The following is a 54,593-nucleotide window of genomic DNA, read 5'->3' as shown; positions in this document are numbered from 1 at the left end:
GCGGCCACCGCGAGGGGGCCGCGCTCAGGCGCGAGACCGGCCCGCCGCAGCCGCGTCACCGGCCAGTGGCTCAGGCAGATGCAGACGATGCGCGGCATGGTCCCACTCCAGAAGCCAGTCGCCGCCCCGCCCGTTGCGACAGCGTTCGAGCCGCGCCCGCCAGCGCGGCCTGTCGAGGGTGCCGAACCGGTCCCGCGCCGCGGGCGCCGCGGCGATCCGCCAGCGGGTGGCGGCCCCGTTGGGCAGGCCGGCAGGCGCCGGCCGCAGGATCAGCAGCAGCGGCGGAGCAGACCCTTCCGCGGCGAGTTGCAGGCGCCGGCCCGGCTTCAGCGGCAGGCCGTCCCGGACGAGGCCGACGAGGGCCGTGAGCGCCCGGGCGTGCAGGGCCGCCTCCAGCGCGCGGAACACCTCCGCATCGCTGCCGGCCTCCAGCAGCAGCAGCCGGGCGGGATCGAGGCCGAGTCCCGCGAGGCCATGGCCGTAGGGCAGGGGCTGCCCCGGCGCGGCGGCGATCAGCGCCGGACCAGGCCGGCCAGCGAGGTGGCGGGCGCAGAGCGCCAGGGCGAATCCGAGGGCCGCGACCCCGTCCACGGGCTCGGCCGGCGCGATCTCGTGGGGCGGCCCGAGGACGAGGCCGCCGCCCGGCAGATGCCCGTCGAGCTCCGGTACGCCCAGCGGCAGGACCGGCGGCAGGTCCCGCTCGCCGGCCGGCGGCGCGAGGCGCATCCGCAGGGCCGCAAGCCGGGCCCGGGGATCGCCCCGCGCGATCGCCCCCTCGGTCTCGTCCGCAGGGTCCAGCCCCATCTCCGTCGGCTCCGGTCATGCCGGACGATAGGAACATAACAGGAACGCACACAAACGGTTTCCACGGCGTCCCGGAATCGCGCACGGAAGCAGCGGCTTGGCCTGTGGATGGCTGTGGACGCCTGTGGAATCGACCGCCACCGCCGGTTCCGCCGCCCCGGTTGACCTCCCTCGCAGGGCGAGACCAATGTCGGGCCGCCGCGTGCGTGACGCGGCCGAACCGGACCGCGCATGCGCTCAGCCCTCACTCTGACGATCCTGCTCGCCCTGTCGGGGGCGGCGCTCGGCCAGCAGGCGGATCCGCCGGGTGGCGCAGGTCCGGATCCGGCCGCGGCCGCCGCAGGGCGATCGCGCCCGGCCCGCCCGCGGGTCCGGCACGCGCAGACCCCGAGCCAGCCGATCATGGTCTACGACGCGCGCATCGAGGCCGGCGACCTCCGGATCTCGGGCTCGGTGCGCAAGCCCGGGGCGATCGTGGTGCTGGACGACGACATCTCGATCCAGGCCGACCGGCGCGGACGGTTCACCTTCCGGCTGCCCTACCGGCCTTCGACCTGCGTGGTGACGCTGAAGGCGGAGCCGGACGAGCGGGAGGCGGTTGTGGCGAACTGCGCGCCGGAGGGTCCGCCCGGACCGCCCGGCCCTCAGGGTGTCGCAGGACCGCCCGGGGAGACGGGGGCCAAGGGCGAGGCCGGTCTCAAGGGCGATCAGGGGGCCAAGGGAGACCAAGGAGCCAAGGGCGAGCAGGGTCTCAAGGGCGATACGGGTCCTCAGGGCGAGACCGGTCCGAAAGGGGAGACCGGCCCCCAGGGCGCGGTCGGCCCGCAGGGCGCACCGGGCCCGAAGGGCGATGCCGGGGCCGCGGGCCTGCAGGGTCCTCCGGGCCCGCGGGGTCCGGTCGGACCGCAGGGCGGCCCGGGCCCGAAGGGCGAGGCCACAGCCGCCAGCTTGCGACCCGTGCGCAAATCCGATTGCCCGGGGGGCTGCACGATCACCTGCGGGACCGGCGAGATGCTGGTCACGGCCCATTGCCTCAAAGGTGGCGTGGCGGTCTATGACGGGGAGGGCGCCAGCTGCCCCGCGGACGCGTCCGGCATCGTCGGGTTCTGCACGCGGCCGTGAGGCGGGCGCGTCAGCCGCCGGTCTCGCGCAGCCAGTCGAGCATCCCGGCGGCGGCCGCCCTTCCGCCCGCGAGGGCGCCCTGGAGCAGGTAGCCGCCGGTCGGCGCCTCCCAGTCGAGCATCTCCCCGGCCAGGAACAGGCCGGGATGGGCCCGCAGCATCGACCGTTCGTCGAGGGCGTCGAGCCGGACGCCGCCCGCCGTCGAGATCGCCCGCTCGATCGGCGCGGAGGCGGTGAGGGTGATGGGCGCGGCCTTGATCAACCCGGCCAGCGCCCCGGGATCCGCCGGGAGGGCGGCGCCGGCCGCCTCGCGCAGCAATCCCGCCGCCACGGGCGCGAGGCCCGCGGCTTTGCGCAGCCGGGTCGCGGCCGAGTCGCCCGGCCGGGCGCCGGACAGACGGCGGGCGAGGGCCTCCCGGGTGAGGTCGGGGCGGAGATCCACGACGAGCCGCGCGCGGCCCCCGGCCGCGATCGCTTCGCGTAAGGCGCGCGAGAGGGCGTAGATCGCTCCGCCCTCGATGCCGGTCTGCGTGATCACGGCCTCGCCCCGCACCACGGTGCCTTCGCAGGCGAGCGCCACCCGCTTCAGCGGCGCTCCGGAGAACCGCTCCCGGAACAGGTCGGACCACGCCACCGCGAAGCCGGCATTGGCCGGACGCAGGGGCGCCACCGCCACCCCGAGCCCTTCGAGGAGGGGCACCCAGCGCCCGTCCGAGCCGAGGCGCGGCCAGCTCGCCCCGCCGAGCGCCAGCAGGGTGGCGCGGGGCCGGATCGCGCGCGGCCCGTCCGGGGTGTCGAAATGCAGCGTCCCGCCCAGGGCCGTGAGCCGGTGGCGGGTGTGGATCCGGACCCCGAGGCGGTCGAGCCGCGCCAGCCATGCCCGGAGCAGGGGAGAGGCCTTGAAGCTGCGCGGGAAGACGCGCCCGCTCGACCCGACGAAGGTCGGCTCGCCGAGTTCCGCGCACCACGCCCGCAGCGCGTCGGGCGGGAAGGCCGCGATGGCGGCATCGAGACAGCCGTGCGGATGGTAGCGGGCGAGGAAGTCCGCCCGCGCCTCGCTGTGGGTGATGTTGAGGCCGCCGCGCCCGGCGATCAGCAGCTTGCGGGCGACCGAGGGCATGCGCTCGTAGACCGCGACCGCGCGGCCAGCGCCTCCCAGCACCTCGGCGGCGGCGAGCCCGGCCGGCCCGCCGCCCACGATGGCGATTGCATCCCTGTCATCCGGCATCCGCCGGGAGAGCGACAGGCCGCCAGTCCTGTCAAGGGCGAAGACAGGATCGGTGCCGGACGGCATGGGCTGCCCTCCGGCGCTGCGCTAAGGATCGATACGGCCGAGCGGAAGCTCTTCTTGGTCTCGGGCCTCGCGGACAGCGGCGGCCCGAGCCGCGGCCGCGGGCCGTCCGCCATCCCCTTTCGCCGCCCTGTCCCCATTCGCACCGGATGGTCGGCCGGCACGGCTCGGATCAGAGGCTCAGACACGTGGCCAGCCCCGCTGCCGTCACCGGAACCCCGGCGCAGACACAGGCGCAGACCGGCGCCCCTCAAGATCGCCTCAGCCAGAGCGAGATTCGCGCGATCGTCTACGGCCTGATGACCGCGATGCTGCTCGCGGCCCTCGACCAGACCATCGTGGCGACCGCCATGCCGACCATCGGGCTCGACCTCGGGGACGCCGCCAACCTCCCCTGGATCGTCACCGCCTACCTGCTGGCCTCCACGGCGGTGACCCCGCTCTATGGCAAGCTCAGCGACATCCACGGCCGGCGGATCATGCTGCTGATCGCCATCGCGACCTTCGGGCTCGGGTCGCTGGCCTGCGCGCTCGCCCCCACGATGGTGACGCTGGCGCTGGCCCGGGGCCTCCAGGGGATCGGCGGTGGCGGGCTGATCGCGCTTTCCCAGACCATCCTGGCCGACATCATGTCGCCCAAGGAGCGCGCCCGCTATCAGGTGGTGATCGCGGGCGTGTTCGTGGCCGCCTCGGTGGCGGGGCCGCTGCTCGGGGGCCTCTTCGCCCAGCACCTGCACTGGTCGCTGATCTTCTGGATCAACCTGCCGATCGGCATCCTCGCCTTCGCGCTGACCAACGCCAACCTGAAGCGCCTGCCGCGCCACGACCGCCAGCACCGGCTGGACTGGCCCGGGGCCGCCCTGATGGTCGCGGGCTCTGTCACCCTCCTGCTGGCCCTGAGCTGGGGCGGCGTGCGCTATCCCTGGGGCTCGCCCACGATCCTCGCCCTCCTCGCCGGGGCGGCCGTACTGGCCGGCGGTTTCGCGGCGCGGCTCGGCACGGCGTCAGAGCCGCTGATCCCCACGGAGGTGCTCAAGGACCGGGTGGTCTACAGCGCGACGCTGGCCGCCTGCTTCGCCATGGGCACCTTCATCGGCCTCACCATCTATGTGCCGATCTTCCTCGAAGGGGTGATCGGGCTCTCGGCGAGCGAGTCCGGCGTGGCGCTGGTGCCGCTGATGATCGGCACCGTCACGGGCGCGACGCTGTCGGGCCGATCGATGCTGCATTTCCGGCACTACAAGCGCGTGCCCCTCGCGATGATGAGCCTCAGCCTCGCCTGCTGCGCCACCATCGCCTGGGAAGGCCGGGCGCTGCCCTTCTGGCTCATGGAGGTGCTGTTCGCGCTGCTCTCCATGGGCATCGGGACGATCCTGCCCCTCTCCACCATCGCCATCCAGAACGCGGTGGAACCGCACCAGCTCGGGATCGCCACCGCCGCGATGAACTTCTTCCGGTCGCTCGGCGGGGCACTGATCGTGGCGGCTTTCGGCACGATCGTGCTCGGCGGCGTCGCGGGCGGGGCAGGGAGCGGGACAGGAGGCCACGACGTGGAGAGCCTGATCCGCGGCGCGGACCCGGCGCAGCTCGCCCTGACCTTCCGTTTCGTCTTCCTGGCCGCCTGCCTCGGCCTGCTGGGCGCCTTCACGTTCCTGGCGCTGATGGAGGAGCGGCCCCTGCGCGAATGCGCATCGCCGCGGATGGGCGGGGAACCGGCTACCGGCGACCCGGGCTGAGGGTTCGGAACCTCGGCTGCGGCGTCGCTCGGCTGGCCGGCGTGCTTGGCCGGCGTGCTTGGCCGGTGTGCTTGGCCGGCGCGGAGCGAAGACCGTCTCGGGGCACGTGGCGCTGCGATCGACGACGCTCTCGCAGATCCGGACCGTGCCGCCCGGCAAACGGATCCCTCGTCCACCCCGTCAACACACCGCACGCGCGGCCTTTCGATGGGGGCGTTGAGCGCCAGCAGATTGGTCTGTCCGGCGATCCCCTGGATCAGGGTCACGACCTCGCCGATCTGCGCGGCTTGTCCGCTCAACCCCTCCAGTACGGGTGCACGCCGTCCCGAACGCGCCGCGAGAGCGGCCGTGCCGACTGAGCCGGCCCGGCCGGGCCGCACATCCGATCCAGGCGCCGCCCACCGGCACATTCCCGATGGAACCATCCGGGGATGCAGGCCCGCATCCCCAGCCCTGCCCTTGATTCGCCCCGATCACCGCTTACCTCGCCCCTATCGGCTGCGGGCCCCTCTGGCGGGCGCTTCCCAGCGCCCGTGATGTCGGAGCCGATGCTTTCCTTCCGGAATCAGCATCAGGTCCCGCGCATGATGGACGTCCTCACCATCGAATGGCTCGGCAAGCCATTGTGGATGTGGCTCGGGTTCCACCTCCTGATCGCCGGCCTGCTCGCCTTCGACCTCGGACTCCTCCACCGCGACAAGGAGCACGAGATCGGCGTCCGGGAGAGCTTGGCTCTCACCGGCTTCTACCTTGCGCTGGGCCTCGCCTTCGGCGGCTGGATCTGGTGGTATCTGGGTCCCCAGTCCGGCGAGGAATACGTCACCGGACTCGTGGTCGAGAAGTCGCTGTCGATGGACAACGTCTTCGTCATCGCCATGATCCTCACGGCGCTCGGCGTCCCCCGGGCTGCCCAGCACCGGGTCCTCCTCTGGGGTATCCTGGCGGCGGTGCTGCTGCGCGGTCTGATGATCGGACTGGGCGCCGCGCTGGTGCACGAGGTGCACTGGGTTCTGTCCCTGTTCGCCGCCTTCCTGATCTATGCCGGCCTGAAGATCCTCGTCTCGGGCGACGAGGAGGAGGGCGACTTCCAGAACAGCGCCGTCGTGCGCTGGTTCAAGTCCACCTTCCGGGTGACGCCGGAGCTGCACGGCCAGCGTTTCACGGTCCGCAAGACCGATCCGAAGACCGGTAGGGTCGCCCTGTACTTCACGCCGCTTGCCCTCGCCCTGGTGCTGGTGAACGGCGCCGACGTGATCTTCGCGGTCGACAGCGTGCCTGCGATCTTCGCGATCACCACCGACACGTTCGTGGTCTACACCTCCAACATCTTCGCGATCCTGGGCCTGCGCGCCCTCTATTTCGCCCTGGCCGCGATGGTCGACCGGTTCGCCTATCTCAAGACCGCGCTCGCCTTCATCCTGATCTTCATCGGCGCCAAGATCGTGGTGGCCGACACGTTCGGGCTCGTGACGGTTCCGCCGTGGGTCTCGCTGGTGGTCACCCTGACGCTGCTGGCGGCCGGCGTCGCCTACAGCCTCTGGCGGACCCGGACCGACGCGCCGGATCAAGCGGACGCGGATCCCGTCCCTCCGCACGAGGCCCGGGCCCACCGCGCCTGAGGCGGGACCGGCGGTCCTCAGGCCGCCGGCAGGGCCGCGATCAGGTCGCGCAGGGTGGTGATGGTGGAGGCGTCGGCGACGCCATCCACCCGTGCCGGACGGAAATGACGCTGGAACGCGGTGATCACCGCCTGGGTGCGCGCGTCGAACAGGCCCGTCACCGGCTGGTCGTAGCCGTAGAGTGCGATCATTGCCTGAAGCGCCTCGACGGGCTGGCCGGCATCGCCCCGCGCGAAGAACCGGCCGTCCTGGAGGCGGGCCGGGGGCACGTAATGGCCCACCCCCGCCGCCGCGAGCCGGCTCCAGGGGAAGGTCTCGCCCGGATCCTCCTTGCGTTCGGGTGCGATGTCGGAATGGCCGAGCACCCGCTCCGGCGGGATCGGCCAGCGGCCGATGATGTCCCGGGCCAGGGCGATCACCGCTTCGATCTGCGCGTCCGGGTAGGACGGCAGGCCGCCGGCATGGCCCGGATGGACGATCTCGATCCCGATGGAGCGGGTATTGATATCGGTCTCGCCCTTCCAGGCCCCGGCGCCGGCATGCCAGGCCCGGCGAGCCTCCGGCACCATCTGGACGATGCCGCCATCCTCGAACACGAGATAGTGGGCCGAGACCTCGCTCAGCGGGTCGCGCAGCCGCGCCAGCGCGGCGGCCCCGCTGTCCATGCCGGTGTAATGCAGGACCAGCATGTCGAGCGGCCCCGCGCGCCGGGCTCCGTGGTTCGGCGAGGGCGCGACGCGGCGGGCGAGGGGCGTATCGGGGATGAGGCTCACCGCAGCCCGCGCTCCTGCGCGATCCGGTCGTAGGCCGCGTTGATCGCGGCGAGGCGCCGCGTGGCGATGGCCACCGCCTCCGTCGGCAGGCCGCGGGCGAGCGCCCGATCCGGGTGGTGCTCGGCGACCAGCGCGCGGTGGCGCGCCTTCACGGCGGCATCGTCCGCCTCCCGGTCGAGCCCGAGGACGCCGTAGGGATCGTCCGGGAGCCGCACGTGCCGGGCGGCGATGCGCCGGAACGCCACCTCATCGAAGCCGAAGATTCCCGAGACCGCGCGCAGGTAGCGCTCCTCGGCCTCGTGGAGGGCCCCGTCGGCGCCGGCGATCTGGAACAGGCCGTCGAGCACGTCCTCCAGCAGCGCCGGCTCGTCGCCGAAGGTGGTCGCAAGCTGGTGCGCGTAGGCCTCGAAGCCGCTCGTGGTCTTCTTGGCGAGATCGAACAGGCGCTCCACGCCCGCCCGCGCGGACGGCTCCACCTGAATCACCCGGCCGAAGGCCTCGACCTCAGACGGCAGCACGACGCCGTCGGATTTCGCCATCTTGGCGGCGAGCGCCACGAGTCCGGTGGTGAACACGACGTCGCGCGGCGTCCGCCCGAAGGGTGCGCCGACCCGGTCCAGCAGGAAGTGGCCCGCGACCCCTCCGATCAGGGCCCCGAGCGGACCGCCGATCGCGAGGCCGATGCCGGCACCGCCGAGCTTCCCCCAGACGCCCTGGGACTTGGTCGCCTGGCTCATGGGCGGCCCGGTCTCGGCGCTGATCCTCGGCTCGGCTCTGTCATCGGGGCGGCGGGGTTCCGGCACCGGGACAGGCCCGGCCGAGCGACGGGATAGACCCTCCGCACGCCGCGAGGAAGGGCCGGGACGCGCCCGGCCCGCCCAGCTCAGTCTCGCTTAGCGGCAGTAGACGTTGCCGTAGGCGTCGCGATAGGTGCCGTAGGGGCAGCGCGGCGCGGTCGAGGCGCCCACGATGGCACCGCCGGCGCCGCCGATCGCGGCACCCGCCAGGGCACCGCCCGCGCGGCCGGTGGCCGCCGCACCGATCGCCGCACCGGTCAGGGCGCCGAGGCCCGCACCGCCCAGAGCCCGGTCTTCCGGGGTGTTGCAGCCGGCGAGCGAGAGGGCGGCGATGGTGGCGAGGGCGGCTGCCGTCAGCTTCTTCATGGTCCCCAGAACTCCCTTGTGAATCCGGTCCGGCCGGTGGCCGTGATCGTTGCGGATCGCGTCGAGCTTAGCAGGAAAGGAATGCCGGCCATACGGCTAAGGTTCCATCGGCCGCGAGACGAGTTGCGTCGGGTTCCCGTCTCGCCCTATGCCACGGTTCCGAGGCGGTGCTCCGGCCGGGATGCCGTAGCCCCCTATCCGGCACCACGTCCGGCATCAGTCCGGCACCATGTCCGAGGGTCCCATGCCGACAGCCACCACGATCGTCCGCCGGGCCGCGGTGCGCGCCGACCGCGTCGCCGACACGGTGACCCTCGACCGCGCGGCCCGGGATGCCGTCACGGGACCCCTGGTCGCCGAGGGCGGTCTCGGCTTCGACGTCGCGCTCACCAAGGCGGCGGCGCTCGAGGACGGCGACGCCCTGCGCCTCGACGACGGCCGGCTCGTCGCCGTGCGGGCGGCCGCCGAGGATCTCCTGGAGGTGCGCGCCGAGAATCCGGCCCGCCTGCTGCGCCTGGCCTGGCAGCTCGGCGGCAGCCACGTGGATGCCGAGATCGGCGCGGACGTGCTCTACGTGCCGGCGACACCCGCCGCGGCCGAGCTGGTCCGCGGGCAGGGCTGCGTCGCGACCCCGGTCTCCCGCGCCTTCCGGCCCGAGCACGCCGCCCACGATCACAGCACCTGCGGGCACGATCACGGGCACGATCATCATGCCCACGCTCATCACGACCATGATCATCACGATCACGGTCACGGGCATGATCACGATCACGCGCACGACCATGGCCACAGCCACGATCACAGCCATGATCACGAGCACGGGCACCAGAAGCACGGCCATGATCATGCCCACGATCACGGCCACGTGCATGGTCCGGGCTGCGGCTGCGGCCACGATCACTAGCGTTTGAGCCCGGCCCGGCCCGGAGCGGCGCTCGGGGACCGGGGCGGTCAGGCAGGACCGGTCAGGAATCCTGCGCCGGCGCCGGAACGCGGACGGCCCGCCGCCGTCACTCCGCCGGGACGAAGCGCAGCGTGCCGGCGCGCCGCGTGGGCTGGCCGGTGTCGTTCGTGTGATTGACGCCGTCCATCACCGGGACCTCCGGAAAGTCGAAGGGGCTGACCCCGTCCAGGCAGGCCACGTTGACCGCGTGGACGTTCGGGTCCGACCGCCGCTGATGATGTGTGTAGACGCCGCAGCGGGAACAGAAGAAATGCTGCGCCGCCCCGGTATGGAACCGGTAAGTCGTCAGCGCCTCCGCACCCTGCAGGATCCTCACCCCGCCCGGCCGCGCCATCGCGACGACGGCGCCGCGCATGCGGCAGTAGGAGCAGGTGCACCGGCGGATCGACGCGAGATCGTCATCGAGGGCCGCCTCGAAGCGCACAGCCCCGCAATGGCAGCGGCCGGACCGGATCGTCGCATCGTCCGCCATGGTGCTGGGCCTTCCGTGCGATTTCCTGCGATCCGGCTCGGCGACAGATCCGGTGTGCGCCCCGAAGTCTAGGTTTCGGGCGCCATGCGAACAATCGCCAAGTCGTCACGCGGCGTGTCAGGAAAACTCACGCGGGGCCTCCGGGAGGCCGGAAGCCCTGCCGGTCACAGGCGTTTCGGCACGGGCCTGCGGCAGTACAGGCGCGCCGCCTCGGCGGACAGGCCGTCCTGGGCGGCCACGCACTGGTCGAGGGTGAGGCCGATGCTGGCCGCGTAGGACTCGTTGGGCGACAGCGCCGCGCGGGCGAGCGCCGCGAGGTACAGCAGGAAGGCCGCGACCGCGACGATCAGCGCCGCGACGACGGCGCGGTTCAGCAGCATTGCCGGCGTCCGCTCACGGGATCCCGACCAGAAGCAGCGCGAGCACGAGCACCGTCAGCCCCGCCCCGATCAGCGCCACGGCGGTGTAGTCGCGTCCGGACCGCCGCAGGGATGTGCGGCCGGGCCGGACCGTGATCCGCCCCTTGGATCCCTGTCCCGGGTCCCCATCCCGGGGCGGGCTCACTGCAGCAGGCCCCACAGGCCCGTGGCCAAGCCGAAGGTAAGCGAGAGCATCGCTGCGTAGAGCAGGACGCGATCGATCATGCGGGCGACCCGATCCTCCGGCTGAACCTCGATCATGGCGGGACCTCCTCACAGCGAGATTGACGAACGCCTGTTGCTGAGCTGTGTCGGCCCATCGCGGGCAGACGGACTCGTGTTGCCCCGGCGGGGCGGGGCCGGACGGTGCCGGACGGGGGCGCGGCGCCGCGGCGCCGGAACACCCGGGAGGCCGTGCGGTTGGACCGGCACCCCCCACCGGAGACGACGCGTGACCACGAATCCGCTGCACAAGTATCCCCGCCCGCCCTTCGCGGCGCAGCCCCAGAGCTTCCCCGGCAAGACCGGGCGCATGGAGCCGGAACCCGACCATGGCGAGACGAGCTACAAGGGCTCGGGCAAGCTGACCGGCCAGGCGGCGCTGATCACCGGCGGCGATTCCGGCATCGGCCGCGCGGTCGCCATCGCCTTCGCCCGGGAGGGTGCGGACGTCGCCATCTCCTACCTGCCGGACGAGCAGGCCGACGCGGAGGCGGTCGCCCAGTGGATCGAGAAGGCGGGACGGCGCGCGCTGCTCCTGCCGGGCGACCTCAAGGACGCCGCCTACGGGCGCCAGATCGTCGCCCGCACGGTGGAGACGTTCGGGCGCCTCGACGTGCTGGTCAACAACGGCGCGTTCCAGCAGCCGAACGCGGACCTCGCCGGAATCGACGACGCCGTGTTCGAGGATCATTTCCGCACCAACGTGTTCGGGGCGTTCTACGTGACCAAGGCGGCCCTCGCCCATCTGAAACCCGGCGCCTCGGTGATCTTCACCTCCTCGGTGAATTCCAAGCACCCGATGCCGTCGCTCCTCGCCTACAGCGCCACCAAGGGTGCGCTGAGCAACATGGTGCTGAGCCTCGCCCAGCTGCTCGCCGAAACGGGCGTGCGCGTGAACGGCGTGCTGCCCGGGCCGATCTGGACGCCGTTCATTCCCTCCGGGATGAGCCAGGATTCGGTGAAATCCTTCGGCAGCCAAGTGCCGTTCGGCCGCCCCGGACAACCGGCCGAACTCGCCTCGGCCTACGTGATGCTGGCCTCGGAGGAGAGCAGCTACACGTCGGGTGCGCTCGTCACGGTGGCGGGAGCCATGCCGGTGCTCTGACGCGCCGCGTCGGACGGGCATCCGCCACGGTGGTGCCCATCCGACGCGACCGCGCACTCAGGCGGCCCGCATCTCGGCGAGGAAGCGCATGACCTCGGACCGCAGGGCCTCGGCGCTGCGGCAGACGTCGCCGGCCGCCGCGCCGACCTCCCCGGCCACGCGTTGCGTCGCCTCCGCGGCCGATGAGGCCGAGACCACGTTCTGGCTCACCGAATCGGTGCCCTGGGCGGCCTGGTCGATGTTCTGCGAGATGTGCCCCGTGGCGACCCGCTGCTGCTCGACCGCCGCCGCGATCGCGCTGGCGATGGCGTTCATCGTGTCGACCGTGCCGCCGATGGCGTGCACCGCGTTGACGGCCTCCATGGTCTCGCCCTGGATCGCGGCGATCTGCGCGGTGATCTCCTCGGTGGCCTTCGCGGTCTGTCCGGCCAGCCCCTTCACCTCGGCGGCGACCACCGCGAAACCCCGCCCCGACTCGCCGGCCCGCGCCGCCTCGATGGTCGCGTTGAGCGCCAGGAGGTTCGTCTGCTCGGCGATCGCCGAGATGATCCGCACGACCTCCCCGATCTTCTCGGCGGCCCCGGCGAGCCCGCGGATCTGCCGGTCGGTCCGCTCCGCCTCCGTCACCGCCTGACCGGCGATCTCGGCCGACTTGGCGACCTGGCCGCTGATCTCCCCGATCGAGGCGGACAGCTCCTCGGTGGCGGCCGCCACCGTCTGCACGTTGGCCGCCGCCTGCTGCGCAGACCCGGCCGCCGAGCCGGCCTGCTGCGCCGCCTCCGCGGCAGTCTCCGACATCGCCCGGCAGGCTTCCCGCATCCCGGCCGCCGCGGTGTCGACCCGCGCCAGCAACTGGCTCGCCTCGGCATCGAAGCTGCGGGTCACCGCCTCCACCCAGTGGGCGCGCTCCTGCCGCCGCTCCTGCTCGGCCCGCTGCTCGGCCGATAGAGTCTGGGCCTGGATCATGCTGTCCCGGAACACGCCGGCGGCCTCGGCCATCTGGCCGATCTCGTCGCGCCGGCCGCGCCCCGGGATGGCGACATCCATCTCGCCGCCTGCGAGCCGCCGCAGGGCGGCCGTGAACGCGCTCAGGGGGCGCGTGATGCTGCTTGCCAGCAGAAACCCGACCACCCCGACCCCGATGGCGAGCGGGACCAGCCAGAGCAGGGTGGTGACGATCCGTGCCCGGTCCAAGGCGTGGATGTCGTCCACGTACAGGGCTGAGTTGATGACCCATTGCCAGGGCTCGTAGGCGAGCGAGTAGGCGACCTTCGGCGCGGGCTCGGTCTCACCGAGGCGGGCCCAACGGTACTCGGTGAAGCCGCCGCCCTCCTGAGCGTGCCGGATCATCGTCCAGACGAAGGTCTTCTTCATCGCCGCGTCGTCGCGGGACCGCGTGCCCTCGATCTTGGGATCGGGATGCACGACGTTGCGGCCGATATCGCCCGGGGTCGAGCTATAGACGAAGACGTAGTCGCCACCGTTGTAGCGCATCGCCCGCAGCGCGTCGGCAGCGCGCCGCCGCGCCTCGTCGGCCGTCATCGCGCCGGCCTCCGCCTGCTTGGCAAACGTCGCCACGATGCTGTGGGCCGACTCGACCTGGGCGCGGATGGCGGCCTTGCGGCCGTCCATCATCACTCCGCCGATGGAGGAGACCTGCACACCCACGATCGATATGAATGCCAACATTATCCCGCCTATAATATAGAAGACCTTTTTCCCGATAGTCATTTCTGTTAATTCCCAATATAAATTGGTAAAATACGCACCTGCGCGAGACAGAATCAAATGCTTCACGGCACCGCACCGGACCATCATCTTCTTTACATTGGAATGATTCCATGCCTGCCGCACATGGGAGCCATGCTGCGGCCCGGTTTTCACCGACATGGCGCGATCGCCGAGGGATTTACTGGCCGGCCGGACCACGCGCCTGACCGAGCCCGCGCCTCACCGAGCCAAAGGCCAGCCGCGACGCCGGCGACGGACTGACCGGCACCGCACGGCGTTTCGCCGGGCGGCCTCCCGTGGTATCCGGCGCCCTCCCGCGCCATCGGCCGGATCCCCGGACGCGCGGCCTCCGGCGGGACGCATGGCGGGCGGGATACGGGTCACAGCACGGATCTGGGAACGTGACGGCGGCTGACGAACGCGGCGCACTGGCGGGATGGCGCTTTTCCGTCGCCCCGATGATGGACTGGACGGACCGGCATTGCCGGGCCTTCCACCGGTCCCTCTCGGCGCGCGCCCGGCTCTACACCGAGATGGTGACCACCGGCGCAGTGCTGCACGGGCCGCGGGAGCGCCTGCTCGGCTTCGCGGATGTCGAGCACCCGGTGGCGGTCCAGCTCGGCGGCTCGGATCCGGCGGACTTGGCGCAGGCCGCGCGGATCGCCGCGGATTTCGGCTACGACGAGGTCAATCTCAATGTCGGCTGCCCCTCGGACCGGGTGCAGGAGGGCCGCTTCGGCGCCTGCCTGATGCGCGAGCCGGCCCTGGTGGGCGACTGCGTCGCCGCCCTGAAGGCGGCGGTCTCCGTGCCGGTCACGGTGAAGTGCCGGATCGGCGTCGACGACCAGGATCCCGAGGCCGCGCTCGACACCCTGGCCGACGCCGTGGTGGCGGCGGGCGTCGACGGGCTGATCGTCCATGCGCGCAAGGCTTGGCTCCAGGGGCTCTCGCCCAAGGAGAACCGGGACGTGCCGCCTCTCGATTACGGACGCGCGGCCCGGCTGAAGCAGCGGCTGCCCGGCCTGCCGATCGCGGTCAATGGCGGCCTGCGCGACCTGGACGCCGCGCGGGCGCGGCTCGCCGAGGTCGACGGCGTGATGGTCGGCCGCGCCGCCTATACCGAGCCGGCGCTGCTGCTCGGTGTCGATCCCGACCTGTTCGGCGTGCCGGCACCGGCCCCCGACGCTTTCGCGGCGATCGCGACATTCGAGCCCTATATCGCAGCGGCCCTGGCCCGGGGCGAGCGGCTGCACGCGGTGACCCGGCACATGCTCGGTCTGTTCAACGGCCGGCCGGGGGCGCGGGCCTACCGGCGCCATCTCTCGACCCACGGCATGCGCCCGGAGGCGGACCTCGCGACCCTGCGGGAGGCGGTGGCGCTGGTCTCCCGCGCGGCGCCCGAAGAAGCCCGCGCGGCCTGAGCGGCGGGCCGGTCAGGGACGCCGCAGGATCAGGCGGTCGCCCCGCACCTCGTAGCCGGACAGCCGCGACAGGAAGGTCTGGCCGAGGAGGTTCGCGGAGAGCGCGCCGGGCTTGGCCACCATGGCGTTGACCCGCCGCTCGGTGATCGTGCCGACGCTGAGCGAGTCGAGCTGGGTCGGCGCCGCGTAGGTGATGCCGTTGGCGGTGGAGACGCGGGCGGTGAAATCGGCGGGCGCGGGGGTGAGCCCCAGGGCGGCGGCGTTCTCGGCGGTGAGCACCACGCTGCTCGCCCCGGTGTCGAACAGGAAGGGCTGCACCCGGCCGTTCACCTCGGCATCGACGCGGAAATCGCCGTCCGCCCGCCGGGTGACGGTGACGGACCCGTCGCCGCTCGAGGTCGCGCTCCCCGGCCGGAGATCGCCGAGCACCCGGGCGCCGACATCCTGGATCCGGTCGCGGTAGCTGTAGCCGATCACGAGGGCGAGGCCGATCAGCCCCCAGGCCAGGAGCGCCTGCAGGTTCGCGCCGAGCCGCGCCGTGAATTGCCGCCAAAATCCGGCCACCACCAGGAGCAGGATCGTGCCGGTCCAGGCGAGGTTGGCGAGCTGATCGGGCCCGATCACGCCGCCGACGCTGTCGCTGCCGTCGCTGAGGACCAGGGCGACGGCCACCAGGGCGAGGGCGGCGAGGCCGAGATAGATCATGACGGCAGCGGCGCTTCCAGAGGCGTGAGGCCGGCGGCCCGCATCCGGGCTTCGAGCCCCGCCATGACGGTGCGGCGCTGCACCTCCGACAGCGCCCCCCAGGCGGCGATCTCGTCGCGGGTCCGCCCGCAGCCGCAGCACAATCCGGTCGGGGCGTCGAGCACGCAGACCTTGGTGCAGGGCGAGGAGGGTTTTGGCGCGGGCGGCATCGGGAAACCTTGGGCGGGGGATCGTGGCCGGGTCAAGACGCGTTGGCGTCCTCACTCCGCCCAAGCCGCCACCAGGGCCAGCAGCGCGGCGATCTCCGCGACCTGCTGGCAGGCGCCGATCACGTCCCCGGTCTGCCCCCCGATCCTGGCGCGGGCGAGCCGGGTCAGGGCCAAAGCCGCGAGGCCGGCGCACAGGATCATCGACACGACGCCGCCGAACGGCAGGCCGAGCGGCACGGCGCCGAGGGCCAGCACCGCACCGAGGCCGAGGGCGGTGGCGAGGCTCGCCCGGTCCGGGCGGCCCACCGCGGCGGCGAGCCCGCCGGGCCGGGCCGGCTCCAGCAGCACCATCGGGGCGAGGGCGGCGACCCGCGACAGGGCGGCGGCCAGGATCAGGCCGGTGACGGCGGCGTACCCGGTCCGGTCGAGGAGCGTGGCCAGGGCGCCGATCCGCAGGGCCAGGGCCAGGACCAGGGCCGCGCCCCCGTAGGCGCCGATCCGGCTGTCGCGCATGATCTCCAGGCGGCGCTCCCGGGTGGTGCCGCCGCCGAACCCGTCGGCGACGTCGGCGAGCCCGTCCTCGTGCAGGGCGCCCGTGGCCACCACCAGTACGGCGATGGCGAGCGTCGCGGCCAGGAACGGCCCGAGCCCGATCCACCAGCCGCCGGCCAGGACCAGGGCCGCGGGCAGGGCCAGGATCAGGCCGGCCAGCGGCAGCATCCGGGGCAGGGTGGTGAAGTCGGGGCTGCGATGCGGGTCCGGCTCTCCGGGCAGTTGCGGCACCGGCAGGCGGGAGTAGAAGCGCAGGCACCCGGCGAGGTCGTAGAGGGCGCCGCGCCCGGGCCAGTCGGCCTCCCCGCCGGTCTGCCTGTTCATCGCGGTCTCTCGCATCCGCCCGCCACCGCGCGCCGGTCCATTATAGTCTCCCCGTCCGGGGGCGCCCACAGGAAATCATCGCCGCCATGACCGACCCGATGACCGCTCCCGAACCCGGTCCCTTCGACGACATCCGCAACCTGCTGAAGGCGATGCCGGGCCCCGACGCGGAGGCGAAGGCCGCGGTCGCCGCCCGGGACGCGACCCTGACGAAGCCCGCGGGCTCGCTGGGGCGGCTGGAGAGCCTCGTGACGTGGCTGGCGGCATGGCAAGGTAAGGCGCCCCCGAGCTTCGACCGGCCGCTGGTCTGCGTCTTCGCCGGCAGCCACGGGGTCACGCGCCGCGGCGTCTCGGCCTTCCCGGACGCGGTCAACCGGCAGATGCTCGACAATTTCGCCGCCGGGGGCGGGGCGATCAACCAGATCTGCGCGGCCTACGGCCTCGGCTTCAAGGTGTTCGACCTCGCCCTCGACATGCCCACCGGCGACATCACGGAAGCGCCGGCCCTCGACGAGCGCGCCACGGTGGCCACCATGGCGTTCGGCATGGAGGCGGTGGCCGCCGGTACCGACTGCCTCGGCATCGGCGAGATGGGCATCGGCAACACCACCGTGGCGGCCGCCCTCTACGCCGCCCTGTTCGGCGGCGATCCCGCCCACTGGGTCGGGCGCGGCACCGGCGTCGACCGGGACGGCCTGTCCCGGAAGGTCGCGGCCGTGGAGGCGGCGCTCGCCCACCATGCCGGCCATCTCGACGACCCGCTCCAGGTCCTGGCGCGCCTCGGCGGCCGGGAGATCGCCGCCATGGCGGGGGCGATCCTGGCCGCCAGGCTCCAGCGCATCCCGGTGGTGATCGACGGCTACGTGGCCACCGCCGCCGCGGCCGTGCTCCACGCCGCCGACCCGAGCGCCCTCGACCATTGCCTCGCCGGCCACGTCTCGGCGGAGGGCGTCCACGCCGAGGTGCTGGAGCGGCTCGGTCTGGTGCCGCTGTTGGCGCTCGGCATGCGCCTCGGCGAGGCCTCGGGCGCCGGCATGGCGATGGGCCTGCTGAAGGGCGCGCTCGCCTGCCACACCGGCATGGCGACCTTCGCGCAGGCCGGTGTGTCCGAGAAAGAGGCGGGCTAGGACCGCCGCGGGCGCTCCGACCCTCCAGGCTCAGGCGGTCTTCTCGATGTTCCAGAAGAACTGCACGGGCGCCATCACCATGCCCTTGAGCTTCGAACTCACGGCCATCGGCTGCTGCACGAGGCCCGCAGGGGCGTAGGGCACGACCGCGAAGGCGCGCTCCTCGATGCGGGCGGCCAGCGCCTTCTGCTGCGCCTCGTCGCTCGTGGCGATCCACTCGCTGCGCAGGGTCTCGAGCGTCGGGTCGTCCGGCCAGCCGAACCACGCGGCCTGACCGTTGGCCCGGATCAGCGGGTGGAGCGCCGGGTTCAGGACGTCGGCCCCCGACCAGAGCGTGTGGAACAGCGACCAGCCGCCGGCATCGACCGGCCCGCGGTTGCCGCGGCGGGCGATGAAGCTGCCCCAGTCGGTGGAGACCAGATCGACAGTCATCCCGAGCTGCTTGAGCAGATCCTGGGTCACGAGCGACTGGTTGTAGGCGATCGGCTGGTCGGCCGGGGCCAGCAGCACCACGCGCTCGCCCTTGTAGCCGGCCTTAGCCAGCATCGCCTTGGCCTTGGCGAGGTCCCCCTGCATGGCGGCGGCCCCGCCGGCACCGGTCGACATCGGCGAGCCCGGCGTGAAGAAGGTCTTGGCCTCCCGGTAGTATTCGGGGCTGCCGACCACCGCCTGCATGTAGTCGTCCTGCTGCATGGCCATCATCACGGCCCGGCGGATCTCGGGATTGTTGAACGGCGGCTGCGTGTGGTTGAACCGCATCAGCAGGATCAGCCCGAGCGGCACGTTGCGGATCTCGATCCCGGGCTTGCCCTTCAGGACGGGGATCAGGTCGATCGCCGGCTGCTCGTACCAGTCCACCGCCCCCTGGATCATCGCGCCCACCGCCGCCGAGGCCTCGGTGATGGCCAGCCACTCGATCCGGTCGACCTTGGCGACCTTGCCGCCGGCCGCCCAGGAGGGCGCCTCCTCGCGGGGCCGGTAGCCGGCGTGGCGGGTGTAGATCGCGTTCTGGCCGGGAATCCATTCCCGCGCCTCGAACCGCCAGGGCCCGGACCCCATGGCGTTGGCGATCGGCTTGGAGGCATCCTGCAGGGCGATGCGCTCCGGCATGATGAAGGGCACGTTGGAGGACAGCTTGCCCAACGCCGCCGGGAGCAGGGGGAAGGGCTGCTTCAGGCTGATCGTGAAGGTCCGGGCGTCCTCCTGGCCGTATTCCGCCACGAATCCCGCCAGGGTCTGACCGAAGGCGTCGCGCTTGGACCAGCGCGCGATGGACGCGATGCAGTCCTTGGCCTCGACGGGGGAGCCGTCATGGAAGGTGAGACCGTCGCGGAGATGGAAGGTCCAGCGCAGGCCGTCGGGCGCGGTCTGCCACTCGCGGACCATCTGCGGCTGGATCCGGAAATTCTCGTCGGTGGCGAACAGCGTGTCGTAGACGAGATAGCCGTGGTTGCGGATGACGTAGCTCGTGGCGACGATCGGATCGAGGGACGGCAGGGGCGTCGACGGGATGAAGCGCAGCACGCTGCCGCCGCCGGGCTGGGCCCGGACCAGGTGCGGGAGGCCGAGGCCGGCGGCCGCGCCTGCGGTTCCGGCCAGAAGCTGGCGACGGGAGAGCTTCATCGCGGGCACCCTTGTCCTGATCGAGCCCGTTGCCCGATTGATTTTATACAATTTCAACACCGGAGCTCCGCCGTCAAGGGTCCTGCGGAGCTCCCGGGGGCGACCGGGAGCGAGACGATGAAGAACCGGACCATCGCGGGTTCGATCGGGACCGAGATCCGGCGACGCATCCTCGACGGGCGTTATCCGGCCGGCTCGCAGCTCCGCCAGGACGGGCTCGCGGCGGAGTTCGGGGCCAGCCGGATCCCGGTGCGGGAAGCCCTGTTCCAGCTCGAGGCCGAGGGCCTCGTGCGGATTCTGCCCCATCGCGGCGCCATGGTGGCGCCGCTCTCGCCGGCGGACGCGGCCGAGGCCCTGGAACTCCGGGGCGCCCTCGAGCCCCGCCTCCTGTCCCTGTCGGCGCCCAACCTGACCGCCGACGATTACGCCCGGGCCGACGCCCTGCTGGAGGATTACGCCGCGGCGTTGCGCGACGGCGCGACGGCGCTCTGGGGCGCCCTCAACACGGAGCTGCACCTCCTCCTCTACAGCCGGGCCGAGCGGCCCCGCGCCCTCGCTCTCGTCGGCTCCCTCCTGGCCGAGTGCGACCGCTACACGCGCCTGCAGCTCTCGACGGACAATGCCGAGCTGGAACGGGCCGACCGCGAGCACCGCGAGATCGTCCGGCTCTGCCGCAACGGCCACGTCTCGGCGGCCTGCGCCCTCCTGACCGACCATATCGACCACGTCGCGTCCGCGCTGATGGCCTTCCTGGGCGACGCCTCGGCGACCGCCACCAAGCGCAAGATTGTATAAAATCCTTGCCAGAATCGCGCGTCGCTGCCATGGAGAGGGGCGCCACCCCGCGAGGCCCGACAGGCCGGCCGGGGCGATTCTCCTCCCAGCAGACGAGCCGGCGATGGCCTTCGACCGACACATCTTCTCCGGCACGATCCCGGCCCTGATGACCCCCTGCCGGCCGGACCGGACACCCGATCTCGACGCCCTGGCGCGGAAGGGGAAGGACCTCGTCGCCGCGGGGATGTCGGCGGTGGTCTATTGCGGCTCGATGGGTGACTGGCCGCTGCTCACCGACGAGGAGCGGATGGCGGGCGTCGAGCGGCTGCTGGCGGCCGGCGTCCCGGTCATCGTCGGGACCGGGGCCCAGAACCCGAAGCGGGCGGCGGCGCTCGCCGCCCACGCCAAGGCGGCCGGCGCCCAGGGCCTGATGATCATCCCGCGGGTCCTGTCGCGGGGGAGCGCGGCCGCGGCACAGGAAGCCCATTTCTCCGGCATCCTCGAGGCGGCGGTCGACCTGCCGTCGGTGATCTACAACAGCCCCTATTACGGGTTCGAGACCCGGGCGGACCTGTTCTTCCGCCTGCGCACCCGGTATCCGCACCTCGTCGGCTTCAAGGAGTTCGGCGGCGCGGCCTCGCTCACCTACGCGGCCGAGCACATCACCGGCCAGTCGCCCGACATCACCCTGATGGTCGGGGTGGATACGCAGGTGGTGCACGGCTACGTCAATTGCGGCGCCCGGGGCGCCATCACGGGCATCGGCAACGTCCTGCCGCGGGAGGTCCTCCACCTCGTCGCCCTGTGCGAGAAGGCCGCCGCGGGCGACGTCCAGGCCCGCCGCCGGGCGGAGGAGCTCGACGCCGCACTGGCGATCCTGTCGAGCTTCGACGAGGGGCCGGACCTCGTCCTGTACTACAAGCACCTCATGGTGCTGGAAGGAAACCCGGAATACGCCCTCCACTTCAACGCCACCGACGCGCTGAGCGCCGGCCAGCGCCACTACGCGGAGACGCAGCTGCGCCTGTTCAAGGCCTGGTACGCCCGGTGGTCGGAAGAGGCCGCGGAGGACCGCCCCCGGGCCTGACCCTGCACCGGGGCGGCCCTCCTCGGCCATCGGGGGGGGGCGGGCGGCACGCCCCGGAACAGCCAGCCTTTGCGCGAAACGGTCCGTCGGCGCTATTGCGGGTGCGAGATCGGTCCCAGCCCGCGAACCCCGCCCATGAAGATCACCCAAGCCTTCACCTTCGAGGCGGCCCACCGGCTGCCGAACGTGCCCGAGACCCACCGCTGCCACAGGATGCACGGGCATTCCTACCGGGTCGAGCTGACGGTGGCCGGTCCGGTCGATGCCCACACCGGCTGGGTGATCGACTTCTACGACATCGAGTCGATCTTCGGGCCGCTGCTCGCCCGGCTCGACCACCATTGCCTCAACGAGATCGAGGGGCTGGAGAACCCGACCGCCGAGAACATCGCGGCCTGGATCTGGCAGCGCCTCCGGCCGGACCTGCCGGGCCTCGCGCTGGTGCGGGTCGCCGAGACCCCGATGTCCTGGGCCGAGTACGATGGCGAGTGAGGCCGCGCCTTCGGGGGACCGCGCCGCGCTGGTGCTGTTCTCCGGCGGCCAGGATTCGGCCACCTGCCTCGCCTGGGCGCTGGACCGGTTCGACCATGTCGAGACCCTCGGCTTCGATTACGGACAGCGCCACCGGGTCGAGCTCGACCGCCGCGCCGCCCTGCGGGCGGGCACGACGGGCCTCAATCCCGACTGGGCGCCCCGCCTCGGGGCAGACCACACGCTCGCCCTCGACGCCCTCGGGCAGGTGTCCGAGACGGCACTCACCCGGGAGGCCGCGATCGGCTACGAGGCGTCGGGCCTGCCCAACACCTTCGTGCCCGGCCGCAACCTCGTCTTCCTGACCTTCGCGGCGGCGCTCGCCTACCGGCGGGGCCTCCGGCACGTGGTCGGCGGGATGTGCGAGACCGACTATTCCGGCTACCCGGACTGCCGCGACGACACGATCAAGGCCCTGCAGGTGGCGCTCAACCTCGGCATGGAGCGGCGCTTCGTCCTGCACACGCCGCTGATGTGGCTCGACAAAGCGCAGACCTGGGAACTGGCCGAGACGTTGGGGGGCCGAGCGCTGGTCGACCTGATCGTCGAGGAGAGCCACACCTGCTACCTCGGCGAGCGCGGGCAGCGGCATCCCTGGGGCTACGGCTGCGGGACCTGCCCGGCCTGCCGCCTCCGGGCGGACGGCTACGCGCGGTTCACTGCGGCCTGAGCCCGTCCACCAGGACCGCCAGCGTCCCCCGGAAGGCCGCCGGGCTCGCGAACAGGCGCTCCATCAGCAGCGCCCCCTCCAGGGTGGCGACGACGTAGCGGGCGAGCGCCGCCGGATCCGCGCCGCCGCGGACGCTCCCGTCCGCCTGCCCCTCCCGCAGGATCGCCTCCAGCCACGCGAGGTGATCCGCAAAGAAGGCCGCAATGTCCCGGCGCAGGCGCTCGGGCAGGGCCTCGCCCTCGATGGCGAGCGCCGCGCACAGGCAGCCGAGCCCCTGCTCGACACCGCCGAGATAGAGCCGGCCATAGGCCTCGACCCGGCCCGGCCCGTCCGGGACGTCCCGGCGGATCGCCTCCAGGGCGGCGGCGTAGCGCGCCGCATAGGCCGCCACCAGGGCGGCGCCGAGATCGATCTTGGTGGGGAAGTGGTGGTGGATGCTCGCCTTGCGGATGCCCACCGCCGCCGCGAGGTCGGCGTAGCTGAAGCCGGCATAGCCGCGTCCCCGCACCAGGGTCTCGGCCTGCATCAGCAGCTCGGCGCGGGTATCCCTCATCGCGGCGATCGTCGCTCCGGCTCACGCGAATGTGGGGCCGGCCGCGATCCCGATCCCGGCCCACCCCTTGACGGAGGAGCAATCTACCTACTTAATGGTAGACAATCAAGATCGGGAGGTTTCGGCATGACGGCATCCGCCGTCCATCCGAGGACGTTCGCCGCCGGCGCCGGGCTGACGCGGCGGCACGCGCTCTTCGCGGGGCTCTGCCTGTGCTGCCTGCCGACGCTGGGCCGCGCCGCCGAGAGCTTCACGATGGAGGAGGTCGGCCCGGGCGTGTTCGTGCGCAAGGGCCTGATCGCCGACGCAACCTCCGACAATGCGGACGCCATCGCCAATATCGGCTTCCTCGTCGGCAAGAGCGGCGTGCTGGTGACGGAATCCGGCGGCAGCCTCGCGGACGGCCAGTGGCTGCGCGCCGAGATCGTCAAGCGCACGCAGAAGCCGATCACCCACGTCGTGCTGACCCATGTCCATCCCGACCACGTCTTCGGCGCGGGGGCGTTCGTCCAGGACAAGCCGGTCTTCATCGGCCACGCCAAGCTCACCGAGGCGCTCTCGGCCCGGGGCGAGTTCTACCGCAAGCGCCTGATCGATCTCCTGGGCGAGGACCGGACCGGGCCGGTGGTCTACCCGACGATGAGCGTGGCCGAGACGGCCGAGATCGACCTCGGCGACCGGCGCCTGACCTTCACGGCGCACGGGCCGGCGCACACCACCTCGGACCTGTCGATGATCGATTCCGGCAGCGGCCTGCTGTTCCCCGCCGACCTGCTGTTCGTGAACCGGATCCCGTCCCTCGACGGCAGCCTCAAGGGCTGGCTGAGCGAGATCGAGCGCCTGAAGGCCATGGGCGCCTCACGGGCGGTGCCGGGCCACGGCCCCGTCGCGGTGGATCTCGCCCCGGCGCTGTCCGACCTTACCGGCTACCTGACCGCCCTCCGCGACGGGACCCGGGCTGCGATCGCCAAGGACGTTCCCATCGAGAAGGCGGTGACGCGCGTCGCCGCGGACCAGCGGGACCAGTGGGCGCTGTTCGAGACCTACAACGGCCGCAACGTCACCGTGGCCTATCAGGAACTCGAGTGGGAATAGGATTTTCGGTTCCCCATATCGGATGACAACGGGAGGCACGCCATGACCCACCGGATCGGAAAGACCCTCTTCACCCTCGCCCTCGGCGCCGCCCTGGCGGCGACCGCCCTGTCCGGCCCCCTCGTCCACGCTGCGCAGGCGGCGGGCGCCTCCGATACCGATCAGGAGCGGGCGGCCCGCTGGCAGGAGATCGCCAAGTCGATCTTCGGCGACCGCCAGATCGCCCAGACCGACAGCCTCGTGAAGATCGACGCCCCCGCCCGGGCGCTCGACGCCGCCCTGGTGCCGATCACCCTGACCATGCCCAACGACGGGCAGATCAAGGCGGTCTCGCTGATCATCGACGACAACCCGGCGCCCTACGCGGCCAAGTTCGAGTTCGGACCGGCCGCCGACCCGGCCGAGTTGAAGCTGCGCGTGCGGGTCAACAACTACACCGACATGCACGCCGTGGTGGAGACGCAGGACGGCAAGCTCTACGAGGCCAAGCAGTTCGTGAAGGCGTCCGGCGGCTGTTCGGCCCCGATGGGCATGAGCGACGAGGAGGCCATGAAGGGCATGGGCGACATGCGCATGAAGTTCGCCGAGACCCAGCCCGGCAAGCCCGTGGAGGCGACGCTGATGATCCGCCACCCGAATTTCTCGGGCATGCAGATGAACCAGGTGACCCGCGACTACACGCCGGCGCGCTACATCGACAAGCTCACCGTCTCGGCGGGCGACCGGACGGTCTTCACCATGACGGGCGACATCTCCATCGCCTCGAACCCGGTGATCAACTTCGCGTTCAAGCCGGACGGCAAGCCGATCCAGGTGGCGGCTTCCGACAACCAGGGCGGGCGCTGGCAGCACAGCTTCACCCCGCCGGGCCCGACGAACTGACCATGCGGCGCCTCCTCCTGACCGGCCGGGCCGCTGCGGCCTGTGCCGCACTCCTCTGCCTCGCCGCCGCGCCGGCCGATTCGCCGGTCAACGTCCCCGAGCCGGAGGGGCTCTATGCCGGCCCGCCGAAGGGCTACACGCCACAGACCCTGAAAGGGGCGACGGTGGTCGATGCCGACGCCGTCGCGGCCCTGATGGCGGGCCCCGACAAGCCGGTGCTGATCGACGTGGCTGCCCCGGACCGCAAACCGTCGAACTTCCCGGAGGGACGGTTGTGGCTTCCGGTGCATCCCTCGATTCCGGGGGCCGTCTGGATGCCGGAGGCCGGCGCCGAGCCCCTGGCGCCCGCGCGCGAGGCGCTGTTCTACGAACGGGTCGCCGCGCTGACGGGCGGCGACAAGGCTCGCCCGGTGGTGGTGTTCTGCCACGTGGAGTGCTGGGGCAGCTGGAACGCCGCCAAGCGCCTCATCCTGAAGGGCTATACCGGCGTGCGCTGGTTCCCCCAGGGCGTCGAGGGCTGGCAGGAGACGCACGAGACCGCGAACCTGCAGGTCGATCCGGCCTGGAAGGCGGGCGCCGAGCCACAGGCGGGGCGCTGACCCGCGGCGCCGGGCGGTGTAAGAGGGACGCATGAAACGGGACGCGCCCCCTCTCCTGAGCGGGAGAGGGTTGGGGTGAGGGAACAGGTCTTTCCGGACAAGTCACCCCCTCATCCTGTCCCACTCCCGCACGGGAGAGGGGACCGGCGCTTGCCCTCGGTGCCGGAAGGGATCTGAATCATGTCGCAGGTCGTGCAGTCCCGACGGCTCCGGGCGATCGATATCGGCAAGCGCAAGGCCGAGGGGCGCAAGATCACCGCGCTGACCGCCTACCACGCCCACACGGCCGGCATCGTAGATCCCTATTGCGACTTCATCCTCGTGGGCGATTCCCTCGGCATGGTCATGCACGGGATGGAATCGACGATCCCCGTGACCCTGGAGATGATGATCCTCCAGGCCCAGGCGGTGATCCGCGGCACCGAGAAGGCGCTCGTCGTGGTCGACATGCCGTTCGGCTCCTACGAGGCCAGCCGGGAACAGGCGTTCCTCAACGCGTCCCGGGTGCTGAAAGAGACGGGCGCGGGCGCGATCAAGATGGAGGGCGGAGCCCATTTCGCCGAGACGGTGGCGTTCCTGGTCCAGCGCGGCGTACCGGTGATGGGGCATATCGGCCTCACCCCGCAGGCTGTGAACACGATGGGCGGCTTCAAGGTCCAGGGCCGGGGGCCCGACGACGAGCGCCGCCTTCTGGAGGATGCCCGCGCCATCTCCGAGGCCGGCGCCTTCGCGATCGTGCTGGAGGGCATCGTCGAGCCGGTGGCTCGCGCCATCGCGACCTCGCCCCGGGTGACGGCCGCCACGATCGGCATCGGCGCCTCCGCGGTCTGCGACGGCCAGATCCTCGTGCTGGAGGACATGCTCGGCCTGTCCGAGCGGACGCCGAAATTCGTGCGCCAGTTCGGCAGCCTGCGCAACCATATCGAGGAGGCCGTGAAAGCCTACGCGGAGGAGGTCCGGGCCGGGCGGTTCCCGGCCGACGACCACACCTACGGGTAGGGCAGGGGCGGCCGATGTCCCCTCCGATCCTGCCGTCGGGCGGTCGCGCCGAGAGGCTCGTCATCGCCTTCGCGCTGTGCGCCGCCATCGCCCGACCGGGACCGGCGCAGGCGCTGGAAAACCCGGCCTCCGCCTTCTGCGCAACGATGGGGGGACGGTCGATCATCGCGAAGCTGCCGGATGGGGGCGCGATCGGGCTCTGCTCCCTGCCGGGCAACAAGATCGTCGAGGAATGGACGCTCTACCGGATGCTCCATGGCGTGAAGCCCCCGGCAGACGACAACCCGTTCCGATAGCCCGGCCACGCGCGGGCGCATGCGAATCCCGAACGCGCCGCGCCCGTTCGAGGATGCCGTGACGGCCGGCGCGGGCGCGGTCTGTACCGGCCGACGACCACACCTGCGGTGAGAATCCGACACGGGGCGACCAACGCTGGACCAGCGCGTACGGTCGCCACGGCCTCGCCTGGAGCCATGCCGGCGCCTTCAGCACCGGCGCGCAGATCCTCGTGTCGCTCCATCCGGAGGCCGGTTTCCACACCCTCGTCCTGACGAACGCCATCCCGTCCGGCCTGCCGGAGGGGCGCACCGACAGCTTCGCCGACCGCGTCTTCGACGGCCGGGCCGGCCAGGACAGGCTGAAGGCCTGGGGGGCGGCCTACGGCGCACCGCCGGCCCGGGCCTCGGCATCCTGGCGCGACGGTAGGATCGATCCCGTTCGTCAGCCCACCCGCCGCGACGGCAGCCGCAACCCCGGGGCGGGCCGCTCCAGCAGCACCTCCCGGCGGAAGCGCACGAGCCGCGCCGGCCGGCCGGCGGCGCCGCTGGTGACGCTCTCGGTCTCCTCCACCAGTCCCTGCTGCGCCACGAGACGGCGGAAATTCTGCTTGTGCAGCTGCGTCCCCGACAGGGCCTCCACGGTGCGCTGGAGCTGGAGCAGGGTGAATTCCGGCGGCATCAGCTCGAACACCACCGGGCGATACTTGATCTTGCCCCGGAGCCGGCCGATCGCGGTGGCGAGCACCCGCCGGTGGTCGAAGGCCATGGGCACGCCGGTCGGGTCGTTCGGGAGGGCCGGACCGGGATTGCCCTTCGCCTCCGGGATCAGACCGGCCTCGAACAGCAACTCGTAGCGCTCCAGGACACGCTCCTCGTTCCACGTGCCGCCGTTCATGCCGAAGGTCAGGCCGAGGCGGTCCAGGCGGCGGGTCCGGGTAGCGCATTCCTCGGGCTCGGACGCCCAGGCTGCGAGCCGCGCCTCGATGGCGTCGAGCTGGCGGGGGCGCCCCTGGCGGAAATCCTCGTAGGGCAGGTAGCGGTACCAGTTCTGCCACGCGGCCTCGGCCAAGCCGGCCGGCCGCTCCTCGCGAACGAGCGCCAGATAGGCCACCGAGAGCGAATGCACGCCGGACAGGTTCGCCGTGCCGGAGCGGTCCCGGTCGCCGAAGGTGTAGAGCTGCTCCACGTAGCCCAGACGCTGGTGCGTCTGCCGCTCCACCCAGGCGCGCAGGCCCCGTTCCAGGGTCGCGTGCTCGGGGACCAGCGGGCCGGCCGGCAGGCCGTCGCCCCGGCCCGGTGCCTGGTCGGGCACGCGGATCGTCAGGGCGCGCGGCTCCCCCTTGGTCGCGGCGACGATCACCGCGACGAGGCCTACGGAGGAGCGCTCCGGCGAGGCCTGCGCCCCCCGCGCATCCGTCTGCGCCGCGGCACCCTTCATCGTTCCTCGACCGCCTCTCCCCCGGGACGCGCCGGAGCGGATCCCACCTATAGGGGGACAGGATCGCCGCGCGTCAACGCCGCTGTCGGACGGAGCGGCCCCGTGCGCTTGCCAACGCGCCGATGCCTGCCCAAACAGGGAGGGACCGGCGCGGACGCCGCCGGGGCGGTTCTGCCGGAACGAGGATACAGCGACAGCGATGCCAGCCAGCGCCAGCGCCGCATCGACCGGGAGACAGGCGGTCGACCTGCGACTCTACGGCCTCCTCGACGTCGGCGTCTGCGGCGCCGACGGGGCGCGGCTGGCTGAACTCGGCGCCGAAGCGGTGGCCGGGGGCTGCACCCTGCTCCAGTACCGCGAGAAGGACATCGCCGATGCCCGCGCCGCCCTGGGGCGGCTCCGGGCGATCCTGGAAGCCGTGGGCGGCCGGATCCCGGTCCTCGTCAACGACCGCGTCGACCTCGCCCTCGCCGCAGGCGCGGACGGGGTGCATCTCGGCCAGAGCGACCTCCATCCGGCGGATGCCCGCCGCCTCCTGGGGGAGAGCGCGATCATCGGTCTCACCCTCAAGAAGGCCGCCCAGGCGGACGAGTTGTACCGGCTTCCCGTCGACTACGCCTGCATCGGCGGCGTGTTCGCCACCACCAGCAAGGACAATCCCGACCCGCCCGTGGGCCTCGACGGCTTTGCCAGCATCGCCTTCCGCGCCCGCCTCGCCCGCGGGGCGGACCTGCCGCTCGGCGCCATCGCGGGGATCGGCCTGGAGAACGCCGCCGCGGTGATCGCCGCGGGGGCGGACGGCGTCGCGGTGATCACCGCCCTGTTCGGCGCGGACTCGGTGCGCCAGCGCGCCCGCGACCTGCGCGCGCGGATCGACGACGCCCTGGCGGAGCGGGCGGCCTCGCGATGAGCGACCCCGCGCCCATCGCGGTGACGATCGCGGGCTCGGATTCCGGCGGGGGCGCCGGCATCCAGGCGGACCTCAAGACCTTCTCGGCGCTCGGCGTCTACGGGGCCAGCGTGATCACGGCGCTGACCGCGCAGAACACGACGGGGGTCCAGGGCATCCACGACGTGCCGCCGGACTTCGTCACCCGGCAGATCGACAGCGTGTTCTCCGACCTCGCCGTGAAGGCCGTGAAGATCGGCATGCTGTCGCAGGTGGCGGTGATCGCCGCCGTGGCCGAGGGGCTGGCGCGCCACGCCGGGGCGATCCCGGTCGTCCTCGATCCCGTGATGGTCGCCACGAGCGGCGACCGGCTGATCGCGGACGCGGCCGTGGCGACGCTCCGCGAGCGGCTGCTGCCGCGGGCCGATCTGATCACCCCCAACCTGCCGGAGGCGGCGGTGCTCCTCGGCGAGGCCGTCGCCACGGACGCGGCGACGATCGTGGCCCAGGCCCGGCGGCTCGTGGGGCTGGGCGCCCGGGCGGTGCTGATCAAGGGCGGCCACGGCGTGGGGCGCGAGAGCATCGACCACCTCGTCACGGCGGACGGCACCCTGCGGACCCTCTCGGCGCCGCGAATCGCGACGACCAACACCCACGGCACCGGCTGCACGCTCTCGGCCGCGGTGGCGGCGGGACTCGCCCAGGGCCTGGATCTGCCTGAGGCGGTGGCGGCCGCCAAGGCTTACCTCACGGCCGCCCTCGCCGCCGCCGACCAGCTCGCGGTCGGGACGGGCCACGGGCCGGTCCATCACTTCCACGCTCTCTGGTCGTAGGCCGCGCCCGAGCCGGCACTTTCCCGCGCGCCCGCCGCCCGCCGCCTTGCAACCGGGCGGCGATTGCGTTTGAAGAAGCGCACGATCGTTCGGATAACGGAACGGTACAGGCGGACCGGTGACGATGCAGGATCAGGCGGAACGGCCCGACCGGGGGCGCGGGCGCGACCTGCTGACCGGCGCGCAGGCGCTCTCCGGGCAGCTCGGCAAGACCATCCAGCGGCTGCGCAAGGCCTACAACCTGTCGCTCTCGGAACTCGCCGAGCAGTCCGGCGTGGCCAAATCGATCATCAGCCAGATCGAGCGCAACGAGACCAATCCGACCCTCGCGACCATCTGGCGCCTGTCGCAGGCGCTGGACGTGTCCATCGAGCGGGTGCTGGCGGCGGGCGACGAGGAGCCCTTCATCGAGAAGACCTCCCGGGCCGACACGCCGATCCTCGTCTCCGAGGACGGGAAGGTGCGGCTCGCGATCATCGGCTGGCTCAAGACGATCGAGTGGCTGCAATGGTACGAGGTCACGGCGGATCTCGGCGGCGTCCTCGACTCGGACCCGCACCAGCGCGGCTCGGTGGAATCGCTGTCGGTCGCCGAGGGCGCGTTCGAGGTCGAGATCGGCGGCAGCGTGCAGCGCGCGCGGGCCGGCGAGACCCTGCGCTACCGCTGCGACCGGCCCCACCTCATCCGCTGCACGGACGGCCCGGCCCGGGCCACCATGGTGGTGATCATGAAGGCCGCCGTGATGGAGTGAGGCGGTTTCACCGCCCGCTGTTCACCCACCGCACCACGTCGGCGAGCACGGTCACCAGCGCCTGATCGAGGGCGCGGGCGCCGTTTCCGGCATCGATCTTGGACACCGGGACCCGGGCCGTGAAGATCCGCGCGGCGGCGACCTTGCCGGTGCCGTCGGCTACGAGCTTCAGCGACAGGTCGACCACCGCCTCGCCGGTCGCGGCCTGGACATCGAAGGCGCGGATCTCGCTGATCAGCTGGTAGTCGGCCACGACCTTGTCGCCGGGGCGACTCACCGAGCGGAGCCGGCCGGAATTCTCCAGGCTCTGGATGAGCCGCGTCTGGATCAGGCGCGGCAGCCGGTCGGCCCATTGGCCGCCGCCCAGGAAGGACAGCGCCCCGCCGTTCTCGCGCACGATGATCCGGTCGGCCTCGAAGGGCTGGATCCCCACCGGCTCCGACACCACGATCGAACGGCCGGCCGCGATCGGCCGGCCCGCGGGGGGCAGCGCCGCGAGGTCGAAGGTGAGGGGCGCCACACCGCCGCCGCAGCCGCCCAGGAGGGCGGCGAACAGCGCGGCGGCGAGGATGTGGGACGAGCGGACCATACACATGACCTGAGAAACTCCGCCGGCGAGCAGCGGAGCTGTAAAAGCTATGCGGTTAAAACTAATCCGCTGCGGCATCCGTGCCGTGCGCCGGGACACATCCGTCCGGCGCCGCGCGCTTTCAGCGCCCACCGTTGTATTCGGGCAACGATGGCTTGCCGCCGAAGATCACCTGGCTCGGGTCGCGCTCCAGGCTGCGCACCGTGCGGTTGAGGGTGCTCAGGGTCCGCTGCCCGTCCCCCGACAGGGCCTCCACCTCCCGGCGGCCGGTGCCGCTGAGCCGTCCGAAACTGGTCGCGATGCTGGCGGTGCGCTTGTCGAGGTTCTCCGACATGGTCCGGAACGCCTTGCCGGCGTCGCGCACCGAGATCGCCGCCGCGCGGATCTCCGAGAAGGTGCTGGAGCCCTCCTGGCCGGAGGCCGAGCCCAGGAAGCTCTCGGCGCCGTTGAGCACCGCGTCGATCTTGTCGGCCGAGGCGCTGAGCTTGCCGGCGAGCAGCCGGGCGTCGTGCAGGCCCGCCTCGATGTCGGGGCTGGCCTTGGACAGGGCCGCCGAGAAGCGGTCGGCGTTGTCGATCACGCGGCCGAGCTTCGCGCCGTCCACCGCCTTGACCAGGGCGGAGATGTTGGGGCCGGCATCGGCGAGCGTCTTGGAGAAGGTCTCGACATTGGACAGCGACCGGTTGATCGCCCCCTCGTTGGCGGAGACGAGCCTGTCCAGGCGGGCGAGCATGTCGTCGGCCCGCTGCGCCACCTGACGGGCCAGCGCCATCATGTCCTGCATGTCGGAGGAATCGGCGAAGATGGTCGGCGGCTCGCCGTTGGCCATCGGGGTCAGCACCGGCGCGTCGGCGTTGCCGCCCGACAGGGAGATCACCGAGACGCCGGTGAGCATCGCCGAGTCGAGGCGGGCGCGGGTGTCGGCCCGGAGCGGGGTCGCGGGATCGACCTTGATCGTGGCGAGCACCCGGCGGGGATCCTGCGGAGCGAGGCGGATATCGGTGACCTCGCCGACCTTGATGCCGTTGAAGTTCACGCTCGATCCGCGCGAGAGCCCCCCGACCGAGCCGGAGAAGACGATGCGGACGATCTGGCTGACCTGCCGCGACGAGCCGCCGGAGAGCCACAGCACGGTGCCGAAGCCCGCCAGGATGACGGCGATGGTGAAGGCCCCGATGAGGGCGTAGTTCGCGCGGGTTTCCATGCGCTCAACCTGCGGTTCTGGCCGGCGGGGATGCGGCCGGGCCTGTGGCCCCGGCACCCGGAGGGGAGCAGGGCGGGATCTGGGTGGGACGGTGATCAGGCATCGGGTCAGGCATGAGCCGATGCGCCGCCCGTGGCGATGGTCCGGGCACGCTTGCCGTGGAAGTAGGAGCGCAGCCAGGGATGGTCGCTCGCCAGCATCTCGTCGATCGTGCCGGCGGCGATGATCTGGCCGTCGCCGAGCGCCGCGATGCGGTCGCAGGCGGTGTAGAGGCTGTCGAGGTCGTGGGTGACCATGAAGACGGTCAGGCCCAGCGTTTCCTTGAGGGTCGAGACGAGGTCGTCGAACTCGCCGGCGCCGATCGGGTCGAGGCCCGAGGTCGGCTCGTCGAGGAACAGGATCTCGGGGTCGAGGGCCAGGGAGCGGGCGAGCGCCGCGCGCTTGATCATGCCGCCCGACAGCTCCGAGGGCAGCTTGTCGGCGGCGTCGGGCTTCAGGCCGACCATCTCGATCTTGAGCCGGGCGAACTCGTCGAGGAGGCGTTCGGACAGGTTCAGGTGCTCGCGCATCGGCACCTGGATGTTCTGCTTGACGGTGAGCGCCGAGAACAGAGCGCCCTGCTGGAACAGCACGCCCCAGCGCTGCTCCATCCGGCGCCGCTCCGCGTAGGTGAGCTCGTCGACGTCCCGGCCGAACACCTCGATCGTGCCGGCCCGCTTCGGGTTGAGGCCCAGGATCGTCCGGGTGAGCACCGACTTGCCCTGGCCCGAGGGCCCGACGAAGCCGAGGATCTCACCGGCGCGGATGTCGAGGCTCAGACCCTTCAGGATGTTGCGGTCGCGGAATCCGACCACGAGGTCGCGCACGCGGATGATCGGGGCGGGGGCGGTCATCGGGTCGGCCTCAGAAGTCGATCGCGGCGAAGAACACCGCGAACAGGCCATCGAGGACGATGACCATGAAGATGGACTTCACCACCGACGCGGTGACGTGGCGGCCGAGCGATTCCGCCGAGCCTTCGACCGCGAAACCCTCGATCGTGGCGATCACCCCGATGGTCAGCGCCATGAACGGCGCCTTGATCAGCCCGACCATGACGTGGTGGACGCCCACCGCCGCCTGGAGCCGGACCAGGAACTGGTCGAGGGTCAGGCCGCCATAGAGCATCGCGGTGAGCCCGCCGCCGGCGAGCGCCGCGAGGTCGCCGATCAGCGTCAGCATCGGCAGGCCGATCATCAGGGCGAGCACCCGGGGCACGATCAGGATCTCGACCGGGTCGAGGCCCATGACCCGGAGCGCGTCCACCTCCTCGCGCATGCGCATGGAGCCGATCTCGGCGGTGATCGCCGAGCCGGAGCGGCCGGCGACCATGATCGAGGTGAGCAGCACGCCCATCTCGCGCAGGATCAGCAGGCCGATCAGGTTGACCACGAAGGTCTGGGCGCCGAAGCGCTGGAGCTGGAAGATCCCCTGCTGGGCGACGATGCCGCCCACCAGGAACGAGATCAGCACGATGATCGGCGTGCCGTTGAGCGCCACCTGCTGGATCTGGTTGATCAGGGCGTTGCCGCGGAACGTGCCGGGCCGCAGGGCGACGCGTCCGCAGGCGGCGATCAGCTCGCCGAGGAAGGCGAGGGCGGTGACGAATTCATGGCCGCCCTGCACCGTCTGGCGCCCGGTGGCATCGAGCAGGCCGACGACCGGGCCGTGCCGCCGGGGCGGCGGCGCGTCCGGCTCGCGCAGGCGAACCTCCCCCAGAAGGGTGCGGTGCTCCGGCCGTGCGTTGAGATAGGTGAGGGCGCCCCCCGCCTGCTCGATCTCGGCGCGGGTCCGCTCCAGAACCCAGGCGCCGAGGGTGTCGAGGCGCTCGATGGCCGACAGGTCGACCGCCACCGGCCCGGCGCGGCCGGCCGCCGCGATGCCCGCGGCCGCGGCCTCGACGGCCGGGCCCTGGTCGGCGGTCCAGCGGCCGTCGAGCGTCAGACGGCCGTCGGCCGTCCGGTCCCGCAGCGCGGCGCCGGCCAAGGCGCCGGGAACAGTGCCCTCGCTCAGCAACACCCATACTCCTCGATCGAGGCACCACCCTGCCCGGCGGTTATGACGACATTACGGTTGACGATCCGTCTCCAACCTCACCCCTGAAGCGCGACGTGAGGCCAGGGCGAGCCCCAGGCCCGCGGCGGCGAGCGGCGCCATGAGCAGGAAGGCGAGGGGGCCGCCGGCCCGGTAGGCGACGCCGCTGCCCAGGGTCGCGACCACCGAGATCCCGGCATTGACCGCGCTGAGCGTGCCCTGCGCCCGGCCCCGGGCGCCGTCCGGAGCGTAGGCCGAGACCGCCGCCATGGCGCCGAGCTGCGTCGCCCCGAAGGTCAGGCCGTGGAGGCATTGCAGCGGCACCAGCGCGGCGAGATGGTCGCCGAGGAGGAACATGCCGACCGCCCGCAGGATCGCCGCGACGGCCCCGGCGCCGAGGAGCCGCACCGGGTTGCGCCAGGCGGCGGGCAGGGCGGGCAGGGCGGCGAACAGGGCGATCTCGGCGAGCACCCCGGTCGCCCAGAGCGAGCCGACCCAGGCCGCCGGGATCCCCTGGCTGGTCCAGTAGATGCTGCCGAACCCGTAGATCGCCCCGTGGCTCGCCTGGATCGCGGCCGCCGCGCCGATGCACAGCCACAGCTTCAGAGGCAGCCGCGGCCGGCCGGTTCCCGCCGCGGACGGCGGCAGGGCCGCCACCGCGCGGCTGCGCCACGCCACCAGCGCCGCGCCGAGGGCGAGGCCGGTCAGCAGAAGCGGCACGGCGAGCCGCCCGCCCAGCGCCGTCAGAAGCACTCCGCCCGCGAGGTTCGCCAGCAGGAACGCGACGGAGCCCGCCATCCGGATCCGCGAATAGGCGAGGCGGGAATCCCCGCGCACGGCCGCGAGCGTCAGGTAGTCGATGCAGGGCACGAGGGGCGCGCCGGCGACCGCGTTGAGCACGATGAGCGCGGCGAGCCACGGCCAGGCGATCCCGGCTGCGGCGGGCATCAACGCGTAGGTCAGGCTGAGCGCGAGGCTGCCGAGCAGGATCAGCCGGCGCGGGCCCAGGCCCCGGTCGAGCAGGCTCATGAGCGGGGCCGTGGCGGCGATTCGCGTGGCGATCGGCAGCGCGAGCAGGAGGCCGATCACCCTTGCATCGAGGCCCAGGGCGTCGAGCCACAGGGGCATGAACGGCATCGCGATGCCGATCTCGGTGAACACCACGGCGTAGAGCAGCGACAGGCGCGCCGGGCCGGACGGGCGGGGCAAGGCGGGTCTCGACGGGAGGGGCGGGGGCCGTAGGCCGTCCGTAAGCGCCCGTTAAAGGGAGTCTGTCAAATTCCCGGGGATTGGCGCGCACCTGGGCGGGCCGCTACCGCGCCCGCCGCCAGCGTCCAGAGAGGCCCATGTTCGGTTCCGTGACTCCGAGCGCGCATGCGTCGGCCGAGTACGAGGCGATTGAGGCGACGATCAGCGCCAGCGAGCGCGGCCGCTGGTTCCTCGCCGAATACGCCCGGCGCAACCGGGGCCCCGAAACCGAGGTGCTGCTCGGAGCGATCGCACGGCTGGAGCGGAGCGTCACCGCCGACCGCGGGCAGGAGGCTTTCGGCCACCTGCGCGGCAACCTTCTCGACATGGCCGACGCGATCAGCCGGACCAAGGGCGAGATCGCGGCGCTCAACGCCCCGAACAGCGACGAGACCCGGCTGACGCAGGCGTCGCTCGCCCTCGACGCCATCGTGCGCGAGACCGAGCAGGCCACCTCCGACATCCTCAGCGCCGCCGAGTCGATCCAGGAGGCGGCCTGGACCCTCCGCGAGCATGGGGCCGACGCGCAGGCCTGCGACGCCCTCGACCGCCACGCCACCGCGATCTACACCGCCTGCTCCTTCCAGGACCTGACCGCGCAGCGCACTGCCCGGATCGTCTACACCCTGCGCTACCTGGAGGACCGGGTCTCCGCGATGATCGCCATCTGGGGCGAGGACGCGGTGCGGGTTCCGCCCCACCGGAGCGCGCGGCCGGCCGGCGAGCCGGCCGATCTGAACCAGAGCGACGTCGACCGCTACATCGCCATGGACGTACCGGCCATCACGGTGGCCGCCCTCGTGGCGCGCCCCGGCAGCCCGGCGCTCCACGAGGATCTGGTGTTCCTCCCGGTCTCGGCGGAGGCCGAGCCGGATGCGCAAGCACCGGAGCGGGTCGCGGATTCCGAGCCGGAGGCTGTCGCGGCGCCGGTCGAAGAGATCGACAGGGTGGCCGACCTGGACACCGTTCCCGGGTTTGCCGACGAGCCCGAGACTGTCTCGCCCCCTGACACCGGCACCTTCGCCGAGGCCGCGCCGGAGCCCGACGCCGCGCCGGAGCCCCACGACTGGCTCGGAGCGGATATGGCCGATCTGGCCTGGGGCGAGGCCGTCGCGGCGGCCCCCGAGCCGGCCATGCCGCCGGAGGATCCGGCCCTGAGCTTCGCCGAGATCGCGGCGCTGACGCCGGAGCAGCGGCTCGCCCTGTTCGCCTGACGGCTTCCGAGCGAGGCCGACGCGGCCCCGGCCATCCGCGCGCACGGAAGACCGCGCCGCCGCATCCGCCTGAGGCGGTTCGGCAGGCGCGTCCCGACGCGGACCCTGCTATCAGGGCCGCCCCCGGCAATCCCGAGCAAGCACGTCCGTGGCCCTGCACCTGATCAAGCTCTGTGTCGGCCCCGCCACCATCGCCGACCTCGAGGCCCGGCAGGCCCGGTTCCGGGAGGAGGCGCTCCGGGACGGCCGGCCCGCGGCCCCGTTCCACGTCACCCGCACCCTGCCCAAGCGTCACCGGGAGATCACCGGGCGCGGCTCGATCTACTGGGTGATCCGGGGGACTCTGTCCTGCCGGCAGGCGATCACCGCGATCGAACCGCTGACCGGCGAGGACGGCATCCCGCGCTGCCGGTTGGTCTTCGATCCGCGCCTCGTCCCGGTGGCGCCCCGGCCCTGCCGGCCCTTCCAGGGCTGGCGCTACCTCACGGCGCGCGACGCGCCGGCCGACCTCGGCGCCGAGGCGTCGGGGGACCTCGCCGAGATGCCCGAGGCCCTGCGGCGCGAGCTGGTCGGCCTCGGCCTGCTGTGAGGATGTAGCGCCCCCCACCGCTCAGTCCCCCGCACGCCCTCCTGAGGCCCCGGCGCACGGCGGTGGCCGCGAAGGAAGCCCTCCAGACGGCGCTGCGATCCCTGCATCCCTGCTGCCGCGGGCCCCTCAGGTGAGGGGAAGGGTGGGACAGCTCTCACGCCGGCCTGCGAACCCGCCGGAGCCATCTCGGCCCCGGCGGGATCCGTCCTACGCCCCGTCGAAGCGCCCGCTGGCATGGGCCAGCATCGTGTAGACCTTGCCGGTCTCGGAGGTCAGGTAGGCATCGGTGCGCTTGGCGTCGCTGTCGTTCTTGACCACGTCGCCGAGCAGGCGCTCGAACTCGCTGACGTAGCGGTCGACGCTGCGGCGGAACTCCGCATCCGACCGGTACCGGCGCTGGATCTCCGCGAAGGTCGCCCGGCCCTGCGGCGTGTAGATCCGCGGGTCGAACAGGTTCGGCTCGCCCCGGCGGTACCGCTCCCACAGGTCGACCGCGGTCCGATGCTCGATCATCTTGGCGATGTCGGTCGAGATCGTGTCGAGGGCGATCCGCCCGGTCTCGGCGGCCGCCACCGCGGGCCGGCGGGCCGGCTGTGCGGGGGCCGGCGCGTCGGCAGCGGGAACCTCCTCCTCGTCGTCGTCCAGCGAGGCGCGGGTCAGCAGGTCGGACAGCCAGCCGCGCTTGTCGCCGGCCTGTGCCGGGCGGGCGGTCGCGGAGGGGCGGGGCGCCTCGATCCGGGCCGGGGCGGCGCGCGGCGCCGCCGCGGGGGCCGGGAGCGCCGGGGCGGCGGAGGCCGCCGGTGCGGCCGAAGGCGCGACCGAAGGCGCGGCCGCGGGGGCCGCGGCGGACGCGGCCGCGACGGCGCGGCCCCCGCCTTCCGCGACCCGGCGCTGGGGCTGGGCCTGCGGCTGGGCGACGTCGACCGAGCGACCGGAGCGGGAGACCAGGGACGACAGCTCGTTGAGCGCCTTGATCTGGTCCGCCACCACCCGGCGCATCTCGCCGGTGGCATCCTGCGTCTCGCGCGGCAGCTCGAGGACGCCCTTGGCGAGTTCGGCGCGGGTCGCGTCGAGTTCGCCGCGGATCGAGCCCGCCATCTCGCGCAGAGCCGAGAAGGAATCGCCGAAGCTGGCCTGGGCCTCCTGGAAGCCGCTGCGCATCTCGCGGGCCGCCTCCTCGATGACCTGCCGGACGCCCTGGGCGGCCTTCTCGCCCTCGGCGCTGGCGCTGTCCTTCAGGTCGGCGAAGGCGCTCGTCACCGAGGCCCCGGCGCCCTGGGCCGACTGGGCCAGGGACTCGCCGACGCTGCGGGCCCGCTCCTCGGCGGCGCGCAGGGTCTGCTCGATGGTCTGCGCCAGGGCGTTGCCGTTCTGCTCCAGGGCGGCGGCCCGGGCCTCGAAGGTGGCCAGCGCCTCGGTGAGCTTGGTCTCGCGGCCCGACAGGGCCGAGTCCAGGCGTTCCTCGATGGCCGCCAGGGAGGCCGCGGCCCGGTCGAGGGCCGCCACGTGCGCGGCGGTCTGCTCGCCGAGGGAGCGGCCGCGGCCGTCGAGGGTCTCGGCGAGGCGCGAGGCCTCGCTGAGCGCCCCGTCGGCGGCGCCGCGCAGGGCCTCGACCTGGGCCGAGACGCCGGCGCTGGCGCGACCGGTCTCGGCGGCGATGCGCTCCAGGGCCCCCTGGACCTGCTCGATCCGGCCGGCGAGACCCCGCTCGATCGCGCCGAGGTTGGTGTCGGCCCCGGCCACGAGGTCGGTGAGTGCGGTGTTGGCGGCCTCGATCCGCTGCAGCAGGCTGCCGAGTTCGCGACCCATCCGGTCGTTGGTCTCGAACAGCTCCGAGAGGGTGCGGCCCGCGCCGTCCTCGACGGCGGCGCGCAGCAGCTCGGCCGAGGCCCGCGACTGCACGGCCAGTTCCTCTGTCCGCGCCCGCAGGCTCTCGGCCAGGGGGACGCCGGTCTCGGCGAGCGCCCGCTCGATCGCCTCGGCCCGGTCCGCCAGGGCCCGGGACAGGTCCATCATCGGCCCGTCGATGGCGCCGCGCAGGCGCTCGACATGGCCCTCCAGGCTGTCGCCGACCGCGCGGCCGCTGCCCTCGACGCTGGCGACGAGCGCGCCGCCGCGCTCCTCGATGGCGCGCACCAGGGTCTCGGCGCTCTCGGCGAGGCGGCGGGACAGGGCCTCGCCGCGGGCATCCACCAGGGCGCCGAGCGCCGTGGCACGGCGCTCGAACCCGGCCCCGAGGGCCTCGGTGCGGGCGTCGATCAGGCCGGCGAGCGCGGCCTCGCGGCGGCTGAGGGTCTCGGCCAGCGCCGCGTTGTGGGCGTCGACCTGCTCGGCATGGGCCCGCGCCCGCTCGTCGAGGGCGGCGACCAGGGACGCCGTGCGCTCGTCCATCAGGCCCGCGAAGGCCTCGTGGCGGTCGTCGAAGGCGGTGGCCAGGGTGTCGGCGCGCTGCGCCACCAGGGTCGCGAACAGCCGCATGCGGCTGTCGATGCGCTGGGTGAAGGCATCGGCGCGGGCGTCGACGCCACGGGCCAGGGCCTCGCTCTGCGCCTCCACGGCCTGCGCCAGGGCCGCGGTGCGGCCCTCGACGATGCCGTCGAGATCCCGCAGCCGGGTGTCGAAGGCCTCGACCAGGGCGCCGGTACGACCCTCGACGACGCCGTCGAAATCGCGCAGCCGGGTGTCGAAGGTCTCGACCAGAGCGCCGGTACGGCCTCGGACGACGCCGTCGAGGTCGCGCAGCCGGGCGTCGAAGGTCTGAACCAGGGCGCCGGTGCGACCTTCGACGACGCCGTCGAGATCCCGCAGCCGGGTGTCGAAGACCTCCACGAGGGCGCCGGTACGGCCCTCGGCCGCCGCCACCAGGGCCTGGCTGCGGTCCTCCAGAAGCCCCTCGATGGACGCGCGCGCCTGCTCGAAGGTCGACCGCAGGGTCTCGATGCGCGCGTCGACCCGCTCGGACACGTCGCGGCCGGTACCTTCGACCAGCGCGCCGAGGCGGTTCTGCACCCGATCGAACAGGGTCTGCAGCTCGCCCGTCCGCTCCTTGAGAGTCTCGGCGAGCCGGTTCTCGCGCTCCTCGAGCAGGCCGGCGATGGCCGGGTTCACCCCCTCGATGGTCGCCTGGAGCGCCTGGGTGCGGTGCTCGATGGTCCCGGCGATCTGGCGGCCGCGGTTGTCCACGAGGCGGTCGATCTCGCCCTGCGCCCGCTCGAACAGGCCCTGAAGGTCCGAGAGGCGGGAATCCAGCAGGTCCGCCATCTGGGCGGGTGCCGCGTCGAGGGTCGCGCGCAGGCCCTCGGTCCGGGCCGCGATGGCGTCGGCGACGTCCTGGCCGCGTCCGTCCACGAGGTCGCGCAGGCCGGCCTGAGCCTCCTCGAAGAGGGTCTGCAGGCGCTGCGTGCGCGCGTCGAGGGTGGCGGCGAGCTGGCGCTCGCGGGTCTCGACCAGCGCCGAGACGGCGGCGGGCGCCTCCTCCAGCACCGCGCGCAGGGATTGGATGCGGGCATCGACCGTGGCGGCGAAGCGGCCGCCGCCGCCCTCGACCACGCCGTCGAGGGCCGCCTGGGCCTCCTCGAACAGGGTGCGCAGGGCCTGGGCCCGGGCGGTGAGGGTGTCGGCGAGGCGGTTGCCGCGGCCGTCGACCAGGCTCTCGAGATGGCCGAGCCGCTCGTCGAACAGGCTGCCGAGCTGGCGGGTCCGTTCGTCCAGGGCGCCGCTGGCGGAGCCGAACGCGCCCTCCAGGGCGGTGACCAGCGCCTGCCCGCGGCCGTCCAGCGCGGCGTGGATCGGGCCCATGCGGCCGTCGAGGGTGGCGGCCAGGGTGCCGGCGTGGTCGTCCAGCATGACGCGGATCTGGTTGGTCCGGTCGTCCAGCAGGGTGTGGACCGAGCGCACGCCCTCGTCGAGCAGGCCGCTGATGTCGGCGGTGCGGCTCGACAGGGTGTGGCCCAGGCGGCCCTCGCCGGCATCGAGCATCCGCTCGGCATCCGCGATGGTCTGCTGGAGCTTGGCGAGCACGCTGTCGCCGCGCTGGTCGATCAGCTCGGCGAGGGAGGTGCCGCCGCGGTCGAGCAGGCGGGCCAGCTCGGTGATCCGGCCGCCGATCGCCCCGAACACGGCGCGGCCCTTCTCGTCGAGCTCGCCCGACATGGCGGCGATGCGCTCGTCGATGAGACGGCCGAGGAGGTCGGCGCGCTCGGCGAAGGCGGCGTGCACGGCCTCGGTGCGGGCGGTCAAAGCCGCGTCGGCGCTCTCGGTGCGCTCGTCCACCAGCCGGACCATCGACTCGGCTCGGTTCGCCAGCGCGGTCTCGAGGCCGCGGGTGGCCTCCTCGATGGTGCCGGTGAGGGCGCGGACGCGCTCGGCCATGGCGCCATCGAGGCCGCCGGTCCGATCGGCGATCATCGCCACGAGGTCGCGGGTCCGGCCGGCCAGCTCCTCGTCCACCGCGCGGGTGCGCGCCTCGATGAGGCGGATCGCCTCGAAGGCCTGCACGCCGAAGCTCTCGTCCACGAGGCGGGCACGCTCGTCCAGGGTCTCGGCGATCGCCTGCAGGCGGCCGATGACGCCGGTGTCGAAATGGCCGGCGCTCTCCTCGATCCGGCGGGCGATCTCACCCGTGTGCCGGGCGATGTCCTGGCCGAGGCCGTTGGTGCGGCCCTCCAACATCTCCATCAGGCCGCGATGGCCCTCGGCCATGACCCGCGCCATCTCGTCGGTCCGGGCGCGCAGCGCCTCGTCCGCCGCGCTGGTGCGGCTGCCGAGATGACCGTCGATCTGGCCGACGAGGTCGGCCACGGTGGCGGCGATCGCGGCGGCCCGCTCCGCGGAGCGCGTCTCCAGGCCCCCGAGATGGGTCTCGATCAGGCTGCCGGCCTCGCGGGCCCGGGCCGTTATCGTCTCGGCCACGGCCTCGCCCTTGCCGGTGAGGAGCCGGTCCATCTCCTCCAGACGGGCGCCGACGGTCTCGCCGAGGGCGGCGGTGTCGCGGCCGATCCGGTCGGCCAGGATGTCGCCGCGGGCGATGGTCTCCTGCAGGGCGGCGAGGCGGCTGCCCAGCGTCTCGTCGATCGCCCGGACCCGGCCGTCGGCGGTCTCGGCGAAGCTCGCACCGGTCTGGCTGAGGGTGTCGGCGATGCGGGCGCCCTGGCTCGCCACGGCGAGCACGATGTCGCGGCCGGTGCCGCTGATCCGGGCCTGGGTCTCGTCGGCATGGCTGGCGAGCAGCTCGGCGACGCCGCGGCCATGCGCGCCGAAGGCCGCTTCCATCTCGCCGATCCGGGCGGCGAGGTCGGCCGAGATGGCGCGGGCGGCCTCGGCGAGGCTGCCGGTGGCGTCGCCGGTCCGGGCGGCGAGTTCGCGGTTGAGGTCGTCGAGGGCGGCGCGGACGGCCGAGACGGCGGCCGTGCCGCGCTCGCCGAGTTCCGTGCCGGCGCGGTCGGCGGCGTCGCGGAACCGGGCGGTGAGGATCGCGGTCTCGGCCTCCACGGCGCCGGAGACCTCGCCGGAGGCGGTGCGCAGGGTCTCCAGGGCCGCGGTGAGCCGGGCGGCGGCATCCCGCGTCTGCGTCTCGGCGGCCTGGCCGGCCTGATCGGCGGCGGCGCGCAGCGCCGCGGCGGCCTCCTCGGTGCGCGCCGACAGGGTGGTGGCGGAATCCGCGACCCGGCGCTCGAACACCCGCACGGCCTCAAGGGTCCGGGCCTCGACCGCGCCGGTGGCCTCGTCGGTCGTGCCGCGCAGGGCGCTGGTGGCCGCCTCGGCCCCGCGCTGGAGCGCCGCGACCGCCTCGGCGGTGCGGTCGTCGATCTCGCCCGACAGGCTTTCGACGGTGCCCCGCAGGGATTGGACCGCCGAGGAGGCCCCCGCCTCGAAGCCCTGGCCCAGGGCCGCGAAGGCGGCCTCCAGGCGCGCCGCCACCGTCTCGGTCCGGTGCGCGATGCTGCCGCCGGCCTGCTCGGCCGCGGCGGCGACCCGGTGCTCCAGGTCCGCGGCCCGGACCGTCACGGTCTCGTCGAGGCGCGCCGCGATGCCGTCCATCCGCTCGGCGAGGGCGCTTCCGCGCTCCGCCAGCCCTTCGGCGATCCGCTCGGCGGTGCCGACGAGGTCGTCGCGCACGGCGCCGGCACGGGCCGTCAGGGTCTCGCCGGCGCCGCTGGCCGCCAGCGCCAGGGCAGCCTGGGCATCGCGCCCGCGGCCCTCGATCGTCTCGGCGACCGACAGGCCGGCGCTCTCGATCTCGGCGCGCAGCGCGAGGCCGCGGCCGGCGATGTCCTGGGTGAGGGCCGAGCCGGTCTCGGCGAAGCGGGCGGTGATGTCGGCGCCCATCGCGCCGAAGCGCTCGGTCAGCTCCGAGCCCCGGGACAGGAAGACGGATTCCAGCCCCGTCACGGATCGCTCGAAGCTCTCGCGCACGGTGCCGGCCTGGCGCTCCAGCGCGTCGCTGACGCGGCTGCCGGTCTCTTCCAGGGTCCGGGTGAGGGCGCCGGCATTCTCGGACAGGCGATCGGCCAGGGTGGTGCCGGCGGCCTGGAAGGCGCCGGTCGCCGCGCCGGCGCGATCCTCGAAGCTGCGGGTCAGGGTCTCGCCGACCTCCTGGATGGCGCCGCGCACCTCCTGGCTGGTGGCCGCGAGGGTGTCGACGAGGTCGCTGCCGCGGGCGGTCATGAGGTTGACCACCCGGTCGCCGGCCTCGCCCAGGGAGGCGGTGATCGCGGCGCCGCGGGTCTCCAGGGCGCCGGTCACCCGCTCACCCGCGCCGGTCACGGCCGAGACGATCCGGTCCGAGGCGCCTTCCAGGTCCTGGCTCAGGCTCTGGTGGGAGCCGGCAATGGCGCTGCGCACCCGGTCGGCGTTGGTGACGATCGCCTCGCGCTGGGCCACGAGCTCGTCCACGAGGGAGCGGATGCGGATCTCGTTGTCGGAATAGGCCCGCTCCAGGGTGGCGATCTCGCCCCGGACCAGGGTCTCCAGCTCGCCGGCCCGGGCGAGCGCCCGCTCGACGCCGTCGCCCACCGCCGCCACCTCGCGGCGCACGGTCTGCGACATGGTCAGGACCGCGTCGGTGGAGAAGCTCTCGGGCTCGGCCAGACGCACCGCGACCTCGCCCACCGCACGGGCGACGAGGCGCATCTCCTGGGCGCGCACCGCCAGCATGGCGGCGATCACGAACAGCACCACCGGGCCGAACAGCGCCGCGGCGCCGACGCTCGCCTGCAGGGCAGAGAGCCCCGACACGACGGCGCGCAGGTCGCCCTCGGACTTCGACCATGCGATCAGCACCAGGGCGCCGATCCAGACGGCGCCGGCGGCGAGCGCGAGCAGGTAGGGCTTGGGCGAGGAGCGCACCCGCAGGGTCTGCTGCAGGATGCCGATGTTGCGCCGGTCGTCGTTGGCCACCAGCGAGCGGTCGGGGGGCAGGAGCCCGCCCTCGCGGCGCGGGCGGTCCAGGCCCGGCGGCGGCAGGTCGGAGGCGAGCGGCGGGTCGAGATCGAGGCGCGGCGGCATGGTCCGCCCGGCGGCATCGAGGCCGCCGTCGAGGAGCGGCTCGGCGTCACCTACATCGGGCAGGCGTGGCTCGGCGCGGCCATCGGTGCCGTTCGGCGTCAGGGCGTCGAGGTTCAGCGCCTGCTCGATCGCAGAGAGCGCGGCCTCGGCCGGGTCCTTCAGCTTCTTCTCGGTCGCCATTCAACGCCTCGTTACACGGGTTCACCGACGCCTTGGGGAAGGCTGATGCCGGAGACGCAACGCCCCGTTTACCATTACAAGACTAAACTCAGGCAGCGACTGTCGATACCCGAGCCCTCGACTGGCCCCAGAAAACGTTAACCGAATGGTTACCGCGCCCGTCGCTCACCGCGTCCACCATCCTGCCGCAGGGGAGGGGTCCGGCGCGATCCCCACCCGGCGAATCAGGGGGTGAATTGTGTGGATCAGATCCGCAATCCCCGACGAATCCGGATGCCGGGAGCCCGAGCATGCAGGCCATCGACCCCGCGGAACTGGACGCCCAGACCGGTGGCGACGCCGATCTGGCCCATGAGGTCCTGGATCTGTTCGCCGGCCAGTGCCGGTCGATCCTGCCGCGCCTCGCCGACCCGGCCGTCCCGCGGGACGCGCGCGCCGACCTCGCCCATACCCTGAAGGGCTCGGCCGCCGGCGTCGGGGCCGTGCGCGTGCGGGCCCTGGCGGATGCCGCGGAGGCGCGCCTACGGGACGGCACCGGGCCCGTGCCGGTCGACGACCTCGCGGACGCGGTCGCGCAGGCGCTGGCGGAGATCGCGGAGGCCCGGGCCTGACGGGGTCGCCGCAATGCGGCGATCGATCCGGGACCGGTGTCTAATGCCGCGCTTGCATTCCGCGTTTCCAGCCGCCAAGCAGGCACGCCGCCCGTCGGACAGAGTGCGCTCGACGCGAGCCCGGAGCCCCCAGCATGCCCAAGATCACCTACGTCGACCACGCCGGGACGGAGCGGACCGTCGAAGGCAGCGTCGGCGCGACCGTGATGGAGACGGCTCTGCGCAACAACGTGCCGGGCATCGACGCGGAGTGCGGCGGCGCCTGCGCCTGCGCCACCTGCCACGTCTACGTCGCCGACGCGTGGATCGAGGTGGTCGGCAAGGCCCAGGACATGGAGCAGGACATGCTCGACTTCGCCAGCGACGTCCGCGAGAATTCCCGCCTGTCCTGCCAGATCAAGATCACCCCGGCGCTCGACGGACTCGTGGTGACGACGCCGTCCCAGCAGGGCTGACAGGCCCTCCGATCGCGGAGCGGCCGGGCCACGATGTCGCGGAGCGTCCCGATCCTCCCAGCCGCACCCTCATCCTGAGGCGCCGGAGCGCAGCGGAGGCCTCGCAGGAGCCCTCCAGTCAGCGCCGCGGTCCCTCGCGCCCGCCTTCGAGGCCCGCAGACGCGGGCACCTCAGGATGAGGCCGCGGATCGGCGCGACGAAGCCGGGGCATACCGAGCCTCACCGCACCAGCGCCCGGGCCGCCGCGTCGAGCCCGTCCAGGGTGAGGGGGAACATCCGGCCGGCGATCAGCCGCTGCATCATGCCGATCGACTGGGTGTAGCCCCAGTGCGTCTCGGGCACCGGGTTCAGCCACGCCGCCTTCGGGAAATGGTCGAGGAGCCGCTGCATCCAGACGGCGCCGGCCTCCGCGTTCCAGTGCTCCACCGAGCCGCCCGGCGTCGCGATCTCGTAGGGGCTCATCGAGGCGTCGCCCACGAAGACGAGCCGGTAGTCGCTGCCATAGGTGCGGATCACGTCGAGCAGCGGCGTCTGCGCCTCGTGCCGCCGCCGGTTCTCGGTCCAGACCGCCTCGTAGGGGCAGTTGTGGAAGTAGTAATGCGCGAGGTGCTTGAACTCCGAGCGCGCCGCCGAGAACAGCGCCTCCGCCTGCGCGATGTGCCAGTCCATCGAGCCGCCGACATCGAGGAACAGCAGCACCTTCACGGCGTTGCGCCGCTCCGGCCGCAGCTTCACGTCGATATAGCCCTGGCGGGCGCTCGCCCGGATCGTGCCGTCGAGGTCGAGTTCCTCGGCCGCCCCCGTCCGGGCGAAGCGGCGCAGGCGCCGGAGGGCGAGGCGTAGGTTGCGCGCGCCGATCTCGCGGTCGTCGTCGAGATCCTTGAATTCCCGCTTGTCCCAGACCTTCACCGCCCGGAAGTTGCGGTTCCCGTCCTGGCCGATCCGGATCCCCTCGGGGTTGTAGCCGTAGGCGCCGAAGGGCGAGGTCCCGCCGGTGCCGATCCATTTCGAGCCGCCCTGGTGGCGCCCCTTCTGCTCGGCGAGACGCTGCTTCAGGGTCTCGAACAGCGTGTCCCAGCCGAGCGCCTTCAACTCCGCCTTCTCGGCCTCGGTCAGGTACTTCTCGGTGAGCTTGCGCAGCCACTCCTCGGGGATCGCCGCGGGCTCGACCGCCTCGCCGAGGGTCTGAAGCCCCTTGAACACCGTGCCGAACACCCGGTCGAACCGGTCGAGATGCGCCTCGTCCTTCACGAGCGCCGTGCGCGACAGGAAGTAGAACGCCTCGACATCGTGCCCGGCGAGGCCCCGGTCCAGGGCGCCGAGCAGGATGAGGTACTCCTTCAGGGAGACGGGGACCTTGGCGTCCCGGAGGGCCGTGAAGAACTGCAGCAGCATCCCGGGAGAACGCGCCAGCCGGGCGCCCGGGTCAAGCCCGCGCGAATCGGCCAAGGCCGCACCGGGCGGCGCAGGACTTTCTGGGCCGGATTTCGAGTCTTCGGCGATGGTCGACAAGATTCATCGCCGTCGACGCGGCCGGATCTCGGGCCGAAGCGAGTCTCTCCGGGCCGATGGGACTCATAACCTGGGCATAAGTTGTCGAATCTGTTGATATGTGCCCGGACAAGCCTCGCCCGGTCACTCAATCGGTCATGGGAATCGCTCAACTCGGGGCATCGAGTGTGTGCGGACGCGGCGACGCGGTCCGGACCGGACTGGCGAGGAGACCTGCGATGGCGGTCATCCTGCGGAATCTGACGGAATTCAAGCGGTTTCTCGGGAAGCCGGGGGCGACGATTCAGCTGGTGCGCAACACCTTCATGGATCGCCAGCCGGAGGCGACCCGGGACGCGTATCGCGACAAGGGCATGTATGCCCCTCGGGCGGTGCAGGCCCTGTCGCGCAAGGCGGCGGTCTTCACCCTGCGCGGCTATCCCGGCACGGTCTGGCTCTACTGGGACAAGGGCGCCCGCGGCTGGCGCTTCTCCGGCGACACCGTGACGGTGCCCCTGGTCACCGGCCTCGGGCCGGCGGACGAGCTGGTCTACCGGTGCAGCTTCGCCGACGGGTTCGAGCCGGCGCCGCGCAGCCGCGTGACGCGGCGGCCCAAGCACGAGGACGCGCAGCCCGCCCTGATCTGACGGCATCCGCGGCTTGCGCGCACCGGCCTGCTTCAGGCCATGCCGGCCGCCGCGGCGGCGCGTGCCGCCCGCGTGAGTCCGGACGCGACCTTGTACTCCGTCGGCGTCTGCCCGAAGCGCTCCTTGAAGCGGCGGGAGAAGTGCGCCTGGCTGGCGAACCCGCATTGATACGCGATCAGGCCGACCGGCACGACGCCGTTGACCGGATCGGCCAGCTTCGCGTGCGCCAATTGCAGACGGCGCTCCCACATCCAATCCATCAGTGCGATGTTCTCCGCGCTGGCCACCTCCTGAAGCCGGCGGACCGAGATATTGAGCGCGGCCGCGACATCGTTGATCGACAGGCCCTCGACGCCGATATGGTCGATGATGAAAGCCCGCGCCCGGCTCAGGATCGCGGCGCCGCCCAGGGACCGGGGCGCGTCGGACTCCACTTTCTCCGCAAAGCCGGCCGCGATGAGTTGGACGGCAATCGCAGCCACGCGCGCCTGGCAGGCCGGATCGAGGGTCGCGCCATGCTTGATCAGCGCGGACAGGTACGAGACGATGATAGGAAAGCTGGTCTGCGTCGCGTCGATCGACAATCCCGTCAGGCACCGGGCCGGCCCCATTGCCAGCTCCAGCACCGCCCGCGGGATGAAGACATTGATGATGTCCAAGCCTTCAGGATGGGCACCCAGGAAGGGCTGGGTGTTGTCCAGGAGCGAGATCCCGCCGGCACTGGATCGATGGTATTGGCCGTGATCCAGATTGAAGGTCCGCTCCGACGCCAGGATGACGAGATAGAAATCGTTATCGGACGATCGGATGTGAGACCGCGTCCGGACCATGGCGTGGGGCGATCCGACGTAGTGCGCGATCGTGAGGTTGTCGACGGTCAGAGTGTTCAACGCGGCGCGAAAGTTCTTTCGCTCCAGATCCACGAACTCGAAACTGCCGAACATGGTTCGGCATGCCTCAACCCAGTAATCGAAACGTGTCTGGAGCGGCACCGCGTCCGTGTTCATCCGCACGGTCGCGTATTCTGATATGTCCCGATCACCGCCGACCCGCGGAAATCGGCCGTCCCCCTCATACATCGCGACCTCGCTCGACGCCGCACGCACGGATCGGCGGGAAGACCCGGATGGCGAGCCGGTCTTGCGCCGCCGGTTGAACGTTACGTGACGCGCAGAACATCAGGAGACCGCTTTTAGCCATCACGGGCTTCACCTCGCATCAGACGCGCACCGGTCGAATGCCGCAATCCTACAGGGCGAAATCTTGAGCCAATCTCACCTGCAATCGCACCGCGCCCTCAGAGGCACCTGCGGGCGAAGACAAAATTCGCAGAGATCGAATCGATGTCAGCCAAACAAAGAACTACTTAGGCAAATATTCCGTAATATCGTATTTGAACACGCGACCCCTAGCAGCACGCACTACAGACTTCACGCGAAAAAAATTTGGCGCCGCTTTCTGTTCGAATCAATCACATCGAAAGATTTCGACGTCTCCTGCGCCTGCCGGCCGCCGCCGCAGCACGACTTGGCTGAAGCTGGGAAGCGGCCGGCGTTGGACGTGGCAGGACCCGCAACCGGGCCTGGGACAGCCACGCAGTCGTGATCCTGACCTTGGTCGGGCGGCGGAATCGGCACGCTCTCCGGTTCCGCAGACGGACAGCGGACGCGCTACCGCGGCGGCGCCCCGCTGGTTCGGCAGGGCTGCGGCTCACGCCTCGTGTCACGCCTCCTGGCCGGCCGCCTCCTGGCGCTCGGGCTCGCGCTTGGCCGGCGGCTTGCCCAGAGCCTTGCCCACCGTGCGGCGGGCACGGAAGATCGGCTTCGCCTCGTTCTCGCGCTTCTTCAGCAGGGTCCGGTACTCGTCGCGCCGCTCGTGGATCGACGCGATGACGAGCCCCATCGGGACGCCGACATCGACCAGCACGGCCTCCGAGAGCTGCAGGGAGGCCTCGATCGTCTCCGGCACCGCGTCGTCGACGCCGAGTTCGTAGAGAGACGACGCGTGACGGGCGTCGCGGGCACGGGCCACGATGGTCAGGTCCGGCCGCTCGGCCCGGGCCGCCACCACCGCCGCCTCGACGGCGCGCGGGTTGTCCAGGGTGACGACCAGGGCCCGGGCCGTGGCGATGTCGCAGCGGCGCAGCATCTCGGTGCTACCGCTGTCGCCGAAATAGACCGGCGCCCCGGCGCGGCGCTGCTCGGCCACCCGCGCGGCGTCGGAATCGAGGGCGAGGTACGGGATCTGGTGCCGCTCCAGCATCTCGCCGACCTGCCGGCCGACGCGGCCGAAGCCCGCGACGATCACCCGGTTGTCCACCCGCTCCGGCACCGGCTCGGCCTTGGCGGCGGCCTGGGCGCTGGCCGTCGCCCGCATCTTGAGCCGGCGGCCGACGGCGGCGAGCGCTGGGATCATGATCATGGTGACGGTGGTCACCACGAGGGCGGCCGCGCCGACCTCCTCCGGCACGAGCCCGGTGGCCATGGCGCCGCCGATCAGCACGTAGGCGAACTCGCCGCCCGGCCCGAGCAGCAGCGCCGTCTCGAGCGCCACGGGCCGGGGGATCTTCAGGACCGGAGCCGCCATCATCACCACGGCGGCCTTGATCAGGACCAGCGCCAGGGACAATCCGAGGATCGCGCCGGGGCTCGCCATGAGCTGGGCCGGGTCCAGGTTCATGCCCACCGAGACGAAGAACACGCCGAGCAGGAGGCCCTTGAACGGGTCGATCGTCGCCTCGATCGCCCGGCGGTACTCGGTCTCGGCCAGCAGAAGGCCGGCCACGAAGGCGCCGAGCGTCATCGACAGGCCGCTCGCCGCCGCGGTCAGCGCCGTGCCGACGATGACCAGCAGGCAGGCGGCCATGAACAGCTCGGTGGAGCGCGTGCGCGCCACCAGCTGGAACAGCGGGCGCAGGGCGAGGCGGCCGGCGACCACGATCAGGACCAGCGCGATCGCCGCCTGCCCGAGCGCCATGGCCAGCGCCCAGCCCTTGTCGCCGCCGTCGTCGCGGCCGAGCACCGCGATGGCGAACAGGACCGGCGCCACCGCCAGATCCTGGAACAGCAGGACCGCGAAGCTGGTGCGGCCGGTGGGCGCGTTCAGCCGCTTCTGCTCGGCCAGCACCGGCAGCACCACGGCGGTGGAGGACAGGGCGAGGCCGATGCCGACGATCGCCGCGCCGGTGAGCGGCACGCCGAGCCCGTACAGGATCGCCCCGAGGATCAGCGCGGAGCAGCCCACCTGCAGGGAGCCGAGGCCGAAGACCAGCCGGCGCAGCACCCGCAGGCGCTCCCAGGACAGCTCGATCCCGATCATGAACATCAGGAAGATCACGCCGAATTCGGCGAGGTGCGCGATCTCGGCCCGGTTGCCGATGGTGAAGAGGTGCACGGAGGGATAGGTGTCGGCCAGCCGGCCGAGGCCGAAGGGTCCGAGCAGGGCGCCGGCGCCGATGAAGCCGAGCACCGGCGAGATCCGCAGGCGGTGGAACAGCGGCACCACGATGCCCGCTGTGACGAGGAACAGGATCGCTTCCTTGTAGGAGCCGGCATGGACCTCTGGCATCGGCGGCGGATCGAACCTCGTCTCTCGGGGCTGCGGGGGGGACGCCGATCACGGCTTCGCGATCATGGGTCGTCGCCGTGCTGCGGGCAACCGCTTTCAGGCCGGGAACGGGCCGGCGCAGGTGCGCTCCGACACAAGCCGGATACATCGATCGGGTGAGACATTTCCGCCACCGGGGCGATGCTGCGGGCGATCACCCGCTGGATGTGTACGGCGGGTGTGTGCAACGCGGCTCAAAATCGGCACAATGGGCGCATACACGCCTGAGTTAACCGGGGGTTAAGCTCGGCCGGGCCCTGCCCGGAACTGGACCGGATGGATGCGACGAGGCCGATGATCTCCATCAAATCGATATTCTCCGGTCCGACAGCGCCCCCCAGCCGCGATCGCGAGCGCGAGAAGCGCGAGTGGAAGCTCGAGTCGGACCGCTGGCGCCACCAGCGCCACGTCGAGAAGGGCTACCGCATCAAGTGGGGCTACGTGGCAATCGCGTACCTCGTCGAGTTCATGGTGATCGGCGCCTCGCTCTGGGGCGCGTGGCTGTTCGCCGGCGTCTACAGCGACGGCGACTGGCACGCCTTCTACTTCATGCTGCTGGCGCCCCTGGTCTACGCCGCGGTGGAGCTGTGCCGGGTGCCGCTGGGCATCCTGGCGCGCACCCAGCGCTCGCATTTCGTGCGCGGGCTGGCGGTGCTGGGCATCATCTTCGCGGCGGGCGTGACCACCAAGTCGGTGTCGCAGCTCGGCGAGATGATGTTCCATCCCCGCCTGATGGAGGCGGCCCGGACCAAGACGGCCCTGAAGGACGCCCAGGCCGACCGTGCCACGATCGGCGACCGCATCAAGGCGGCGGACGAACGCGTGGCCCAGTACACGGCCGAGCTCGACCAGATCGAGAAGCGCTCCGCCGACAACGCCCAGCAGCTCGCCGGCCTGCCGGCCCAGCGCTGCGAGCGGGTCTTCGGCACCAACAGCAAGGGCCGGAAGTACCAGAACCTGAAATGCGTGGCCGATCCGCGGGTCGCCGCCCTGTCGCAGGGTGTCGCCAAGGCGTCCGCCGACCGCGCCGGGATGATCAAGGACCTAGAGGAGGCCCGCAAGGCCCGCGCCGCCCTCGATCCCGGCGCCGCCGACCGGCGCGTGGCCGATGCCGAGCAGGGTTACCGCAACGCGGTCAACCGCTCGCAGCTCCATTCCTTCACCGCCATGGTCTACGGCGTCGACCCGATCGACGTGACCGAGAGCCAGGTCCACGCCTTCCTGCGGATCTTCGTGTTCCTGCCCGCGGTCTGCGCCGCCTTCGCGTCGACGATCCTGGCCCTCTGCGCGGTCTCGACCCGCCGGACCTTCATGGACGAGGACGACCTCGGCGCCGCCGTGAACCCGGAAGCGGCGCCGTACATGCTCGACGCGATCGCCGACGCCCTGCGTTCGAACCCTGAGCCGATCCTGCCGCGGGCCGCCAACGCCTCGGGGGCGGTGATCCCGATGAACCGCCCGGCGCAAGGCCAGCAGGCGCTGCCCAACCAGGCCCATCCGGGCCAGACCCTCCCTGCCGCTGGAGCCGGCGCATGAACTACGTCGCGAGCGGGACCCCCGAGAATATCGCCCTCGCCCAGCAGGTGAATTCCCGCCTGCGGGCGGATTCGAGCTACGTCGCCGCCCGGGCCTTCCTGTTCCGGGCGCTGGGTTTCGGCGCCTTCGCGTGCCTCGCCGGGATCGGCATCGGGGCGGCGGCCTATGGCTGGGCGACGCTCAACCAGTTCGACACCGCGGCGGAGAAGATCGCCGCCGCCATGCAGGCCGCCCTCTCGGACGTGACCCTGAAGACCAAGGGCGAGGTCACGCTGACCGACAACGTCTTGAAGCTCGAAGGCCTGCCCAAGGCATCCGCGTCGCCGACCCCCACCAAGGCGCAGCTCGGCAGCGACGCGGCCCCGGCCTCGAAGGCGACGGTGAACACCACCTTCACGGTGTTCAAGCAGGTGCCCTATCTCGACGGGCAGATCGTGACCGGCTGGAACTTCAAGGACAGCGCCGACCAGCCCTACCAGCAATATTGCTACTTCTCCCGCCGCACGGCCGAGGCGAAGGGGCAGGTCGAGATCAAGATCGACCTCGCCATGGACGGCAAGACCCTGCCGCAGCCGCAGAAGTCGGACGTGAACCTGGAGATCCTGGCCCGGAACTGCGTCTGGCACGAGAAGGGCTGACCAGGTCCCGAGGTTGAGCTCGGATCTCCACCCTCATCCTGAGGTGCCGGAGCGCAGCGGAGGTCTCGGAAGAGGCCTCCATCCGGCCGCGCGTTCCCCAAAAGCCTTCCTGCGGGGCTCGCTGACGCGGGCGTCTCAGGATGCGGACGCGGGTCGGATCCGGCGCCGCGCTTGCGGCCCGGCTGCGCGCCGCGTTACCCCTGGGCTCAAGCCCCTCTCTCCGAGACCGCGATGCGCTTTTC

Annotated in this window: 52 protein-coding genes and 1 pseudogene (2 of these 53 only partly in view); 27 read left to right on the top strand and 26 right to left on the bottom strand. The window is 72.3% G+C overall.

Translation table 11 applies throughout. The features are described from left to right. A protein-coding gene (locus tag GGQ91_RS14760; RefSeq protein WP_210281285.1) for a Y-family DNA polymerase crosses the window boundary here: on the bottom strand, window positions 1-98 show its start. Its footprint begins 1,696 nt before the window's first position; the window shows 98 of its 1,794 coding nt (coding positions 1-98); it begins with the start codon at window positions 96-98; its stop codon lies off the left edge, out of view. Next, the gene (locus GGQ91_RS14755) at window positions 25-804 is read right to left on the bottom strand and encodes an ImuA family protein (RefSeq protein WP_053608487.1); all 780 of its coding nucleotides are present in this window, start codon (window positions 802-804) and stop codon (window positions 25-27) included. Before GGQ91_RS14755 ends, GGQ91_RS14760 begins: the two co-directional genes overlap by 74 nt. Before the next feature lie 231 nt (window positions 805-1,035). On the opposite strand from GGQ91_RS14755, the gene GGQ91_RS14750 reads away from it, so the two are divergent. Next, on the top strand, window positions 1,036-1,926 hold the full coding sequence (locus tag GGQ91_RS14750; protein ID WP_043357140.1) for a collagen-like domain-containing protein: 891 nt from the start codon (window positions 1,036-1,038) through the stop codon (window positions 1,924-1,926). 10 nt (window positions 1,927-1,936) lie between these two features. On the opposite strand, the gene GGQ91_RS14745 is transcribed toward GGQ91_RS14750, so the two are convergent. Next, window positions 1,937-3,154 carry a TIGR03862 family flavoprotein gene (locus GGQ91_RS14745; protein WP_182592346.1) on the bottom strand — a complete coding sequence of 406 codons (1,218 nt, stop codon included), beginning with the start codon at window positions 3,152-3,154 and terminating at the stop codon, window positions 1,937-1,939. 251 nt (window positions 3,155-3,405) lie between these two features. Here GGQ91_RS14745 and GGQ91_RS14740 point away from each other — a divergent pair, with 251 nt between their 5' ends. Next, window positions 3,406-4,953, top strand: coding sequence for an MFS transporter (locus tag GGQ91_RS14740; RefSeq protein ID WP_182592272.1), 1,548 nt, complete (start codon window positions 3,406-3,408; stop codon window positions 4,951-4,953). A gap of 194 nt (window positions 4,954-5,147) precedes the next feature. Here the strand turns inward: GGQ91_RS14740 and GGQ91_RS28405 are convergent. After that, a pseudogene (locus GGQ91_RS28405) lies at window positions 5,148-5,261 on the bottom strand (methyl-accepting chemotaxis protein); the annotation flags it as partial. A 276-nt stretch (window positions 5,262-5,537) separates the two neighbouring features. Here GGQ91_RS28405 and GGQ91_RS14735 point away from each other — a divergent pair. Then, the gene (locus tag GGQ91_RS14735; protein ID WP_182592271.1) at window positions 5,538-6,572 is read left to right on the top strand and encodes a TerC family protein; all 1,035 of its coding nucleotides are present in this window, start codon (window positions 5,538-5,540) and stop codon (window positions 6,570-6,572) included. 17 nt (window positions 6,573-6,589) lie between these two features. On the opposite strand, the gene GGQ91_RS14730 is transcribed toward GGQ91_RS14735, so the two are convergent. The 3 genes from GGQ91_RS14730 to GGQ91_RS14720 all read right to left on the bottom strand — a co-directional run bounded on the left by GGQ91_RS14730 (window position 6,590) and on the right by GGQ91_RS14720 (window position 8,508). After that, on the bottom strand, window positions 6,590-7,345 hold the full coding sequence (locus GGQ91_RS14730) for an N-acetylmuramoyl-L-alanine amidase (RefSeq protein WP_182592270.1): 756 nt from the start codon (window positions 7,343-7,345) through the stop codon (window positions 6,590-6,592). Then, window positions 7,342-8,082 (bottom strand): TerB family tellurite resistance protein, encoded by a 741-nt coding sequence (locus GGQ91_RS14725; protein WP_043347379.1) that lies wholly within the window; start codon window positions 8,080-8,082, stop codon window positions 7,342-7,344. The genes GGQ91_RS14730 and GGQ91_RS14725 overlap by 4 nt, the downstream gene beginning before the upstream one ends. A gap of 156 nt (window positions 8,083-8,238) precedes the next feature. After that, the gene (locus tag GGQ91_RS14720) at window positions 8,239-8,508 is read right to left on the bottom strand and encodes a hypothetical protein (protein ID WP_043347377.1); all 270 of its coding nucleotides are present in this window, start codon (window positions 8,506-8,508) and stop codon (window positions 8,239-8,241) included. Between the two features lie 244 nt (window positions 8,509-8,752). On the opposite strand from GGQ91_RS14720, the gene GGQ91_RS14715 reads away from it, so the two are divergent. Further along, a complete protein-coding gene (locus tag GGQ91_RS14715) occupies window positions 8,753-9,412 on the top strand; it encodes an urease accessory protein UreE (RefSeq protein ID WP_182592269.1) in 660 nt (219 codons plus the stop codon). A 106-nt stretch (window positions 9,413-9,518) separates the two neighbouring features. Here GGQ91_RS14715 and GGQ91_RS14710 read toward each other — a convergent pair whose 3' ends face one another. From GGQ91_RS14710 to GGQ91_RS14700, 3 genes are all read right to left on the bottom strand, one after another. Beyond that, a complete protein-coding gene (locus GGQ91_RS14710; RefSeq protein WP_043381962.1) occupies window positions 9,519-9,944 on the bottom strand; it encodes a GFA family protein in 426 nt (141 codons plus the stop codon). 164 nt (window positions 9,945-10,108) lie between these two features. After that, the gene (locus tag GGQ91_RS14705) at window positions 10,109-10,324 is read right to left on the bottom strand and encodes a hypothetical protein (protein WP_043757194.1); all 216 of its coding nucleotides are present in this window, start codon (window positions 10,322-10,324) and stop codon (window positions 10,109-10,111) included. Between the two features lie 13 nt (window positions 10,325-10,337). Next, window positions 10,338-10,508 (bottom strand): hypothetical protein, encoded by a 171-nt coding sequence (locus tag GGQ91_RS14700; RefSeq protein ID WP_158498450.1) that lies wholly within the window; start codon window positions 10,506-10,508, stop codon window positions 10,338-10,340. 306 nt (window positions 10,509-10,814) lie between these two features. On the opposite strand from GGQ91_RS14700, the gene GGQ91_RS14695 reads away from it, so the two are divergent. Beyond that, window positions 10,815-11,690, top strand: a complete 876-nt coding sequence (locus GGQ91_RS14695) for an SDR family oxidoreductase (RefSeq protein WP_043757189.1) — start codon at window positions 10,815-10,817, stop codon at window positions 11,688-11,690. Window positions 11,691-11,747: 57 nt separating this feature from the next. Here GGQ91_RS14695 and GGQ91_RS14690 read toward each other — a convergent pair whose 3' ends face one another. Then, window positions 11,748-13,379 (bottom strand): methyl-accepting chemotaxis protein, encoded by a 1,632-nt coding sequence (locus GGQ91_RS14690; protein ID WP_210281283.1) that lies wholly within the window; start codon window positions 13,377-13,379, stop codon window positions 11,748-11,750. Between the two features lie 443 nt (window positions 13,380-13,822). Between GGQ91_RS14690 and dusA the strand changes: the two genes are divergently transcribed. Then, the gene (gene dusA, locus GGQ91_RS14685) at window positions 13,823-14,842 is read left to right on the top strand and encodes a tRNA dihydrouridine(20/20a) synthase DusA (protein ID WP_078946967.1); all 1,020 of its coding nucleotides are present in this window, start codon (window positions 13,823-13,825) and stop codon (window positions 14,840-14,842) included. A gap of 12 nt (window positions 14,843-14,854) precedes the next feature. Here dusA and GGQ91_RS14680 read toward each other — a convergent pair whose 3' ends face one another. Genes GGQ91_RS14680 through cobS form a run of 3 tightly spaced genes read right to left on the bottom strand, consistent with a single transcriptional unit; the run spans window position 14,855 to window position 16,632 of the window. Next, window positions 14,855-15,547 carry a retropepsin-like aspartic protease family protein gene (locus GGQ91_RS14680; RefSeq protein WP_182592267.1) on the bottom strand — a complete coding sequence of 231 codons (693 nt, stop codon included), beginning with the start codon at window positions 15,545-15,547 and terminating at the stop codon, window positions 14,855-14,857. After that, a complete protein-coding gene (locus GGQ91_RS14675; RefSeq protein ID WP_075380162.1) occupies window positions 15,544-15,756 on the bottom strand; it encodes a DUF1289 domain-containing protein in 213 nt (70 codons plus the stop codon). Before GGQ91_RS14675 ends, GGQ91_RS14680 begins: the two co-directional genes overlap by 4 nt. A gap of 51 nt (window positions 15,757-15,807) precedes the next feature. After that, the gene (gene cobS, locus GGQ91_RS14670; protein ID WP_043355872.1) at window positions 15,808-16,632 is read right to left on the bottom strand and encodes an adenosylcobinamide-GDP ribazoletransferase; all 825 of its coding nucleotides are present in this window, start codon (window positions 16,630-16,632) and stop codon (window positions 15,808-15,810) included. A gap of 86 nt (window positions 16,633-16,718) precedes the next feature. On the opposite strand from cobS, the gene cobT reads away from it, so the two are divergent. Further along, complete coding sequence (gene cobT / locus GGQ91_RS14665; protein ID WP_182592266.1) at window positions 16,719-17,759, top strand: nicotinate-nucleotide--dimethylbenzimidazole phosphoribosyltransferase; 1,041 nt, start codon at window positions 16,719-16,721, stop codon at window positions 17,757-17,759. Window positions 17,760-17,789: 30 nt separating this feature from the next. Here the strand turns inward: cobT and GGQ91_RS14660 are convergent, their stop codons facing one another. Further along, the gene (locus GGQ91_RS14660) at window positions 17,790-19,382 is read right to left on the bottom strand and encodes an ABC transporter substrate-binding protein (RefSeq protein WP_182592265.1); all 1,593 of its coding nucleotides are present in this window, start codon (window positions 19,380-19,382) and stop codon (window positions 17,790-17,792) included. A gap of 117 nt (window positions 19,383-19,499) precedes the next feature. Between GGQ91_RS14660 and GGQ91_RS14655 the strand changes: the two genes are divergently transcribed. The 4 genes from GGQ91_RS14655 (at window position 19,500) to queC (ending at window position 22,447) form a co-directional block, all read left to right on the top strand. Then, entirely contained in the window at window positions 19,500-20,177 is a 678-nt protein-coding gene (locus GGQ91_RS14655) for a GntR family transcriptional regulator (protein ID WP_182592264.1), read from the top strand. 103 nt (window positions 20,178-20,280) lie between these two features. Then, complete coding sequence (locus GGQ91_RS14650) at window positions 20,281-21,246, top strand: dihydrodipicolinate synthase family protein (protein ID WP_043355863.1); 966 nt, start codon at window positions 20,281-20,283, stop codon at window positions 21,244-21,246. Window positions 21,247-21,381: 135 nt separating this feature from the next. After that, window positions 21,382-21,738: a 6-carboxytetrahydropterin synthase QueD gene (gene queD / locus GGQ91_RS14645; protein ID WP_043381990.1), complete on the top strand. Its 357-nt coding sequence runs from the start codon at window positions 21,382-21,384 to the stop codon at window positions 21,736-21,738. Next, on the top strand, window positions 21,728-22,447 hold the full coding sequence (queC, locus tag GGQ91_RS14640; RefSeq protein WP_182592263.1) for a 7-cyano-7-deazaguanine synthase QueC: 720 nt from the start codon (window positions 21,728-21,730) through the stop codon (window positions 22,445-22,447). Before queD ends, queC begins: the two co-directional genes overlap by 11 nt. Here the strand turns inward: queC and GGQ91_RS14635 are convergent. Next, window positions 22,434-23,000: a TetR/AcrR family transcriptional regulator gene (locus GGQ91_RS14635; RefSeq protein ID WP_043381993.1), complete on the bottom strand. Its 567-nt coding sequence runs from the start codon at window positions 22,998-23,000 to the stop codon at window positions 22,434-22,436. The genes queC and GGQ91_RS14635 overlap by 14 nt on opposite strands. Window positions 23,001-23,126: 126 nt before the next feature. Here GGQ91_RS14635 and GGQ91_RS14630 point away from each other — a divergent pair, with 126 nt between their 5' ends. The 5 genes from GGQ91_RS14630 (at window position 23,127) to GGQ91_RS14610 (ending at window position 26,871) form a co-directional block, all read left to right on the top strand. Further along, a complete protein-coding gene (locus tag GGQ91_RS14630; RefSeq protein WP_182592262.1) occupies window positions 23,127-24,095 on the top strand; it encodes a quinoprotein relay system zinc metallohydrolase 2 in 969 nt (322 codons plus the stop codon). A gap of 42 nt (window positions 24,096-24,137) precedes the next feature. Further along, window positions 24,138-24,977, top strand: a complete 840-nt coding sequence (locus tag GGQ91_RS14625; RefSeq protein WP_182592261.1) for a quinoprotein dehydrogenase-associated SoxYZ-like carrier — start codon at window positions 24,138-24,140, stop codon at window positions 24,975-24,977. Between the two features lie 2 nt (window positions 24,978-24,979). Next, on the top strand, window positions 24,980-25,576 hold the full coding sequence (locus GGQ91_RS14620) for a rhodanese-like domain-containing protein (RefSeq protein WP_075380157.1): 597 nt from the start codon (window positions 24,980-24,982) through the stop codon (window positions 25,574-25,576). Between the two features lie 180 nt (window positions 25,577-25,756). Then, window positions 25,757-26,575 (top strand): 3-methyl-2-oxobutanoate hydroxymethyltransferase, encoded by an 819-nt coding sequence (gene panB / locus GGQ91_RS14615; protein ID WP_043355852.1) that lies wholly within the window; start codon window positions 25,757-25,759, stop codon window positions 26,573-26,575. A gap of 14 nt (window positions 26,576-26,589) precedes the next feature. Then, a complete protein-coding gene (locus tag GGQ91_RS14610) occupies window positions 26,590-26,871 on the top strand; it encodes a DUF333 domain-containing protein (protein WP_051976039.1) in 282 nt (93 codons plus the stop codon). Window positions 26,872-27,295: 424 nt separating this feature from the next. On the opposite strand, the gene GGQ91_RS14605 is transcribed toward GGQ91_RS14610, so the two are convergent. Next, complete coding sequence (locus tag GGQ91_RS14605) at window positions 27,296-28,291, bottom strand: NUDIX hydrolase (protein ID WP_043355850.1); 996 nt, start codon at window positions 28,289-28,291, stop codon at window positions 27,296-27,298. Window positions 28,292-28,490: 199 nt separating this feature from the next. Here GGQ91_RS14605 and thiE point away from each other — a divergent pair, with 199 nt between their 5' ends. The 3 genes from thiE to GGQ91_RS14590 all read left to right on the top strand — a co-directional run bounded on the left by thiE (window position 28,491) and on the right by GGQ91_RS14590 (window position 30,764). Continuing rightward, window positions 28,491-29,201, top strand: coding sequence for a thiamine phosphate synthase (thiE, locus tag GGQ91_RS14600; protein ID WP_043757170.1), 711 nt, complete (start codon window positions 28,491-28,493; stop codon window positions 29,199-29,201). Next, window positions 29,198-30,013: a bifunctional hydroxymethylpyrimidine kinase/phosphomethylpyrimidine kinase gene (thiD, locus tag GGQ91_RS14595; RefSeq protein WP_053608478.1), complete on the top strand. Its 816-nt coding sequence runs from the start codon at window positions 29,198-29,200 to the stop codon at window positions 30,011-30,013. Before thiE ends, thiD begins: the two co-directional genes overlap by 4 nt. A gap of 124 nt (window positions 30,014-30,137) precedes the next feature. Continuing rightward, window positions 30,138-30,764 carry a helix-turn-helix domain-containing protein gene (locus tag GGQ91_RS14590; protein WP_043355842.1) on the top strand — a complete coding sequence of 209 codons (627 nt, stop codon included), beginning with the start codon at window positions 30,138-30,140 and terminating at the stop codon, window positions 30,762-30,764. Window positions 30,765-30,771: 7 nt separating this feature from the next. On the opposite strand, the gene GGQ91_RS14585 is transcribed toward GGQ91_RS14590, so the two are convergent. The 5 genes from GGQ91_RS14585 to GGQ91_RS14565 form a co-directional block, all read right to left on the bottom strand. Continuing rightward, the gene (locus GGQ91_RS14585; protein ID WP_043382003.1) at window positions 30,772-31,353 is read right to left on the bottom strand and encodes an ABC-type transport auxiliary lipoprotein family protein; all 582 of its coding nucleotides are present in this window, start codon (window positions 31,351-31,353) and stop codon (window positions 30,772-30,774) included. A gap of 121 nt (window positions 31,354-31,474) precedes the next feature. After that, a complete protein-coding gene (locus tag GGQ91_RS14580) occupies window positions 31,475-32,557 on the bottom strand; it encodes an MlaD family protein (protein ID WP_043757166.1) in 1,083 nt (360 codons plus the stop codon). A 107-nt stretch (window positions 32,558-32,664) separates the two neighbouring features. After that, window positions 32,665-33,450, bottom strand: a complete 786-nt coding sequence (locus GGQ91_RS14575) for an ABC transporter ATP-binding protein (protein WP_170861809.1) — start codon at window positions 33,448-33,450, stop codon at window positions 32,665-32,667. Window positions 33,451-33,460: 10 nt separating this feature from the next. Beyond that, window positions 33,461-34,615: an ABC transporter permease gene (locus GGQ91_RS14570; protein ID WP_043355836.1), complete on the bottom strand. Its 1,155-nt coding sequence runs from the start codon at window positions 34,613-34,615 to the stop codon at window positions 33,461-33,463. Between the two features lie 48 nt (window positions 34,616-34,663). Continuing rightward, entirely contained in the window at window positions 34,664-35,839 is a 1,176-nt protein-coding gene (locus tag GGQ91_RS14565) for an MFS transporter (protein WP_182592260.1), read from the bottom strand. Between the two features lie 137 nt (window positions 35,840-35,976). Here GGQ91_RS14565 and GGQ91_RS14560 point away from each other — a divergent pair, with 137 nt between their 5' ends. Beyond that, the gene (locus tag GGQ91_RS14560) at window positions 35,977-37,092 is read left to right on the top strand and encodes a hypothetical protein (protein WP_182592259.1); all 1,116 of its coding nucleotides are present in this window, start codon (window positions 35,977-35,979) and stop codon (window positions 37,090-37,092) included. A gap of 148 nt (window positions 37,093-37,240) precedes the next feature. After that, window positions 37,241-37,681, top strand: a complete 441-nt coding sequence (locus tag GGQ91_RS14555; RefSeq protein WP_053608474.1) for a DUF1489 family protein — start codon at window positions 37,241-37,243, stop codon at window positions 37,679-37,681. A gap of 207 nt (window positions 37,682-37,888) precedes the next feature. On the opposite strand, the gene GGQ91_RS14550 is transcribed toward GGQ91_RS14555, so the two are convergent. After that, window positions 37,889-45,367 carry an apolipoprotein A-IV repeat region-like domain-containing protein gene (locus tag GGQ91_RS14550; RefSeq protein ID WP_182592258.1) on the bottom strand — a complete coding sequence of 2,493 codons (7,479 nt, stop codon included), beginning with the start codon at window positions 45,365-45,367 and terminating at the stop codon, window positions 37,889-37,891. A gap of 290 nt (window positions 45,368-45,657) precedes the next feature. Between GGQ91_RS14550 and GGQ91_RS14545 the strand changes: the two genes are divergently transcribed. Together GGQ91_RS14545 and GGQ91_RS14540 are read left to right on the top strand one after the other, a co-directional pair. Next, the gene (locus GGQ91_RS14545; RefSeq protein WP_182592257.1) at window positions 45,658-45,978 is read left to right on the top strand and encodes an Hpt domain-containing protein; all 321 of its coding nucleotides are present in this window, start codon (window positions 45,658-45,660) and stop codon (window positions 45,976-45,978) included. Window positions 45,979-46,112: 134 nt separating this feature from the next. Continuing rightward, on the top strand, window positions 46,113-46,433 hold the full coding sequence (locus GGQ91_RS14540) for a 2Fe-2S iron-sulfur cluster-binding protein (RefSeq protein ID WP_043347410.1): 321 nt from the start codon (window positions 46,113-46,115) through the stop codon (window positions 46,431-46,433). Window positions 46,434-46,652: 219 nt separating this feature from the next. On the opposite strand, the gene GGQ91_RS14535 is transcribed toward GGQ91_RS14540, so the two are convergent. Next, a complete protein-coding gene (locus tag GGQ91_RS14535) occupies window positions 46,653-47,828 on the bottom strand; it encodes a vWA domain-containing protein (RefSeq protein WP_043757158.1) in 1,176 nt (391 codons plus the stop codon). A 335-nt stretch (window positions 47,829-48,163) separates the two neighbouring features. Between GGQ91_RS14535 and GGQ91_RS14530 the strand changes: the two genes are divergently transcribed. Further along, entirely contained in the window at window positions 48,164-48,571 is a 408-nt protein-coding gene (locus GGQ91_RS14530; RefSeq protein WP_043347415.1) for a hypothetical protein, read from the top strand. 32 nt (window positions 48,572-48,603) lie between these two features. Here GGQ91_RS14530 and GGQ91_RS14525 read toward each other — a convergent pair whose 3' ends face one another. Then, entirely contained in the window at window positions 48,604-49,578 is a 975-nt protein-coding gene (locus tag GGQ91_RS14525; RefSeq protein WP_182592256.1) for a helix-turn-helix domain-containing protein, read from the bottom strand. A gap of 715 nt (window positions 49,579-50,293) precedes the next feature. After that, window positions 50,294-52,138 carry a cation:proton antiporter domain-containing protein gene (locus GGQ91_RS14520; protein ID WP_043347418.1) on the bottom strand — a complete coding sequence of 615 codons (1,845 nt, stop codon included), beginning with the start codon at window positions 52,136-52,138 and terminating at the stop codon, window positions 50,294-50,296. A 315-nt stretch (window positions 52,139-52,453) separates the two neighbouring features. Between GGQ91_RS14520 and GGQ91_RS14515 the strand changes: the two genes are divergently transcribed. The 3 genes from GGQ91_RS14515 to GGQ91_RS14505 all read left to right on the top strand — a co-directional run. Beyond that, a complete protein-coding gene (locus GGQ91_RS14515; RefSeq protein WP_043347420.1) occupies window positions 52,454-53,713 on the top strand; it encodes a hypothetical protein in 1,260 nt (419 codons plus the stop codon). Then, window positions 53,710-54,351 (top strand): hypothetical protein, encoded by a 642-nt coding sequence (locus GGQ91_RS14510; protein ID WP_043347422.1) that lies wholly within the window; start codon window positions 53,710-53,712, stop codon window positions 54,349-54,351. Before GGQ91_RS14515 ends, GGQ91_RS14510 begins: the two co-directional genes overlap by 4 nt. A gap of 231 nt (window positions 54,352-54,582) precedes the next feature. Next, a protein-coding gene (locus GGQ91_RS14505; RefSeq protein ID WP_043347425.1) for an AAA family ATPase crosses the window boundary here: on the top strand, window positions 54,583-54,593 show its start. 841 nt of this gene lie beyond the right edge of the window; 11 of the gene's 852 nt are visible here — the first part of the coding sequence; the start codon lies at window positions 54,583-54,585; its stop codon lies off the right edge, out of view.

The organism is Methylobacterium fujisawaense, from assembly GCF_014138435.1.
Lineage (GTDB): Bacteria > Pseudomonadota > Alphaproteobacteria > Rhizobiales > Beijerinckiaceae > Methylobacterium > Methylobacterium fujisawaense.
Note: the sequence above shows the minus strand (reverse complement) of the source record. Positions and strands in the feature narration are given on the sequence as shown.

What these genes read in the sequence shown, in the direction of transcription:
- GGQ91_RS14755 (WP_053608487.1), bottom strand. Translation starts at nt 804, where the DNA reads ATGGGGCTGGACCCTGCGGACGAGACCGAGGGGGCGATCGCGCGGGGC.
- GGQ91_RS14750 (WP_043357140.1), top strand. Translation starts at nt 1,036, where the DNA reads ATGCGCTCAGCCCTCACTCTGACGATCCTGCTCGCCCTGTCGGGGGCG.
- GGQ91_RS14745 (WP_182592346.1), bottom strand. Translation starts at nt 3,154, where the DNA reads ATGCCGGATGACAGGGATGCAATCGCCATCGTGGGCGGCGGGCCGGCC.
- GGQ91_RS14735 (WP_182592271.1), top strand. Translation starts at nt 5,538, where the DNA reads ATGATGGACGTCCTCACCATCGAATGGCTCGGCAAGCCATTGTGGATG.
- GGQ91_RS14725 (WP_043347379.1), bottom strand. Translation starts at nt 8,082, where the DNA reads ATGAGCCAGGCGACCAAGTCCCAGGGCGTCTGGGGGAAGCTCGGCGGT.
- GGQ91_RS14720 (WP_043347377.1), bottom strand. Translation starts at nt 8,508, where the DNA reads ATGAAGAAGCTGACGGCAGCCGCCCTCGCCACCATCGCCGCCCTCTCG.
- GGQ91_RS14715 (WP_182592269.1), top strand. Translation starts at nt 8,753, where the DNA reads ATGCCGACAGCCACCACGATCGTCCGCCGGGCCGCGGTGCGCGCCGAC.
- GGQ91_RS14710 (WP_043381962.1), bottom strand. Translation starts at nt 9,944, where the DNA reads ATGGCGGACGATGCGACGATCCGGTCCGGCCGCTGCCATTGCGGGGCT.
- GGQ91_RS14705 (WP_043757194.1), bottom strand. Translation starts at nt 10,324, where the DNA reads ATGCTGCTGAACCGCGCCGTCGTCGCGGCGCTGATCGTCGCGGTCGCG.
- GGQ91_RS14690 (WP_210281283.1), bottom strand. Translation starts at nt 13,379, where the DNA reads ATGTTGGCATTCATATCGATCGTGGGTGTGCAGGTCTCCTCCATCGGC.
- GGQ91_RS14680 (WP_182592267.1), bottom strand. Translation starts at nt 15,547, where the DNA reads ATGATCTATCTCGGCCTCGCCGCCCTCGCCCTGGTGGCCGTCGCCCTG.
- GGQ91_RS14675 (WP_075380162.1), bottom strand. Translation starts at nt 15,756, where the DNA reads ATGCCGCCCGCGCCAAAACCCTCCTCGCCCTGCACCAAGGTCTGCGTG.
- cobS (WP_043355872.1), bottom strand. Translation starts at nt 16,632, where the DNA reads ATGAACAGGCAGACCGGCGGGGAGGCCGACTGGCCCGGGCGCGGCGCC.
- cobT (WP_182592266.1), top strand. Translation starts at nt 16,719, where the DNA reads ATGACCGACCCGATGACCGCTCCCGAACCCGGTCCCTTCGACGACATC.
- GGQ91_RS14660 (WP_182592265.1), bottom strand. Translation starts at nt 19,382, where the DNA reads ATGAAGCTCTCCCGTCGCCAGCTTCTGGCCGGAACCGCAGGCGCGGCC.
- GGQ91_RS14655 (WP_182592264.1), top strand. Translation starts at nt 19,500, where the DNA reads ATGAAGAACCGGACCATCGCGGGTTCGATCGGGACCGAGATCCGGCGA.
- GGQ91_RS14650 (WP_043355863.1), top strand. Translation starts at nt 20,281, where the DNA reads ATGGCCTTCGACCGACACATCTTCTCCGGCACGATCCCGGCCCTGATG.
- queD (WP_043381990.1), top strand. Translation starts at nt 21,382, where the DNA reads ATGAAGATCACCCAAGCCTTCACCTTCGAGGCGGCCCACCGGCTGCCG.
- queC (WP_182592263.1), top strand. Translation starts at nt 21,728, where the DNA reads ATGGCGAGTGAGGCCGCGCCTTCGGGGGACCGCGCCGCGCTGGTGCTG.
- GGQ91_RS14635 (WP_043381993.1), bottom strand. Translation starts at nt 23,000, where the DNA reads ATGAGGGATACCCGCGCCGAGCTGCTGATGCAGGCCGAGACCCTGGTG.
- GGQ91_RS14630 (WP_182592262.1), top strand. Translation starts at nt 23,127, where the DNA reads ATGACGGCATCCGCCGTCCATCCGAGGACGTTCGCCGCCGGCGCCGGG.
- GGQ91_RS14625 (WP_182592261.1), top strand. Translation starts at nt 24,138, where the DNA reads ATGACCCACCGGATCGGAAAGACCCTCTTCACCCTCGCCCTCGGCGCC.
- GGQ91_RS14620 (WP_075380157.1), top strand. Translation starts at nt 24,980, where the DNA reads ATGCGGCGCCTCCTCCTGACCGGCCGGGCCGCTGCGGCCTGTGCCGCA.
- panB (WP_043355852.1), top strand. Translation starts at nt 25,757, where the DNA reads ATGTCGCAGGTCGTGCAGTCCCGACGGCTCCGGGCGATCGATATCGGC.
- GGQ91_RS14610 (WP_051976039.1), top strand. Translation starts at nt 26,590, where the DNA reads ATGTCCCCTCCGATCCTGCCGTCGGGCGGTCGCGCCGAGAGGCTCGTC.
- GGQ91_RS14605 (WP_043355850.1), bottom strand. Translation starts at nt 28,291, where the DNA reads ATGAAGGGTGCCGCGGCGCAGACGGATGCGCGGGGGGCGCAGGCCTCG.
- thiE (WP_043757170.1), top strand. Translation starts at nt 28,491, where the DNA reads ATGCCAGCCAGCGCCAGCGCCGCATCGACCGGGAGACAGGCGGTCGAC.
- thiD (WP_053608478.1), top strand. Translation starts at nt 29,198, where the DNA reads ATGAGCGACCCCGCGCCCATCGCGGTGACGATCGCGGGCTCGGATTCC.
- GGQ91_RS14590 (WP_043355842.1), top strand. Translation starts at nt 30,138, where the DNA reads ATGCAGGATCAGGCGGAACGGCCCGACCGGGGGCGCGGGCGCGACCTG.
- GGQ91_RS14585 (WP_043382003.1), bottom strand. Translation starts at nt 31,353, where the DNA reads ATGGTCCGCTCGTCCCACATCCTCGCCGCCGCGCTGTTCGCCGCCCTC.
- GGQ91_RS14580 (WP_043757166.1), bottom strand. Translation starts at nt 32,557, where the DNA reads ATGGAAACCCGCGCGAACTACGCCCTCATCGGGGCCTTCACCATCGCC.
- GGQ91_RS14575 (WP_170861809.1), bottom strand. Translation starts at nt 33,450, where the DNA reads ATGACCGCCCCCGCCCCGATCATCCGCGTGCGCGACCTCGTGGTCGGA.
- GGQ91_RS14560 (WP_182592259.1), top strand. Translation starts at nt 35,977, where the DNA reads ATGTTCGGTTCCGTGACTCCGAGCGCGCATGCGTCGGCCGAGTACGAG.
- GGQ91_RS14550 (WP_182592258.1), bottom strand. Translation starts at nt 45,367, where the DNA reads ATGGCGACCGAGAAGAAGCTGAAGGACCCGGCCGAGGCCGCGCTCTCT.
- GGQ91_RS14545 (WP_182592257.1), top strand. Translation starts at nt 45,658, where the DNA reads ATGCAGGCCATCGACCCCGCGGAACTGGACGCCCAGACCGGTGGCGAC.
- GGQ91_RS14540 (WP_043347410.1), top strand. Translation starts at nt 46,113, where the DNA reads ATGCCCAAGATCACCTACGTCGACCACGCCGGGACGGAGCGGACCGTC.
- GGQ91_RS14535 (WP_043757158.1), bottom strand. Translation starts at nt 47,828, where the DNA reads ATGCTGCTGCAGTTCTTCACGGCCCTCCGGGACGCCAAGGTCCCCGTC.
- GGQ91_RS14530 (WP_043347415.1), top strand. Translation starts at nt 48,164, where the DNA reads ATGGCGGTCATCCTGCGGAATCTGACGGAATTCAAGCGGTTTCTCGGG.
- GGQ91_RS14525 (WP_182592256.1), bottom strand. Translation starts at nt 49,578, where the DNA reads ATGAACACGGACGCGGTGCCGCTCCAGACACGTTTCGATTACTGGGTT.
- GGQ91_RS14520 (WP_043347418.1), bottom strand. Translation starts at nt 52,138, where the DNA reads ATGCCAGAGGTCCATGCCGGCTCCTACAAGGAAGCGATCCTGTTCCTC.
- GGQ91_RS14515 (WP_043347420.1), top strand. Translation starts at nt 52,454, where the DNA reads ATGGATGCGACGAGGCCGATGATCTCCATCAAATCGATATTCTCCGGT.
- GGQ91_RS14510 (WP_043347422.1), top strand. Translation starts at nt 53,710, where the DNA reads ATGAACTACGTCGCGAGCGGGACCCCCGAGAATATCGCCCTCGCCCAG.